Origin of the sequence: Phenylobacterium sp. (assembly GCF_046463815.1) — a bacterium.
Taxonomy (GTDB): Bacteria; Pseudomonadota; Alphaproteobacteria; order Caulobacterales; family Caulobacteraceae; genus Phenylobacterium.
In genome coordinates this window covers 1-48,428 of record NZ_JBKBRO010000028.1, presented here as the reverse complement: position 1 = coordinate 48,428, position 48,428 = coordinate 1, and the positions used below count along the sequence as shown (strand labels likewise).

The 48,428-nt window shown below is 70.0% G+C and carries 44 protein-coding genes, 1 tRNA gene and 1 pseudogene; 31 read left to right on the top strand and 15 right to left on the bottom strand.

Translation table 11 applies throughout. The features are described 5' to 3' along the window. A pseudogene (locus ACK4TT_RS16775) lies at nt 1-106 on the top strand (IS5/IS1182 family transposase); the annotation flags it as partial. 9 nt (nt 107-115) lie between these two features. Here the strand turns inward: ACK4TT_RS16775 and ACK4TT_RS16770 are convergent. Both ACK4TT_RS16770 and ACK4TT_RS16765 read right to left on the bottom strand, forming a co-directional pair. Further along, nucleotides 116-1,090 carry an NUDIX hydrolase gene (locus tag ACK4TT_RS16770; RefSeq protein ID WP_410213459.1) on the bottom strand — a complete coding sequence of 325 codons (975 nt, stop codon included), beginning with the start codon at nt 1,088-1,090 and terminating at the stop codon, nt 116-118. Further along, a complete protein-coding gene (locus ACK4TT_RS16765) occupies nt 1,087-1,731 on the bottom strand; it encodes a YfbR-like 5'-deoxynucleotidase (RefSeq protein WP_410213458.1) in 645 nt (214 codons plus the stop codon). The genes ACK4TT_RS16770 and ACK4TT_RS16765 overlap by 4 nt, the downstream gene beginning before the upstream one ends. Before the next feature lie 110 nt (nt 1,732-1,841). Between ACK4TT_RS16765 and ACK4TT_RS16760 the strand changes: the two genes are divergently transcribed. Both ACK4TT_RS16760 and ACK4TT_RS16755 read left to right on the top strand, forming a co-directional pair. Then, entirely contained in the window at nt 1,842-2,654 is an 813-nt protein-coding gene (locus ACK4TT_RS16760) for a universal stress protein (RefSeq protein ID WP_410213457.1), read from the top strand. A gap of 19 nt (nt 2,655-2,673) precedes the next feature. Beyond that, on the top strand, nt 2,674-3,048 hold the full coding sequence (locus ACK4TT_RS16755) for a hypothetical protein (protein WP_410213456.1): 375 nt from the start codon (nt 2,674-2,676) through the stop codon (nt 3,046-3,048). Nucleotides 3,049-3,073: 25 nt separating this feature from the next. On the opposite strand, the gene ACK4TT_RS16750 is transcribed toward ACK4TT_RS16755, so the two are convergent. From ACK4TT_RS16750 to ACK4TT_RS16735, 4 genes are all read right to left on the bottom strand, one after another. Further along, complete coding sequence (locus ACK4TT_RS16750; RefSeq protein WP_410213455.1) at nt 3,074-3,865, bottom strand: hypothetical protein; 792 nt, start codon at nt 3,863-3,865, stop codon at nt 3,074-3,076. A gap of 84 nt (nt 3,866-3,949) precedes the next feature. Then, the gene (locus ACK4TT_RS16745; protein ID WP_410213454.1) at nt 3,950-4,816 is read right to left on the bottom strand and encodes an AAA family ATPase; all 867 of its coding nucleotides are present in this window, start codon (nt 4,814-4,816) and stop codon (nt 3,950-3,952) included. Between the two features lie 120 nt (nt 4,817-4,936). Next, nucleotides 4,937-5,470, bottom strand: coding sequence for a hypothetical protein (locus tag ACK4TT_RS16740; RefSeq protein ID WP_410213453.1), 534 nt, complete (start codon nt 5,468-5,470; stop codon nt 4,937-4,939). A gap of 61 nt (nt 5,471-5,531) precedes the next feature. Next, nucleotides 5,532-7,265 (bottom strand): tetratricopeptide repeat protein, encoded by a 1,734-nt coding sequence (locus ACK4TT_RS16735; protein WP_410213452.1) that lies wholly within the window; start codon nt 7,263-7,265, stop codon nt 5,532-5,534. Nucleotides 7,266-7,462: 197 nt separating this feature from the next. On the opposite strand from ACK4TT_RS16735, the gene flbT reads away from it, so the two are divergent. The 12 genes from flbT (at nt 7,463) to ACK4TT_RS16675 (ending at nt 19,175) form a co-directional block, all read left to right on the top strand. Then, nucleotides 7,463-7,888 (top strand): flagellar biosynthesis repressor FlbT, encoded by a 426-nt coding sequence (gene flbT, locus ACK4TT_RS16730; protein WP_410213451.1) that lies wholly within the window; start codon nt 7,463-7,465, stop codon nt 7,886-7,888. Further along, nucleotides 7,848-8,216: a flagellar biosynthesis regulator FlaF gene (gene flaF / locus ACK4TT_RS16725; protein ID WP_410213450.1), complete on the top strand. Its 369-nt coding sequence runs from the start codon at nt 7,848-7,850 to the stop codon at nt 8,214-8,216. Before flbT ends, flaF begins: the two co-directional genes overlap by 41 nt. 278 nt (nt 8,217-8,494) lie before the next feature. Beyond that, nucleotides 8,495-9,325, top strand: coding sequence for a flagellin (locus ACK4TT_RS16720; RefSeq protein ID WP_410213449.1), 831 nt, complete (start codon nt 8,495-8,497; stop codon nt 9,323-9,325). 284 nt (nt 9,326-9,609) lie between these two features. After that, the gene (locus tag ACK4TT_RS16715) at nt 9,610-10,437 is read left to right on the top strand and encodes a flagellin (protein ID WP_410213448.1); all 828 of its coding nucleotides are present in this window, start codon (nt 9,610-9,612) and stop codon (nt 10,435-10,437) included. A gap of 118 nt (nt 10,438-10,555) precedes the next feature. Further along, nucleotides 10,556-10,846, top strand: a complete 291-nt coding sequence (locus tag ACK4TT_RS16710; RefSeq protein ID WP_410213447.1) for a hypothetical protein — start codon at nt 10,556-10,558, stop codon at nt 10,844-10,846. 167 nt (nt 10,847-11,013) lie between these two features. Next, on the top strand, nt 11,014-11,850 hold the full coding sequence (locus tag ACK4TT_RS16705; RefSeq protein ID WP_409640591.1) for a flagellin: 837 nt from the start codon (nt 11,014-11,016) through the stop codon (nt 11,848-11,850). A 131-nt stretch (nt 11,851-11,981) separates the two neighbouring features. Then, nucleotides 11,982-14,792 (top strand): hypothetical protein, encoded by a 2,811-nt coding sequence (locus ACK4TT_RS16700; protein ID WP_410213446.1) that lies wholly within the window; start codon nt 11,982-11,984, stop codon nt 14,790-14,792. 41 nt (nt 14,793-14,833) lie between these two features. Next, nucleotides 14,834-15,511 (top strand): hypothetical protein, encoded by a 678-nt coding sequence (locus ACK4TT_RS16695; protein ID WP_409640597.1) that lies wholly within the window; start codon nt 14,834-14,836, stop codon nt 15,509-15,511. Between the two features lie 32 nt (nt 15,512-15,543). Continuing rightward, nucleotides 15,544-15,933 (top strand): hypothetical protein, encoded by a 390-nt coding sequence (locus tag ACK4TT_RS16690; RefSeq protein ID WP_409640600.1) that lies wholly within the window; start codon nt 15,544-15,546, stop codon nt 15,931-15,933. A 136-nt stretch (nt 15,934-16,069) separates the two neighbouring features. After that, the gene (ssb, locus tag ACK4TT_RS16685; protein ID WP_409640603.1) at nt 16,070-16,546 is read left to right on the top strand and encodes a single-stranded DNA-binding protein; all 477 of its coding nucleotides are present in this window, start codon (nt 16,070-16,072) and stop codon (nt 16,544-16,546) included. Between the two features lie 692 nt (nt 16,547-17,238). After that, the gene (ltrA, locus tag ACK4TT_RS16680) at nt 17,239-18,477 is read left to right on the top strand and encodes a group II intron reverse transcriptase/maturase (RefSeq protein WP_410213445.1); all 1,239 of its coding nucleotides are present in this window, start codon (nt 17,239-17,241) and stop codon (nt 18,475-18,477) included. A 191-nt stretch (nt 18,478-18,668) separates the two neighbouring features. Continuing rightward, nucleotides 18,669-19,175, top strand: a complete 507-nt coding sequence (locus ACK4TT_RS16675; protein WP_409640606.1) for a DUF6790 family protein — start codon at nt 18,669-18,671, stop codon at nt 19,173-19,175. A gap of 2 nt (nt 19,176-19,177) precedes the next feature. Here ACK4TT_RS16675 and ACK4TT_RS16670 read toward each other — a convergent pair whose 3' ends face one another. Continuing rightward, nucleotides 19,178-19,633: a DUF3617 domain-containing protein gene (locus ACK4TT_RS16670; RefSeq protein ID WP_409640609.1), complete on the bottom strand. Its 456-nt coding sequence runs from the start codon at nt 19,631-19,633 to the stop codon at nt 19,178-19,180. 83 nt (nt 19,634-19,716) lie between these two features. Then, entirely contained in the window at nt 19,717-20,775 is a 1,059-nt protein-coding gene (locus tag ACK4TT_RS16665) for a 2OG-Fe(II) oxygenase (protein WP_409640611.1), read from the bottom strand. 163 nt (nt 20,776-20,938) lie between these two features. Between ACK4TT_RS16665 and gyrA the strand changes: the two genes are divergently transcribed. The 5 genes from gyrA (at nt 20,939) to ACK4TT_RS16640 (ending at nt 25,987) form a co-directional block, all read left to right on the top strand. Beyond that, nucleotides 20,939-23,716, top strand: a complete 2,778-nt coding sequence (gyrA, locus tag ACK4TT_RS16660; protein ID WP_409640614.1) for a DNA gyrase subunit A — start codon at nt 20,939-20,941, stop codon at nt 23,714-23,716. Nucleotides 23,717-23,801: 85 nt separating this feature from the next. Further along, nucleotides 23,802-24,296 carry a pantetheine-phosphate adenylyltransferase gene (gene coaD / locus ACK4TT_RS16655; protein ID WP_409640617.1) on the top strand — a complete coding sequence of 165 codons (495 nt, stop codon included), beginning with the start codon at nt 23,802-23,804 and terminating at the stop codon, nt 24,294-24,296. Continuing rightward, complete coding sequence (locus ACK4TT_RS16650; RefSeq protein WP_409640620.1) at nt 24,293-24,646, top strand: nuclear transport factor 2 family protein; 354 nt, start codon at nt 24,293-24,295, stop codon at nt 24,644-24,646. The genes coaD and ACK4TT_RS16650 overlap by 4 nt, the downstream gene beginning before the upstream one ends. Before the next feature lie 4 nt (nt 24,647-24,650). Beyond that, nucleotides 24,651-25,526: a peptidylprolyl isomerase gene (locus tag ACK4TT_RS16645; RefSeq protein ID WP_409640623.1), complete on the top strand. Its 876-nt coding sequence runs from the start codon at nt 24,651-24,653 to the stop codon at nt 25,524-25,526. Then, the gene (locus ACK4TT_RS16640) at nt 25,526-25,987 is read left to right on the top strand and encodes a peptidylprolyl isomerase (RefSeq protein ID WP_410213444.1); all 462 of its coding nucleotides are present in this window, start codon (nt 25,526-25,528) and stop codon (nt 25,985-25,987) included. Before ACK4TT_RS16645 ends, ACK4TT_RS16640 begins: the two co-directional genes overlap by 1 nt. Before the next feature lie 246 nt (nt 25,988-26,233). Here ACK4TT_RS16640 and ACK4TT_RS16635 read toward each other — a convergent pair whose 3' ends face one another. Next, nucleotides 26,234-27,208, bottom strand: a complete 975-nt coding sequence (locus ACK4TT_RS16635) for an endonuclease/exonuclease/phosphatase family protein (protein ID WP_409640629.1) — start codon at nt 27,206-27,208, stop codon at nt 26,234-26,236. A 65-nt stretch (nt 27,209-27,273) separates the two neighbouring features. On the opposite strand from ACK4TT_RS16635, the gene queA reads away from it, so the two are divergent. Then, nucleotides 27,274-28,347, top strand: a complete 1,074-nt coding sequence (queA, locus tag ACK4TT_RS16630) for a tRNA preQ1(34) S-adenosylmethionine ribosyltransferase-isomerase QueA (protein WP_409640632.1) — start codon at nt 27,274-27,276, stop codon at nt 28,345-28,347. Beyond that, entirely contained in the window at nt 28,347-29,477 is a 1,131-nt protein-coding gene (tgt, locus tag ACK4TT_RS16625) for a tRNA guanosine(34) transglycosylase Tgt (RefSeq protein WP_410213443.1), read from the top strand. The genes queA and tgt overlap by 1 nt, the downstream gene beginning before the upstream one ends. Here the strand turns inward: tgt and ACK4TT_RS16620 are convergent. Both ACK4TT_RS16620 and ACK4TT_RS16615 read right to left on the bottom strand, forming a co-directional pair. Next, nucleotides 29,398-30,072, bottom strand: coding sequence for a hypothetical protein (locus ACK4TT_RS16620; protein WP_409640638.1), 675 nt, complete (start codon nt 30,070-30,072; stop codon nt 29,398-29,400). The two genes, tgt and ACK4TT_RS16620, sit on opposite strands and share 80 nt — an antisense overlap. A 57-nt stretch (nt 30,073-30,129) precedes the next feature. Then, nucleotides 30,130-30,204 (bottom strand) — tRNA-Lys (locus ACK4TT_RS16615). Between the two features lie 128 nt (nt 30,205-30,332). On the opposite strand from ACK4TT_RS16615, the gene ACK4TT_RS16610 reads away from it, so the two are divergent. From ACK4TT_RS16610 to ACK4TT_RS16600, 3 genes are all read left to right on the top strand, one after another. After that, entirely contained in the window at nt 30,333-31,517 is a 1,185-nt protein-coding gene (locus ACK4TT_RS16610) for an FAD-dependent oxidoreductase (RefSeq protein WP_410213442.1), read from the top strand. Between the two features lie 193 nt (nt 31,518-31,710). After that, complete coding sequence (locus tag ACK4TT_RS16605) at nt 31,711-33,498, top strand: autotransporter assembly complex protein TamA (protein ID WP_410213441.1); 1,788 nt, start codon at nt 31,711-31,713, stop codon at nt 33,496-33,498. After that, entirely contained in the window at nt 33,495-37,661 is a 4,167-nt protein-coding gene (locus ACK4TT_RS16600; protein WP_410213440.1) for a translocation/assembly module TamB domain-containing protein, read from the top strand. Before ACK4TT_RS16605 ends, ACK4TT_RS16600 begins: the two co-directional genes overlap by 4 nt. Here the strand turns inward: ACK4TT_RS16600 and phhA are convergent. Together phhA and hspQ are read right to left on the bottom strand one after the other, a co-directional pair. After that, nucleotides 37,655-38,539 (bottom strand): phenylalanine 4-monooxygenase, encoded by an 885-nt coding sequence (phhA, locus tag ACK4TT_RS16595; protein WP_409640649.1) that lies wholly within the window; start codon nt 38,537-38,539, stop codon nt 37,655-37,657. The genes ACK4TT_RS16600 and phhA overlap by 7 nt on opposite strands. 118 nt (nt 38,540-38,657) lie before the next feature. Then, complete coding sequence (hspQ, locus tag ACK4TT_RS16590; RefSeq protein WP_409640652.1) at nt 38,658-38,987, bottom strand: heat shock protein HspQ; 330 nt, start codon at nt 38,985-38,987, stop codon at nt 38,658-38,660. Nucleotides 38,988-39,146: 159 nt separating this feature from the next. Between hspQ and ACK4TT_RS16585 the strand changes: the two genes are divergently transcribed. Together ACK4TT_RS16585 and ACK4TT_RS16580 are read left to right on the top strand one after the other, a co-directional pair. Next, nucleotides 39,147-40,226 carry a Ppx/GppA phosphatase family protein gene (locus ACK4TT_RS16585; RefSeq protein WP_410213439.1) on the top strand — a complete coding sequence of 360 codons (1,080 nt, stop codon included), beginning with the start codon at nt 39,147-39,149 and terminating at the stop codon, nt 40,224-40,226. Next, entirely contained in the window at nt 40,223-40,927 is a 705-nt protein-coding gene (locus tag ACK4TT_RS16580) for an RlmE family RNA methyltransferase (protein ID WP_409640654.1), read from the top strand. The genes ACK4TT_RS16585 and ACK4TT_RS16580 overlap by 4 nt, the downstream gene beginning before the upstream one ends. On the opposite strand, the gene ACK4TT_RS16575 is transcribed toward ACK4TT_RS16580, so the two are convergent. Together ACK4TT_RS16575 and ACK4TT_RS16570 are read right to left on the bottom strand one after the other, a co-directional pair. Further along, nucleotides 40,876-41,694 carry a DUF2189 domain-containing protein gene (locus ACK4TT_RS16575; RefSeq protein WP_410213438.1) on the bottom strand — a complete coding sequence of 273 codons (819 nt, stop codon included), beginning with the start codon at nt 41,692-41,694 and terminating at the stop codon, nt 40,876-40,878. The genes ACK4TT_RS16580 and ACK4TT_RS16575 overlap by 52 nt on opposite strands. Nucleotides 41,695-41,786: 92 nt before the next feature. After that, entirely contained in the window at nt 41,787-42,683 is an 897-nt protein-coding gene (locus tag ACK4TT_RS16570) for a LysR family transcriptional regulator (RefSeq protein WP_409640660.1), read from the bottom strand. 35 nt (nt 42,684-42,718) lie between these two features. On the opposite strand from ACK4TT_RS16570, the gene ACK4TT_RS16565 reads away from it, so the two are divergent. The 4 genes from ACK4TT_RS16565 (at nt 42,719) to guaA (ending at nt 48,322) form a co-directional block, all read left to right on the top strand. Beyond that, nucleotides 42,719-43,924: an MFS transporter gene (locus tag ACK4TT_RS16565; protein ID WP_409640663.1), complete on the top strand. Its 1,206-nt coding sequence runs from the start codon at nt 42,719-42,721 to the stop codon at nt 43,922-43,924. A 71-nt stretch (nt 43,925-43,995) separates the two neighbouring features. Further along, the gene (gene guaB, locus ACK4TT_RS16560; RefSeq protein WP_409640666.1) at nt 43,996-45,456 is read left to right on the top strand and encodes an IMP dehydrogenase; all 1,461 of its coding nucleotides are present in this window, start codon (nt 43,996-43,998) and stop codon (nt 45,454-45,456) included. Nucleotides 45,457-45,466: 10 nt separating this feature from the next. Then, complete coding sequence (locus tag ACK4TT_RS16555) at nt 45,467-46,744, top strand: RsmB/NOP family class I SAM-dependent RNA methyltransferase (RefSeq protein WP_410213437.1); 1,278 nt, start codon at nt 45,467-45,469, stop codon at nt 46,742-46,744. A 9-nt stretch (nt 46,745-46,753) separates the two neighbouring features. After that, nucleotides 46,754-48,322, top strand: coding sequence for a glutamine-hydrolyzing GMP synthase (gene guaA, locus ACK4TT_RS16550; protein WP_409640672.1), 1,569 nt, complete (start codon nt 46,754-46,756; stop codon nt 48,320-48,322). Nucleotides 48,323-48,428 lie beyond the last annotated feature (106 nt).

Sequence of the window (48,428 nt, the reverse complement as noted above, 5' to 3'; positions counted from 1 at the left end):
CTGCCGCCTCAAGGACTTCCGACGCATCGCCACCCGCTACGACAAGCTCGCCTGCACCTACGCCGCAGCCGTCTGCCTCGCCGCCATCGTCATCTGGTGGTTATGAGTCTGGACCCTAGTCGCGCAGCAGCGGCAGGCTGAGACCCGAGACGGGGCGGGCGTCCAACACCTCGCGGCGGAAGCGGAACAGCTCCGCGGGCCGGCCGCCCGTTTCGGCGTCCAGGCGTCCCAGGCCCTCCACCAGCTCGGCGCGTTCGAGGGCGCGGCGGAAGTTCTGCTTGTGCAGCGGCACGCCCGCGAGGGCTTCCACCGTCCGCTGGAGCGCCGAGAGCGTGAAGGCCTCGGGCATCAGCTCGAAGACGACGGGGCGGTACTTGAGCTTGCCGCGCAGGCGGCCGAGCGCGGTGGCGAGGATGCGCCGGTGGTCCGAGATCATGGGCTCGCCCAGGGCGGCCTTCAGGACGTCGGGCTGCTCGGCCGGCGGCTCGTCCCGGTCGCGGGCGGCCTCGTGGACCAGGCCGGCCTCGTAGAGCAGCTCGTAGCGTTCGAGCACCCGTTCCTCGTTCCACGGGGCCTGGTCCAGGGCGAACAGCAGGCGGGCGCGGGCGAGCCGCGCGGGCTGGCCGTCGGCCCAGGCGCGCAGGGCCGTCTCGATGGGGGCGAGCGCGGGCGGGCGCCCGGCGCGCCAGTCCTCCCAGGGGAAGAAGCGGGCCCAGGGGCGCCAGGCGCTGCCGGGGAAGTGCGTGTCGACGGCCGCCGGGGCGAGCGCCAGATAGCCCACCGAGATCACCCGCGCCCCGCCGACTCTCGGCCTTTCACCCGTCAGGCCCACGTCGGCCAGGGGGGCGTCGCGGCCCTTGTCGCCGAAGGTGTAGAGCTGCTCGACATAGCCCAGGTTGAACCGCGTCTGCTCGGTCACGAAGGCCCGGAGCGCCAGCTCGAAGGTGCGGTGGCCGTCCGGGTCGAAGGGGCCGAAGGGCAGGCCCGCGAAGTCCGCCCCGCCGGTCTTGTGGCGCACGGTCAGCACCACGGCCTCGCCGTCCCGGATCGCCACCACCACTGCCGAGAGGCCGATGACGAGCATGGTCATTCCGTCGAGAAGGCCTGGGCCGTCGGCCGGTAGCCGGCGGCCTCGGACAGCACCTCGAAGCGGTGCAGGTAGCGCGCCTGGGCCTCGGACGGGGCCTGGGGCTCGATCTTCAGGCTGTAGCCGGCGGGCGGGGCGCCGAAGAAGTCAAGGGCCTCGGCGTGGTTGAAGCCGGCGAGCTGAGTCGCCTCGAAGAAGGCGCACGCGCGATCAGCCTGCTTGATCAGCTTCTTGATGAGGGCCGGCGTCTTGGCCGGGAGGCCGAAGCGGACGTGGATGGCCGTCTCCAGCCGCTCCTCGAAGAGCTTGTAGTCCACGCCCAGCGCCGCCTTGAACGGGCTGATCATGTCGCCGATCACGTACTCGGAGGCGTCGTGCAGCAGGGCGGCCAGGCGCCAGCGCGGCTCGATGTCGGGTCGGATGTGGGCGACGATCTCCTCGACCACGACCGAGTGCTGGGCCACGGAGAAGGCGTGCTCGCCGACCGTCTGGCCGTTCCACCGGGCCACGCGGGCGAGGCCGTGGGCGATGTCCTCGATCTCGATGTCGAGCGGGGAGGGATCGAGCAGGTCGAGGCGGCGGCCCGACAGCATCCGCTGCCACGCCCTCGGCGTCTCCCTGGCGCGACGCAGCCCTTTCCTCACCGGCGCATTCCCTCCACAGTCACAGGCGTGAACTGGCCCAGGACCTGCGAAAGATCAATGCAGGCGCAGGCTCCCAGGGTCCAGACGCAAGGGTGGATGAGGAACGAAGAATGAGCTGGGCCAGGATCATGGCGCCTCTGTCGGGCGGTCCGGGCGATCGCGCGGCCGTGGCGGCGGCCGTGATGCTCGCCGAACCCTTCGGGGCCGAGGTGGCGGGCGTCTACACGCCGGCCGACGTGGCCGACGTCATGCCGTGGATGGGCGAGGGGTTCCTGGGCGGCGTCCAGACGACCGCTCTCGAGTCGCTCAAGGAGGCCGCCGCCGCCGGCGAGAAGAGCGCCCGGGCGGCGCTGGAGGCCTCGCCCTACGGCAAGAAGCAGTTCATCGCGCTCCAGACGCCGGTCTGGGCCGGGCTTTCGGCCGAGAGCCGCCTGTCCGACGTGGTGGTGTTCGGCAACGACCCGGCACGCGGCCGCGGCCCCCTGGCCGAGGCGTTCCAGCAGATGGTCGCCGACGAGCAGCGGCCGGTCCTGGTGGCTCGGGAAGGCCTCAAGGTCGGCGGCGTGGCGGCCGTGGCCTGGGACGGCGGCAAGGAGGCCTCGCGCGCCGCGCGCCTGGCCCTGCCGCTGCTGGAGAAGGCCTCGCGCGTCGTCATCTTGGCCGCGCCGAAGGCCAGTTCTCGCACCTTCGATCCCGCCCGGCTCCAGGCCTACTACGCCGCCCGCGGGGTCAAGGCCGAACTCAACGTGCTGGCGGACAGCGGCGACGCCGCGCCCGCCCTGCTGCACGCCGTCAGCGCCGCCGGCGCCGACATCCTGGTGGCCGGCGCGTTCGGCCATCCCCGGCTTCAGGAATTCATCTTCGGAGGGACCACCCGGACCCTCTTGAATTCCGACCAGCCATCGCTGTTTCTGTCTCACTGATACTTCTGGAGGTGACCCTATGTCCCTGTCGCGCATCGTCATGCGGCTTGCCCGCAACCCAGGCACGGAATTCGCCGGGGGCGACGACCATCGCGGCTATGCCCTGACGGCCCCGCTCACGCCGGACGGGCTGCTGGACGAGGCCGCCTATTCGAAGAGCCGGGACGCCTGCACCGTGCGGCGGTTCTCGCCCGACGAGGACCCCGTGGACGGCCGCCTCGCGCGCAAGGGCCAGCGCTGGTTCTTCGACTACGACGAGGGCGACGCCGCCGACGACGAGCCGGTCTACCGCCTGGGCGAGCACCGCTTCACGGTCGGCGAGTACGTCACCGTGACGGACGAGGACGGCCGCCCGCTGACCTACAAGGTCGTGGAGGTCCAGCCCGCGGGCTGAGCGTCCTGGCGGGCCTGCGGGGTCGTCAGACCCCGCCGTTCAGCCGCACCAGCCGCTTCACGTCGCCATAGACGCCGTCGCCGTCCTCGATGTGCTCCTTGGAGCGGATGACGGCCACGGTCAGCGGCCCCGTCTTGGGGCCGGCGGCCTCGTAGCCCACGAAGCGGTCGCCTTCCGAGTGGCTGAGATAGGTCGCCCGGATCCCGCGCTTCTCGGTCGACAGGGCCTCGCCCTTCAGGCGCACCGACCGGCGGATCCGGATCTCGGCCTCTTCGCCGTTGGCGTCGATGTGCAGCGGGCCGATCTGCACTCGCGCGGAGTCGTTGGCGTCGTCCGCTTCGATGTGGATGCCGGGCAGGTTGACCCGTGTGGCGCCCTTGTCGTCGACGATCACGCCCCGCGACCCATCGACGCCGACGTCGCTTTCCGACTCGGCGTCCCCGACATCCCCCTGGACGGCGTCCTTGGCGGCCTGATCGGCGGCCCTGGCGGCGTCGGAGGCGGCCTGGGGCGAGGGCTTGGTGTCGATCTTGGGCGCATTGGCCGCGGCGGCCTCCGCCTCGGCCGAAAGCCGGCTCTCGAGCTCGTCGAGGGTGGCGTAGGCGCTGCCGCGCACGGGCAGCAGCTGAAGGGTGACCTCGGCGCCCTCGGCGGTCGAATAGACGCAGCTCCGGCCGTCCGCGGCCGCGGATACACGGGTCAGGTCACCTTGCTTCGCAGGGCAGTCCAGGGACGCACGGGGCGGCGGCGCGCGACCGCAGGCGGCGAGGCTGAACGCGATGCCGGAGGCGGCGACGAGGAGAAGCGTTGGCTTCATGGCGGAAAGGGCTCCAGTCGTTCGCGTCGGAAACTGGCCGGAGCCCTTTCAAAAGGCGAGTGAATTCGCCGTAACCGCTCGGGCCTATTGACCGGGCCGGGCCGCCCCTTCCCGGCGCGCCAGGAAGGCCAGGCGCTCGAAGAGGTGGACGTCCTGCTCGTTCTTGAGCAGGGCGCCGTGCAGGGGCGGGATCAGCTTGGTCGGGTCCTTTTCCGCCAGGGCCGCCGCGTCGATGTCCTCGACCATGAGCAGCTTGAGCCAGTCGAGCAGTTCGGACGTCGAGGGCTTCTTCTTCAGCCCCGGGACCTTGCGCATGTCATAGAAGATGCGCAGCGCCTCGCCGACCAGCTTCTGCTTGATGCCCGGATAGTGGACCTCGACGATCTCCTGCATCGTCTCGGCGTCGGGAAAGCGGATGTAGTGGAAGAAGCAGCGGCGCAGGAAGGCGTCGGGCAGCTCCTTCTCGTTGTTGGAGGTGATGATGACGATCGGCCGGACCGCCGCCTTCACCGTCTCATTGGTCTCGTAGACGTAGAACTCCATCCGATCGAGCTCCTGCAGGAGGTCGTTCGGGAACTCGATGTCGGCCTTGTCGATCTCGTCGATCAGCAGCACGGGGCGCTGGGGGCTCTCGAACGCCTCCCAGAGCTTGCCCTTCTTGATGTAGTTCCTGACGTCCTTGACCCGCTCGTCGCCGAGCTGGCTGTCGCGCAGGCGGCTGACGGCGTCGTACTCGTAGAGGCCCTGGATGGCCTTGGTGGTCGACTTGATGTGCCAGGTGATCAGCGGCGCGCCCAGCGCCTCGGCGATCTCGTAGGCCAGGACCGTCTTGCCGGTGCCGGGCTCGCCCTTGATGAGGAGCGGGCGCTCCAGGGCGATGGCGGCGTTGACCGCGACCTTCAGGTCGTCGGTGGCGACGTAGTTCTCGGTCCCTTCGAAACGCTGGCTCATTCGGCTCCCCGGGCGGGCAGGACCCGCATTCGAACAGTTGTTTGTCTGAGGCAACCTATAGGGCGCGGCGCGACATTCAAGCGGGTTCCATCGTCGCGGACGTAAGGGAACCCGGTCGGATCAGTCGTCGGGCTTGGCGCGGGTCTGGCCGTCGCGGTCTTCCGCGTAGCCCATGTTCTTCAGGTCGTCGTCCGACAGGTCGCGGGACTGGAAGTCGGTGAAGTCGTCCTCGCCGCCCTCGGCCTCGTCCGCGTCGCGCACCTCGTCGAGCCCTTCGATCTCGCTGCGCAGGATGCGATGGTCGTCGAACCCGTCATCGGCCCCCAGGCCGTCGAGGTCGTCCTCGCGCTCCTCGGTGGCGGCGCGGTAGTCGCGCTCGTCGTCCTCCTCGAAGTCGCCGTCGCCCACGGCGTCGGGATCGAATTCGTCGGCGTCGAGGGCCAGGGCCTCGTCGTCGTCGCGGTCGCCGACGCGCTGGGTGAGGTCCTCGACGTCGGGCAGTTCCTCGGGCGTGCGCATGTCCTCGCCGACGTCCAGCGGGGAGTCCCCGCCCAGCGGCGAGTCGCCTTCGCCGCCCGCCGTCATGCTCTCGTCGAAGGCTTCGGCCTGATCCTGGGGATCGAAGTCGGCGTCGGAATCGAACCGGCCGGACATGACGGAATCTCCTCGCATCGGAGGCGGCTATCGCCCCCTGGAGGGAAACCCCTGGAGCCCCCTAGCGTTCCGCCAGCGCCTCGGCGACCTCGGCCATGACGCCGCTCCAGTCGCCGTATGCGCGGGGTGCGAAGACGCGCGCCTGGGGATACCAGGGATACCGGTCCACCTCGCCCAGGCGCGGCCAGGCGCCCGGCGTGGTGATCAGCCAGGCGGGCGCGCCGCAGGCCCCGGCCAGGTTGAAGGTCGCGTTGGAGAAGCCCAGCACCAGGTCCATGGCGCAGCAGAGCGCGGCCACGTCGTCCAGGTCCTGTTTCAGGTCGATGCCCGGCGGCGACCAGATCTCCACGCCGAGCTCGCGCTTCACATAGGCGAGTTCCTCGGCGCAATCGCCGTACTGGAGGTTGACGAAGGTGACGCCCGGCGTGGCCAGCACCGGCGACCATCGGTCGAAGGGAGAGAAGTGCCGGTGGCGGGCGTTCTGGGTCGATCCGCTCTTCCACAGGAGACCCACCTTGCGGCCGGCGGGCGCCTCCTTCAGCACTTCGCGCCAATGGGCGACCCGCGCCGGATCGGCGGTCAGGAAGCCCGCTCGGGCGGGGAACGCGTCAATGCTGCGCCGGAACTCCCGGCAGAGGGAGGCGAGGGGAGTCCAGAGGTCAACCGGCGGCTCTCCTGCCATGAACGGCGCGCCGCGGATGCTGCGGCCGTGCGTCTGGCCGGTGGCATGGGCGCCGACCTTCGCCCGAGGGAAGCTGCGCTGGAACAGCGGGACGAGCCGGGGCTCGACCGCGATCGCCAGGCGCCCGTCGGGTCCGAGCGCGTCCAGCACGTCCGGGAGCATGTTGGCGAAGAGCACTTCATCGCCCAGACCCTGCTCGCCGAAGACCAGCAGCGACTTGCCCGCGAGCGAGACGCCGGGCGCCCAACGGGGCGCGTCGATCAGGAACTGCAGAGTATCGGCGAACTGCGGATGCAGGCGCGCCTCGTAGGCCTCCCAGCCGTCGGCCAGCCGCCCCATGCCGATCAGGGTGGTGGCGCGCGCAAGCTGCATCATCACGCGCTCGTCTTCGGCGTCGACACCCTTCAGCGCCGCCTCGCAGCAGGCGAGCGCGCCGTCGAGGTCGCCCAGGACCGCCTTCATGTTGCCGAGGTTGTAGCGGGCCTTGTGGAAGCTGGGATCGAGGCGCAGCGCCTCGGTGAAGAAGATCTCGGCGTTGACGGCGTCGCCCTGTTCCGCGACGGCGGCGGCCAGGGAGTTCCAGTAGGCCGCCACGCCGGGCGCCTTCTGGATCGCCTGGCGCATCAGTTCGATCGTCTCGGCGCACCGACCCTGCGCGCGCAGCGCCGCGCCCAGGTTGTTGACGCCATCCACGTGATCCGGCCGGGCTTCGAGGAAGCGGTGGAAGAACTTTTCGGCGATCTCCGGCATCCCCATGCGCATGGCGAGTCGACCGATGTCGTGAGCGATGTCGACATTGTCGGGCATCAGCGCGAGCGCGGCCTCATAGGCCTTGAGCGACGAGACGAAGTCGCCGGCGCGCTCCCGGGCGATCGCGAGCAGGCACCAGCCGTAGCCGTTGCGCTCGTCCTGCTCGAGCGCCTTGATGGCCCAATCCGCGCCGCCCTGGGCGTCGTTGGCCTGCAGCGCGTCCACGGCCTTGCGGATGAACGGCTGGGCGGCGGTCGCCTTCAATTGAGGGACGGCGGCCATGAGGCGCGCGAGCGCGTCTGCCTGCGCGGCGCGCGGCGGCGCGGCCGCCGAGGAGCGATGGGACCTGGCCTTTGCCGACATGGAGGACTCCCGAGAAGACCCCTACGTCGCCGCATCATGCTTAACCGCGGTTTAAGCGGCCAGGCGGGTGCAACTTCGGCAAGAGCCCGTTAACGGCTGCGCCTTAAGCCTTGAGGTGCGCTGGGCCCTGCGGAAGGCGACAATGGGTCAATCGAATCGCAACGGCGGTTCATGGGCGTCGAGATCGGGGGGCGGATTTGCCGCTTAAGCTGTCGCTAAGGCCAGGGGAGAAGTTCGTCCTCAACGGCGCGGTCGTCCAGAACGGCGACCGGCGGGCCGTCCTGATCCTGCAGAACAAGGCCTCGGTCCTTCGCGAGAAGGACATCATGCAGTCCGAGGACGTGAACACGCCGGCGCGGCGGATCTACTTCCCCGTGATGATGATGTACCTCGATGAGGCCGGCGCCGACCGCTACTACGACGAGTTCGTGCGGCGTATGGGCGAGTTCATGGGGGTGATCGTCAATCCCGAGGTGCTCGCCGAATGTGTGAACATCTCCCGGCTCTGCATGACGCGCGAGTACTACAAGGCGCTGATGCTCTGCCGGAAGCTCATCGAGTACGAAGACGAGAGGTTGGGCAATGTCCCTTCAGGCCTATCAGCAGGCGGCGACGCGGGCTGAGAGCCCGCGCGAGATGGAATACCGTCTGTTCGCGCAGGTCACGCGCGCGCTGATGGAGGCGGCCGCGTGCCCGCCCGACGACCTGCGGGGCCGGATCGACGCGCTCGACTGGAACCGCCGGATGTGGGCGGTCTTCGGGTCCGAGTGCCAGAATCCCGCCAACCAGCTACCGGTCCAACTGCGGGCCTCGATCATCTCGCTCAGCATCTGGGTCTCCAAGCACACCAGCCTGGTGATCCGGAAGCAGGAGGAGATCGAGCCGCTGATCGAAGTGAACCGCATGATCATGCAGGGGCTGGCCGGCAACGGGCAGGCCGCCGCCGCCTGACGCGCGGCATACAAGGCGCTCTACAACGGCCGCGGGGTTCCGCGGCTATTTTTTTCTGCCCACTCGACTGGCCGGGCAGGTTCTGCCGAGCGGCAGGTTTGGCTAATGGTCCGGCGGCCCAGGGGCGAGCGGGCGGTCAAATAGTTCAACGAAAACAGAATTCAGGTCGCGCTTGTCTTGGTTAAGCGTTGGCCCGCTGCTTGCGTGGACCCTGACGAGCGAAAAATCGCTCGCCGGCAAAAGCCGGACGCATACCTCCAGAATGGAAGGGTCTCACGATGCCGATGAACTCGGTCAACACCAACACGGGCGCGATGATCGCGCTCCAGAACCTCAACTCGACCAACGCGGAGCTCTCCACAACCCAGACCAGGATCAACACGGGCAAGCGGATCGCTTCGGCGAAGGACAACGGCTCGATCTGGGCTATCGCCCAGAACCAACGGGCCAACTCCCAATCGCTGAACTCGGTCAAGGAGTCGCTGCAACGTTCGCAGTCGACCGTGGACGTGGCCATCTCGGCCGGCGAGACCGTCTCGGACCTGCTCCTTCAGATGAAGGAAAAGGCCCTGGCGGCTTCGGACACCTCGCTCGACGCCAACAGCCGGACCGCCCTGCGCGATGACTTCACCGCGCTGCGCGACCAGCTGACGAAGGCCGTGAACAATGCCGAATTCAACGGCATCAACATGGTCAAGAGCGGCGGCACGACCATCGCAGCCTTGGCGAACGCCAACGGCGACCAGAAGATCACCGTCGCGGCTCAGGACCTGTCCCTGGGCGGTGGCAAGGTGCTCCTCACGGCCGCTGCGACGTTCTCCACGGCCACGCAGGCGGCGAACCTGATCACCACGATCAACAACTCGATCGCCAACGTCTCCAGCGCTCTGTCGAGCCTGGGCACCGGTTCGAAGTCGCTCGGGTCGCACCTGGACTTCGTCTCGAAGCTTCAGGATTCGATCGACGCCGGTGTCGGCAACCTGGTGGACGCCGACCTCGCGAAGGAAAGCGCCAAGCTCCAGTCGCTGCAGACCAAGCAGCAACTGGGCGTCCAGGCGCTCTCGATCGCGAACCAGTCGTCGTCGATCCTGCTGGGCCTGTTCCGCTAAGTCGTTATCCCCGGGCGGGCCTCGGTCCGCCCGGGTGACCTTTCGGGGCGCTCGGCGAGATTTGCCGACCCGCGCCCGGCAAATGTTGCCCAGCGCCGCCCTGGATCGGCAAGAATTGCTGAGCGCGAGCATGCCTAACGCACATATAATGCATATTTTTCAATAGCTTGTCGATGGATTCGGCGTCAGACTGCTTTGGCCCCTCACTTGCTGCCTAGGCCTTTGGGCAAAACGCCTGCGGCTGCCAGAACGGCGGTCGGTTCCTTGAGAAGAAGGACCTAGTGATGCCGAATAGCGTCAATACCAATGTCGGCGCGATGATCGCGCTGCAGAACCTCAATCAGACCAACAACGAGCTGATGACCACGCAGGCCCGCATCAACACGGGCAAGCGGATCGCTTCGGCGAAGGACAACGGCGCCATCTGGGCCATCGCCCAGAACCAACGGGCCAACTCCCAATCGCTGAACTCGGTCAAGGAGTCGCTGCAACGTTCGCAGTCGACCGTGGACGTGGCCATCTCGGCCGGCGAGACCGTCTCTGACCTGCTCCTTCAGATGAAGGAAAAGGCCCTGGCGGCTTCGGACACCTCGCTCGACTCCAACAGCCGTACAGCCCTGAAGGATGACTTCGAGGCCCTGCGCAACCAGCTGACCAAGGCCGTGAACAATGCCGAATTCAACGGCATCAACATGGTCAAGAGCGGCGGCACGACCATCGCGGCCCTGGCGAACGCCAACGGCGACCAGAAGATCACCGTCGCGGCTCAGGATCTGTCGCTGGGCGGCGCGGCGGTCAGCTTGACCGCGGGGGCGACGTTCTCCACGGCCACGCAGGCGGCGAACCTGATCACCACGATCAACAACTCTATCGCCGGCGTGTCGAGCGCCCTGTCGAGCCTGGGTACGGGTTCGAAGTCGCTCGCGTCGCACCTGGACTTCGTCTCGAAGCTCCAGGACTCGATCGACGCCGGTGTCGGCAACCTGGTGGACGCCGACCTCGCCAAGGAAAGCGCCAGGCTCCAGTCGCTGCAGACCAAGCAGCAGCTGGGCGTCCAGGCGCTCTCGATCGCGAACCAATCCTCGTCGATCCTGCTGGGCCTGTTCCGTTAAGGCCCGTGAAGCCGCGGGGCTCTAGCGCCTCGCGGCCAGTACGCGGCGGCGGGCAGGGCGACCTGCCCGCCGTACGCGCCAAGACCGGAGCGCTGCTCGCCAGACAGCGACAGGAGACATGCAAAGCAAGGTTGCGGCGTTCGCAGCCACGCCGGATTCGACGTTCGGACAGCCCCCCCAGTCCTCGAGCTCGCCCGCGGGCGCAGCCGCCAAGGGGGCGCCGGTCACCCCGGAGCCGGTCGATCTGCGACTGATCATCGAAGAGGATCAAGCCAGCGGAAGCTACGTCTACAAGACCGTCAATCGCCGGACGGGAGAGGTCGTCCTCCAGCTGCCCAGGGCCGAGGTCCTGCGGATGAGGGAAGAGGCCGACTACGAGGCCGGCTCGGTGATCCGCACCAAGGCCTGATCCCAAGCGCTCGCCTCGCGAGCCGGAAACCTGATGACCGCCCCGGGACCGCCGGCGGCGGCGCTCGGCGTTTGCGCCGTTAACCCTCTGCTCACCACGTTTTCCCTAGCCTGGACGCACGGGCAGGTCGCGAGTCGCGACGGCCCGCCCCGAGGTGGAGAGGCGTCATGGCGATCAGCGTGCATACGAACAAGTCGGCCCTGGTGGCGCTGCAGAACCTCAACAAGACGAACGACGAGCTCGGCCAAGTCCAGAACCGGATCAATACCGGCCTGCGCATTTCCAACGCCAAGGACAACGCGGCGATCTGGGCCATCGCCCAGGGCCAGCGGGCCGACATCGGGGCGCTGGGCGCCGTCCGCATGAGCCTGGAACGGGCGCACTCGATCGCCGAGGTCTCGATGACGGCCGGCGAATCGGTCTCGGATCTGCTGGTGCAGTTGAAGGAGAAGGTCGTCGCGGCGATGGACACCTCGCTCGACGCGACATCCCGCACGGCCCTCGACTCGGACTTCAAGTCGATCCTGCGCCAGATCTCGCAGGTGGTGGACAACGCTGAGTTCGACGGCGCCAACCTGCTGGACGGCTCGCTGGGGGCCAACATCCAGTTCCTGGCCAACGCCGACGCCAACGCCAAGATCACGCTGTCGAGCCAGAACCTGAGTCTGGGCGGGGCGATCATCACGATCACGGCCAACGCGGCGATCACCACGGTGACGCTGGCCTCCAACATCCTGACCCAGCTCAACACCGCGATCTCGAGCGTCAACCAGGCGCTCGGCGACCTGGGCTCGCAGAGCAAGCAGATCGACGCCCACCTGGACTTCGTCTCCAAGCTCACCGACGTGCTGGAAGGCGGCGTCGGCAACCTGGTGGACGCCGACCTGGCCAAGGAGAGCGCGCGCCTGCAGGCGCTGCAGGTGCAGCAGCAGTTGGGCACCCAGGCGCTTTCGATCGCCAATGCGGCGCCGCAGGTGATCCTGCAGCTCTTCCGCGGCGGCTAAGACTTTCCGTTGGGGCGTAGGGGAGGGCCTGGCGGCGGCGTCGACCAGGCCTTTCTTTTCGGGTCTTAACGCCCTGGCGACCTTGATCGTCTAAGCGACAGGGGCGGATATCGCTCCGCGGGCAAGGGCCGATGGTCACGTCGATCAACACGAACCTGCTGTTGAGCCTCTACCAGTCCCAACTGGGGAGCACGGGTTTGACGGCGGCCGCGGGGACGTCCACGGCGTCGACCAAGTACGCGCCGACGGCGCCCTGGAGCTCGGGCGGCCAGGCGCCCGACGCCTCGGAAGCCATCAAGTCGGCCCTGCTCGGACGCAAGTTCATCGACGAGAACGCGGCCAAGCTCGACCTGCAGGGCGCCAGCGCCGACTACAAGAAGCTCTTCGCGCTCTACCAGGGCCTCTCGACGCTGTCGGGCCTCGCCGAGCGCATGCAGAAGAAGGGCGTCACCAGCGTCGAGAAGGCCCAGATCGAACGGGCCTTCGCCCGCGGCATGCAGGAGGTCGAAACCTATGTCGGCAAGGCGGCCTTCGAAGGGCTGCGGCTGACCCAGGGACAGGCGGTGGAACGGACGAAATCGACCGCGCCGATTCCGCGGCCCAAGACCGAGTACGTCACCCAGCCGATCTTCACGGGCACGAGCGCGGAGGCGGTCCCGGCCTTCCAGGGCGACGTCAAATTCAACATAAAGATCAAGCGCGCCGGCGTGAATCATGACGTGGCGATCGACCTCGCGGGCATGGGGTCGCAGACGCGTTCGATGGCCAACGTCGTCACCTACATCAACGACCAGCTCGCCGCGGCCGGCGTGGACACCCGCCTGGCCACACAGCGGATTCCGGGCAAGCCGAAGACGATCGAGTCCGGCGGCAAGACGATCACCTTGTCGAACACGCCGGGGCCGGACCAGTGGGCCCTGAAGGTCAAGACCTCGGTGGGCGAGACCGTGACCTTCGACGCGCCCAGCACGGCCGGCGCGGTCTATGTGGTGCAGACGGCCGGCGATCCCGATCCCGACGGTAAGGCCTCGACCAAGGACGGCGTGCTGCAGCAGCAGCTCATGAAGTTCCAGACCGACACGACCAGCGTGGACTCGCCCCCCCAGCCCGACGGCGAGACGTACTGGGTGGACGGCCGGGCGTTCTCCCGGACCATGGGCCCCGAAGTGAAGGCGGTCCGGGCGAGCCAGGTGGGACCGGACGGCTCGGTCTACATGCTGGCCGACATCACCAGCAAGACGGCGGGGCAGGAGATTCGGGGAGACCAGGACGTCGCGCTGCTGAAGTACGACGCGGCCGGCAACCTCGTCTATTCCCGCACCCTGGGCGCGGCGAACGAGGCGAGCGGACTGGCGCTGGCCGTGTCCGCCGACGGGAAGGTCGCCATCGCGGGCGCGGTGAAGGGCGTGCTGAACGGCGTCACCGATGGGCCGACGAACTCGGGGGCGACCGGAACCTACGCCGGCCAGTCCGACAGCTTCGTGACCCTGTTCAACGCCGACGGCGAGGAGCTGTGGACGGCGCGCCGGGGCGCGCGACAGGATGATGAGGCGACCCAGGTCTCCTTCGCGGCCGACGGCACGGTCCTCGTGGCCGGCCGTGCGAGGTCGACCATGCCGGGGACCAGCGCCATCGGCGACTGGGACAGCTACCTGGAGGGCTTCAAGCCCGACCTCGAGAAGACCGCCCAGGACCCCGCGGGCAAGGTGAAGACCCTTTTCACCCAGAGCTTCGGCACCACCGGTTCGGACCAGCCGGTCGGCATGGTGGTGGACGGGAACTCCGTCGTCACCGCCACCATCGAGGAGGGCCGGGCGGTGCTTCGCCGCTTCGACATTTCCGGGGGGACCCCGGTGCTTACGGCCACCCGCGACCTTGGCGACCTGCAAGGGGGCGGCATCGCGGGCCTCGCCCTCGACGGCGGCCAGATCGTCATCGCGGGGTACACCACCAACGCATCCCTGTCGGCGGGCGCGGTGAGCCGGGCGCATGCGGGGGGGACCGACGCCTTCGCCGCGCGTCTGTCCGCCGACCTGACCCCCGCGGCGGGGGACCGCATCGCCTATTACGGCGGCGCGGGGGACGACAAGGCCACCTCGCTGGCCGTGTCGGGCGGCCAGGTCTGGATCGCCGGGGCCGCCGGGACGGACCTGCCGGGCCACCCCGACGCGGTGGGCAAGAAGGACGGCTTCCTCGCCCGGCTGGACGTGGACGCCGGCGCCGTCGACTGGTCGCGGCGCTTCACCGGCAAGGACGGGCAGGCCGCGCCGACCTCGATCGCCATCGACCCGAATGGCGCCAGCGTGCTGGACCGCCTGGGGCTTCCCAAGGGAACCCTCGCGGCCAAGGATTCTCCCCTGATCACCGCGCAGACGAGCCTGCGCGCCGGCGACCAGTTCCAGGTCCGGGCCGGTACGGGCCGCTGGCAGACCGTCACCATCGATGCGAACGAGACCATCGACACGCTCGCCCAGAAGATCCGCCGGGCGGCGGGCTTCCAGGCCAACGTCAAGGTTTCGTCCAGCGGCAATTCGCGGGTGCTCACCATCACGCCGCAGACGGATCGCGCCGTCATCGAGTTCAGCGCCGGCAAGGCCGACAAGGACGCCCTGGAGTTCCTGGGCATCCCGGCGGGCGTCGTGCGGGCGACGGACTCGAAGGGCGGCAAGACCGTATCCGGGGACGGCAAGCCGACGTTCTACGGCCTGGGCCTGGAGAGCGGGCTGAGCCTGAAGAACGAGACCGAGATCTCCCACGCCCTGGCCAACCTGGCCAAGGCGCAAGGGGTGATCCGCAGCGCCTATCGCGCGCTGGTGGACGCCGCGACGCCCGACGATCCCCTGGCCAACGCCCAGATCACCGGGGGCAAGGCGCCGGCGTACCTGCAGAACCAGATCGCCAACTACCAGGCCGCCCTGGCGCGTCTCGGGGGCGGAAGCTAGCCGCGCTTGAAAGGCGCTGCGCCGCAGTCTAGCGAGGCGCCATGGACCAGCCGACGCACGACCAACCGCCGAGGGATCGCCGGACGCTGCTGTTGATCGGCGGCGCCGCCGTGGCCTTGCTGGCGGGTGTGACCATCGCCTGGCTGCTGCTCGCGGGCGGGCGCCGCGAGCGGTCCGCGCCGCCGCCGGCTTCCCAGGCGGGGCTCATCATCGAAAGCGGCCCGGCGGACGGCAAGATCGATCCGGCCAAGCCCCTGCGCTGCTTCGTGGCCGGCCAGTTCGTGGGCGAGCTTACCCTGACCGAATGCGCCCGGCGCAACGGCGTGGCCACGGATTCGCTGGACGTGGGCCTGGACGAGACGGGCGCGCTCGCCGCCTCGCAGCAGGCCGGCATGATGCTCACGCCGCTGCCGCCGGAGGAGGCCGCCGCGCCCGCCGTGACCGAGCCCGCGCCCGAGCCGCCTGCGGCGGCGACGGGGACCTGCTGGCGGCACGCCGGCGGCCAATGGCGCCGGCTGGCGGACGACACCGGCCTGGACGCCTGCGTGCAGAGCCTGTTCGCGGGCCGCTGCGAGCGGCCGGGCCAGGCCTCGTACGGCCGCTGGGGACAGCAGACGCTGCGGCTGGTCACCGGCCGTGTCGAGATCTCGTCGGACAACCAGGTCTTCCGCACCCTGGCCGCCCAGGGCCCCAACTGCAGCCTGCCGACGGCCGGGTGACGGCGGGCTCCCCCGCTGATAGGGTCTTACGCATGTACGCCAAGCCGATCCTCCTGGCCGCCGTCGCCGTCCTGGCGCTCACCGCCTGCGCCAAACGGACCAAGCCCCCGGGTGACGCCGGGGTCTGCTACCACGTCGTCCCGCAGAAGGACGGCACGCTGAAGTACAACAAGCTCGTGAACACGCCGAACCTGGAGACCTGCGCCGCCAATCTCGAGGCGATGCGGATCAAGTTCCTCCGGCTGGGCGGCACGCAGAGCGAGATCTACGGCGCCTACCAGTCCAACTTCCTGTTCCTGGTGAAGGAGGGGGTGATGACCTCCACCTCGCTGGAAGGACCCCGCTACGTGGCCTTGGTCCGCACCGGCGATGGCCGGCTGGCGATCCCGGGGGCCATGCCGCAAGAGGCTCCTCAGCGATAGCTGTGGACGGTGCGGAACATAACTGGAACATCTGCTTGCTGAGTTGCTAACGCCGCGCTAGCGTGCGCGCGCCGGCGTGGCCCGGCGGGACGATTGGGCCGCAGGCCCGCAACCACGGAAAGCTCAGGACATCGACATGGCGGGCAGCGTCAACAAGGTCATTCTGGTGGGGAATCTCGGGGCCGATCCCGAAATCCGCAGCCTCAATTCGGGCGACCGCGTCGCCAACCTCCGCATCGCGACGTCCGAGACCTGGCGCGACCGCTCGACGGGCGAGCGCAAGGAAAAGACCGAGTGGCACCGGGTGGTGATCTTCAACGAGAACCTCGTGAAGGTGGCGGAGAACTATCTGCGCAAGGGCTCCACGGTCTACATCGAGGGCTCGCTGCAGACGCGCAAGTGGACCGACCAGTCGGGCCAGGAGAAGTATTCCACCGAGATCGTGCTGCAGAAGTTCCGTGGTGAGCTCACCATGCTGGGCGGCCGTGGCGGCGACGCCGAGCAGGGCGAGGGCGGCGGCTACGGCGGCGGCTTCTCCTCGGGCCCGCGCGCCCAGAGCTCGGGCCCCCGCGAGGACTTCTCGGCCGACCTGGACGACGAGATCCCGTTCTGAGTGGTTCGATTTTCGGCGGTCTCCCTTCGGGGAGGCCGCCGGAAGCTGCTCAGATCCTAGCAGGTGAGAGTCCTGCCACAGTAGGAGGTTAGTTGACTGTGTAGCTATGGCGTACGCGTCGAGGGTGACCGGAACGCGGGAACAACGCCGGACAAAGGTGGCCCCCGACCCAGACCGTGGGCGCCCGCAAACATGCAGCCCGTAACGCAAGTGAACGTCCGTAAGCCTCGTAAATTTCAGCCGTGCGGCCATGCTGGGAGAGCACGGTGTAGGGTGGTTCCGTCGAGCCTTTAGAACGGGGGCGAAGACCAGTGAGCGCCGGTGGATGAACTAACCACGTGAAGCCAGCGCTGGAACTCGGGGTATAGGCGATGGGATGCATGGATAGGACTGAGCGGAACGAACGAGACCTTACTCCATCGCGGTCTAACCCGCCGCGTAACTGACGGTATAAGGCAACCACCGAAATCCGGAGGGACGTGGGGCTAAGGAGTCGGAGGAGGCCATAGTACTGCTGATGGTCAGGACAACATAACCTGGCCGGAGGGAAGGGCCTCTGCTTCTGCCACGAGTACCGACGTAAGAGGCACTGTGTGATTGCGAAAGCTCAAAACACACCAATAGAAAAGGTGCGAGTACTACAGCGGACTCTATACCGAGCAGCCAAGGCGAATCCGACGCGCAAGTTCGGAGTGCTTTATGACAAGGTCTGCCAGGAAGATGTCCTCTGGCTCGCCTACAGGCAGGTCAAGGCCAATGGCGGCGCTTCTGGCGTCGACCACCAAACCTTCGAGCATATCGAAGGGAAGATCGGGCTCGACCGATTCCTGAGCGAGCTGCAGGGCAGGCTTCGCGCGAAGCGCTATCGACCCCAACCGGTCCGACGGGTCTACATCCCGAAGGCCGACGGATCGAAGCGCCCGCTCGGCATTCCGGTCATCGAAGATCGTGTGGTGCAGGCGGCAGTGAAGATCGTCATCGAACCTCTGTTCGAGGCCGACTTCAAAGATTTCTCCTATGGGTTCCGGCCTCGCAAGAGCGCCCATCACGCCCTGCGGGAAATCTACAAGTGGATCAACTTCGGTTGCGTCCACGTCGTCGATGCGGACCTCAAGTCGTACTTCGACACGATTCCGCACGACAAACTGCTGCTGTCCGTGCGGTCGCGGGTCATCGACCGGTCGGTTGTAAAGCTGATCGGCCTGTGGCTCACGGCCGGGGTCATGGAGGACATGCAGGTCCGGAAGGAAACGACCGGAACGCCGCAGGGCGGGGTGATCTCGCCCCTGCTGGCGAACCTCTACCTCCACTGGCTGGACCGCCACTGGGAGAGGAAGGCGCTCGGCAAGCGTCCTCACGATGCTCACATCGTGAGATATGCCGACGACTTCGTCATCCTGTGCAGCCGAGCGCCCGAGCGCTATCTGGACGAGGCCCGTAAGGTCCTCGACCGGCTGGGGCTCACGCTCAACGCCCAGAAGACCCGGATCGTGGACGTCCGGCGCGAGCCGTTCGACTTCCTCGGCCACCGCTTTGCGGTGCAGCCGTCGAAGCGCACCGGCGAGTTGAAGACGTACTACTACCCGGCTCCCAAGGCGATGGCGTCGGTCAAAAAGAAGATCCGCGAAGTTGTCCGTGTCGGCCAGCATCGCGATCTCCCCGTCCTGATCAAGGAGCAGGTCAATCCTATCCTGCGAGGCTGGGGAAACTACTTCAAGACCGGCAACTCTCGAATGCACTTCAAGAGCATCGCCAACTACACGACCTACACGCTCTGCATCATGCTGCGGAAGAAGCACAAGAAGCGGACTAAGGGGTGGAGGGACCACCCGCCGTCCTGGTTCTACGACTTCCACGGGCTCTTCAGGCTCAACAGCCTGGTGGTCACGGGGGAGGACACCAGTCGGTACGCCCGCCTTGTCGCGCCGTAACGCTGCCGGACGAAGGCAGTCGGAAAGCCGTGTGCGGGAAAACCGCATGCACGGTTTGACGAGAGGTCACTGTGGAGATGACTTCAAATCAGGGACCTACTCTACAGCCCGCGCGTTCCAGAGCTTGGCTACGGTCCGCGGCGCAGGTTAACCCTGGCGGCGTCACAGACGCTGAGCCGGGGGGCGCGCCGATGGAAGACCTGATCCGTTTCGTTCTGTCCAACTTCACCCTCAGCCTGTTCGTGCTGGGGCTGGCCGCTTCGGGCCTCGCCCTAGCGGCGGGACCCAGGCCGCTGACGCGGGCGAGGACGGTCGAGGCGCTGTTCGCCTGGTTCCTGCTCTTCTCGGTCGGGATCAGCTTCCTCTACAACTTCGTCATGCACGTCTTCTTCAGCGAGATGGCGGCGGCGTTCATCGGCTGGACGACGAGCCCGTTCCAGAAGGAGGTCGGGTTCGCGAGCCTGGGGTTCTCGATGCTGGGCTTCCTGGCGTTCCGGGGCGGGTTCCAGATGCGGCTGGCGGCCATCGTCGGGATCGCCTGCTTCCTCTGGGGCGCGGCGGCCGGGCACGTGGTCCAGATGGTCGAGGCCCACAACTTCGCGCCGGGCAACGCGGGCGCGATCTTCTACACCGACATCCTGCTGCCGCTGCTGGGCTTCGCGTTCCTGGCGATGCAGCGCAAGTTCGGGCGGGCCTGAAGCTAGTTCCCGTCCGACGCGCTGGCGTCTTCGGGGGCCGGGCAGACGTCGCCAATGCGCCGGGCCTCGGTGGAGGCGCGACCGGAGATGTCGAGGCCGAGGAACTCGGTGGCGATGTCGGCGGTCAGGGTGAAGCTGGTCGGCGTATAGGCGCCCGAGCCCTGGACGGCGACCTTGCGGCCCTTCTTGCTGACGCAGGTTCCCTTCAGGCTGATCCGGCCGTTCTCGATGATCTTGTGGGGATAGGTGCAGGCGTAGTGGCGGTTCGAGGGACCGGCCATGAACTTGTCCACGTCGGCCGGCGTGATGCAGCGCCGCTCGGTCTTGGTCTGCCTGATCGGCGACAGCAGCTTGTTGGTGGATTCCCAGTAGCCCGGCTGGATCGGCGGGGCGGCGGCCAGCGCCGCGGCGGGCGCGGCGGCGGCGAGGATCACGAGGGCGGCGGTGAGGCGTTTCATGCGGCTGCGTGGCTTGGGGACGGGATTCGGCGGCAAGATGGCGGGCGGCGGATGAACCGCGCCTTACCGGAGCCCGCCGCCTCTCATATAGGAACGCCGCCGGGGGCGGGCGATGCGTCGCCTTGCCCCGTCCGCGTCCGGTAGGCGTCAAGGACCGCCGCGCCGGCCTCGTCGTAGAGGAACGGCAGGAAGGCGTAGCGCCGCCCCGACGTCACTCGGGTCGCCTCGTGCATCATGCCGCAGGCAAAGACCACGGCCCCGCCGACGGGCGCGCGGTAGGTCGCCAGGCCGAACTCCGGAAAGCGCAGGTCGCCCCCCTCGAAGGCGTCGTTCAGGTTGATCGAACAGGCGAACTTGCGGTGCGCGGTGCCGAAGGTCGTGTTGTCCCGGTGCGGGTGGAACACACCCCCGTCGTCGACGTCGTAGCAGCTCACCAGGAACCGCTCGATACGGGTGACCGCCGAGCCCAGCGCGCGCTCGATCATGGGGAACAGGCGCCGCTCCAGGCGATCTCGCAGGGTCGCCAGAAGTTCTGGGTCGCGGACAAGGACATCCCGCCGCTTCTTGAGTTCGTCCATGACGTAGACCGTGCGGTCGCCGGAATCCCGCATCACGCCTGTGAAATGACCGCCGGCTCCCTCGTGGAGATCGATCAGGGCGCGGCAGAGTTCGGGCTCGAAGACGCGCGGCACGAGGAGGGCGGGGGCGTTCTGGGGCGCCCCGGCATGCTGGGCGGGCGGGCCCAGTCGCGCCACGCGGTCGAGCATGGCTTCCGCCGGCTCCAGGGGAGTCCAACCCAGGGAGCGCAGGGTAGGGTCCAAGAGCAGCCAGTGGGGCTGGTCGGCCTCGAAGCGAGCCGCCACCGCCCCCTCCGGATCGAGCAGCCAGCGGATGCCTCTGAGGTCGCGGAGGCCGGCTGGGGCGTGGGCGCTGCGGAAGACCACCAGGGCCGCCACATGGGCCTCGTCGAACAGGGCCTGGCGCGCCGCCAGCGCCTTGAGCGCCCGGCCCACGGCGTCGGGGTCCTCCGGCAGGAAGGCCATCAGGACGTAGCGGCCGGCGGCGGTGTCGAAGAGGAATTCCGGGCTCGAGGCGGTGGGGGCCTTGAACCAGGGCGCGGGATCGCCCGTGGCGAGGGGCATGACGGCTCCTTTCCCGGGCAGTCCTAGAGCGGGCCGGGCCGGCAGTCACCTGCCGGCTTGCGTCGCATGCGCACGCGCGCGCGAGGAAGTGGCGTCCGGGGCTTCAGAATGCTAACAAACGTCCCTACCTAACCCGTCCGATTCTCACGGCTAAATCCCTCCTTTGACCGACCAGACCCAAAGCCCTCCGGACGACCGCCGCGGGGGCGTCGCCCCTATCGCGATCGAAGACGAGCTGAAGCGCTCCTACCTCGATTACGCCATGAGCGTGATCGTCAGCCGGGCGCTGCCGGACGTCCGCGACGGCCTGAAGCCTGTGCACCGCCGCATCCTGTTCTCGATGAACGAGCAGGGGCACACGCCGGACCGGGGCTATGTGAAGTCCGCCCGCGTGGTCGGCGACGTGATGGGTAAGTACCATCCGCACGGCGACGTCGCGATCTACGACACCCTGGTGCGCCTGGCGCAGCCGTTCTCGATGGGCCTGCTGCTGATCGACGGCCAGGGCAACTTCGGCTCGGTGGACAACGATCCGCCGGCGGCCATGCGCTACACCGAGTGCCGCCTGACCCGGGCCTCGATGTCGATCCTGGCGGACCTCGACAAGGACACGGTCGACTTCAAGGACAACTACGACGGCTCCGAGCAGGAGCCGGTGGTCCTGCCGTCGCGCATCCCCAACCTGCTGGTCAACGGCGCGGGCGGCATCGCCGTCGGCATGGCCACCAACATTCCGCCGCACAACCTGGGCGAGGTGGTGGACGCCTGCCTGGCCTATATCGACAACCCCGAGATCGGCCTGGACGAGCTGCTGGACATCGTGCCCGGCCCGGACTTCCCGACGGGCGGCGAGATCATCGGCCGCACGGGCGCGCGCCAGGCGCTGATGACCGGCCGTGGTTCGGTCGTCGTGCGCGGCAAGGCCAGCATCGAGGAGATCCGCAAGGACCGCGAGGCGATCGTCATCACGGCGATCCCCTACCAGGTGAACAAGGCCGCCCTGGTCGAGCGCATCGCCGAGCTGGTCCGCGAGAAGCGCATCGAAGGCGTGGGCGACCTGCGCGACGAATCCGACCGCGACGGCATGCGCGTGGTGGTGGAGCTGAAGCGCGACGCCTCGGCCGAGGTGCTGCTGAACCAGCTCTATCGCTACACGCCGCTTCAGAGCTCGTTCGGCGTCAACATGCTGGCGCTCAACCGCGGCAGGCCCGAGCAGATGGGCCTTCGGGAGATGATCGCCGCCTTCGTGGACTTCCGCGAGGAGGTCGTCGTCCGGCGGACGAAGTTCGAGCTCGGCAAGGCCCGCGACCGCGGCCACGTCCTGGTCGGGCTGGCCATCGCCGTGGCCAACATCGACGAGTTCATCCACATCATCCGCTCCTCGAAGGACCCGACCGAGGCCCGCGAGCGCCTGGTGGCCCGCGACTGGCCGGCCGGCGACATGCTGCCGCTGGTCGAGCTGATCGCCGATCCGCGCACCATGGTCGTCGAGGGCTCGAAGATCCGGCTGAGCGACGAGCAGGCCCGGGCCATCCTGGCGCTGACCCTGTCGCGCCTGACCGGCCTCGGCCGCGACGAGATCTTCGGCGAGGCCCGTGCGCTGGCGGACGTGATCCGCGGCCATCTCGAGATCCTGGCCTCGCGCGAGCGGGTCATGGCCATCGTCCGCGAGGAGCTGACCGAGGTCCGCGCCGCCTACGCCGTGCCGCGCCGCACCGAGATCGTCGAGGGCGACGCCGACGTCGAGGACGAGGACCTCATCGCCCGCGAGGACATGGTCATCACCGTGACCCACGGCGGCTATGTGAAGCGCACACCGCTCAGCATCTACCGGACCCAGCACCGGGGCGGGAAAGGCCGTTCGGGCATGGCCACCAAGGAAGAGGACGCCGTCACCCGGGTCTTCTCGGCCAACACCCACACGCCAATGCTGTTCTTCTCGTCGGGCGGCAAGGCCTACCAGCTCAAGGTGTGGCGCCTGCCGGTGGGCACGCCCACCTCGCGCGGCAAGGCGTTCGTGAACCTGCTGCCCATCGAGCCCGGCGAGAGCATCACCTCCATCTTGCCGCTGCCCGAGGACGAGGCGACCTGGGACCAGTACGACGTGATGTTCGCCACCCGCTCGGGCAACGTCCGGCGGAACAAGCTCAGCGACTTCATCGGCATCAAGCGCAACGGCAAGATCGCCATGAAGCTGGACGAGGGCGACTCCATCGTCGGCGTGGGCGTCTGCAACGCCGAGCAGAACGACATCCTGCTGACCACGGCGCTGGGCCGCTGCATCCGCTTCGCCACCGAGGAGGTGCGGGTGTTCGCCGGCCGGGATTCCACCGGCGTGCGTGGCATCCGCCTGGCCGAGGGCGATAGCGTGATCTCCATGGCCATCCTGCGCTCGGTCGCGGCCACGGCCGAGGAGCGCGCGGCCTATGTGAAGCAGTCCAACGCCAACCGGCGGGCTGCGACCGGCGAGGGCGAGGACGTCGAGGACGTGGGCGCGCCCGACGACGAGGACGAAGTCGCGGGCGAGGCGGCGCTGTCGCTCGAGCGCTTCGCCGAGCTGGGCGCGGCCGAGGAGGTCATCCTCACGGTCTCGACGGAGGGCTACGGCAAGCGGACCTCGGCCTACGAGTTCCGCCGCACTGGCCGCGGCGGCCAGGGTCTGCTGGCCCAGGACCTCACCAAGCGCGGCGGCCGGCTCGCCGCCTCGTTCCCGGTGGAAGAGGGCGACGAGATTCTGCTCGTCACCGACCAGGGCCAGCTCATCCGCACCCCGGTCAGCCAGATCCGCATGGTCGGCCGCAACACCTCGGGCGTGATCATCTTCCGCAAGGGCGCGGACGAGCACGTGGTTTCTGTGGAGCGCCTGGCCGAGCCCGCCGGGAACGACGGCGAGGGCGACGCGGCGGACCAGGGCGCTGACACCGGTCCCGGCGAGGACTGACCCGACGGAAGGCGAAGATTAGGCTTGCCAGATCGCCCCGCCACGGCGAAAGGCGAAATCCGGTGAGTTGGGGGACCTTCAGCCTATGACCCGCGTCGGCCTCTATCCGGGCACCTTCGATCCGATCACCAACGGCCATACCGACATCATCGGCCGGGCGGTGAAGCTGGTGGACCGGCTGGTCGTCGGTGTGGCGATCAACACCGGCAAGGGGCCGATGTTCACCCTCGACGAGCGGGTGGCCATCGTCGAGGAGGCGGTCGAACCGCTCCGCAACCGGGCCGAGATTGTGGTCGAGCCCTTCGAGGGCCTCCTGATGCACTTCGCCCGCCACGTGGGCGCCTCGGTGATCGTGCGGGGCCTTAGGGCCGTCGCCGACTTCGAGTATGAGTTCCAGATGACCGCCATGAACCAGCAGCTCGACCGCGAGATCGAAACGGTGTTCCTGATGGCCGACCCGCGCCACCAGGCCATCGCTTCGCGCCTCGTGAAGGAGATCGCCATCCTGGGCGGCGAGATCGGCAAGTTCGTGAGCCCCGCCGTGGAGGCGCGCCTGCTGGAGAAGGTTGGTCGCGCGTGACGGTCGATCCGCAGGCCTTCGCCGAGGCCTGGGTCGCGGCATGGAACAGCCGCGACCTGACGCAGATTCTGTCGCACTACGCCGACGATGTCGTCTTCACGAGCCCGTATTCGTCCCGGTACACCGGCGATCCCTCAGGCCGTGTGATCGGCAAGGCGGCGCTGGCCGACTACTGGGGCCGGGCCCTGCCCGCGTTGCCGGACCTGCGCTTCACGCTACGCGCCGTGCTGAAGGGGGTCGACGGCCTGGCGATCCGCTACCACAGCTCGGCGGCCGGCGGCGAAGTGGTCGAGATCGTCCGGTTCGGTCCCGACGGGCTGGTCCGCGAGAGCGCCGCCTATTACGAGTGACCCAATGAACCGCAAGACCGCCCTGATCGCCGCTGCTCTCGCGGCGTGCGCCGCCACCGCCGTGGCCCAGACGAAGCCCGCTCCCGCGCCGGCCCCGGCCCAGGTTGCGCCGAAGCCGCCCGCCGCCTCGGACTGGCGGACGCCCAACCCCGACGACGTCCTGGTGATCGACACCAACAAGGGCCGGATCATCGTCGAGATGATCCCCGAGGTCGCCCCGGCCCACGCCGAGCGGCTCCGGACCCTGACCCGCCAGAAGCTCTACGACGGCCTGACGTTCTTCCGGGTCATCGAGGGCTTCATGGCCCAGACCGGAGACCCGCAGAACAACGGGACCGGCGCCTCGGAGCTGCCGGACATGAAGGCCGAGTTCTTCTTCCGCCGCGGCCCGGAGGCGCCCGTGGTCCTGGCCCAGGACCAGCAGGTGGCCGAGGTGGGCTTCATCCGTTCGCTGCCGGTCATGAGCCAGAGCATGATGCTGGCCCCGCTCACCGCCGACGGGAAGGTGCAGGCCTGGGGCCTCTACTGCCCGGGCGTCCTGGGCATGGCCCGCGGCGAGGCGCCGGACTCGGCCAACAGCCAGTTCTTCCTGATGCGCGACCGCTATCCCAAGCTGGAGAAGCGCTACACCGCCTTTGGCCGCGTGATCGCGGGCCAGGACGTGGTGAAGGCCATCAAGGTGGGCGAGCCGGTGGCCGATCCGCAGGACCGCATGGAGCGCGTGCGCGTTCTGTCCGACATCCCGGAGGCCGAGCGGCCGAAGGTCCGCGTGATCGATCCCGCTTCCCCCTGGTTCAAGGCCGAGATCGAGCGGGCCCGCGCGGCCGGCGGCCCGACCTTCTCGGCCTGTGACGTGAACATTCCTGTCGAGGTGAAATGATGGACGCCGAAAACACCCTGATCATGACGCTGGAGGGCGGTCCGGTGACCATCAAGCTCCGGCCCGACCTGGCGCCCAAGCACGTGGAGCGCATCAAGGAGTTGGCGCGCGAAGGCTTCTACGACGGCGTGGTCTTCCACCGCGTGATCCCTGGCTTCATGGCCCAGGGCGGCGACCCCACCGGCACCGGCACGGGCGGCTCGAAGAAGCCGAACCTGCCGGCCGAGTTCAGCCGCGAGCCGCACGTGCGCGGCGTCTGCTCCATGGCCCGCACGCCGAATCCGAACTCGGCCAACAGCCAGTTCTTCATCTGCTTCGACGACGCGACGTTCCTGGACGGCCAGTACACGGTCTGGGGCGAGGTCGTCGAAGGCATGGAGCACATCGACGCCCTGCCCAAGGGCGAGCCGCCGCGCGAGCCCGGCAAGATCGTCTCGATGAAGGTGGCCGCGGACGCCTGATCCTGGGCAAACCGCAACGCTGCCCCCTTTGGCCTCGGTTATCCGACCGGAGCCAGGGGGAGGACTGCGCATGGCGCCCCGGCTCAAGGTCTTTGTCACCTCGGAAGGCTTGACGGACCATGTCGTCGCGACCACGGCGAAGGCGCTGGCCGCCTGGGGCAGCCGCCAGGACCTTTTCAAGAGCGGCGTGGCCCACCGGCCCGTCGAGGGCGGCGCTCAAGAAGGTCGCGGACCTGCGCGAGCGCCTCAGCGCGGCGCGGCGGGCGCTAGAACCATGACCACCGGATAGTGGTCTGAGCCGAGCCTTGGGCCGCGCTCGACCTTCACCGTCGCCCAGGCCGGTCCGGCGTAGACGTGGTCGATGGGCAGGAAGGGGAAGAGGCCCAGCCAGCGCATGCGCTTGTACGGGCGGGCGGGCCAGGAGAAGAGCGCGCGGTCGCGGCGGATCAGGCCGAACTGGGCGTCCCAGCGTCGCCGGGAGAAGCTCCAGGGCGCGGAGTTGAAGTCGCCCGCGACGATGGTCCGCTCGCGGGGGCCCGTGGCGATGGTGCGGGCGAGACCGGCTTCCTGCGCCTGCTGGTCGTCGGCGTCCGTGGGCCAGGCATAGTGGACGCCGATCACCGCATATTCGCCCCGCGCGTCCCGGAACACGGCGCGGACGAGGGGGCCAGGGCGGGGCCCGCGCAGCCGGACGGTCTTGGCCCGGACCGGCGGCCGGCGGCTGAAGATCGAGACGTCGCAGCGGGCGCAGGAGACGTGCCAGTCCGTGTGCGCCTCGACGGCCCGGCGGATCTCCGGGGACGTCTCCTGCATCACCACGATGTCCGGCTTCTGGGCGACGAGCCAGTCGAGGGTCTGTTCGAAATTTTCGTTTCTGACCCAGGCGTTTATCTGGATGACCTTGAGCTGTTCTGGAGCCTCGGCGGGCGCCTTGGGGCCGGTGTCGCGGACGTATTCCGGAACCATGAGCGCACCGGCCGCCAACACCGCGACGGCGCCCGTCCCGGCCACCAGGGCCCGGGCGTAGCCGCGGAAGGCGAAGGCGCTCACGAGCGCGACGAGGCCGCCCGCCAGCCACAGAGGCGCGAAGTGGGCCAGGATGTCCCAGCGCAGGCTGATCCGGCCGAAATGCGCCGCCACGGCCGCGCCGGCGCACAGGGCCGCGCCCAGGAACAGCGGCGGGGCCAGGAGCATGGTCAGGGCGACTCGCAGGGCGCGCATCCCCTCGTGGCTAGCACAGCGCAATGCTTGACGCGCCCGCGCCCGCGTGGCCTTGAGCCGCCTCCATGCGTGTCGCCGACTTCGATTTCGACCTGCCCGAGGAGGCCATCGCGCTCCGGCCCGCGAGCCCCAGGGATTCCGCGCGCCTGCTGCTGGTCCGGCCGGGCGAAGCGTTCCAGGACCTGCATGTCCGCGACCTGCCGGGGCTGCTCAGGGCCGGCGACGTGCTGGTGCTGAACGACACGCGCGTGATCCCGGCCCGGCTGAAGGGCGTGCGCACCCGGGGCGACAGCCGCGTGGCGGTCGAGGCCACCCTGCACCAGCGCAAGTCCGGTCACGTCTGGACCGCCTTCATGAGGCCCGGCAAGCGCCTGCAACCTGGCGATCGGGTGAGCTTCGGCGAAACCGGCGGCCGGGCCTGCCTGCTCGGCAGCCTGGACGCCACGGTGAAGGACAAGGGCGAGGGCGGTGAGGTCACCCTGGCCTTCGACCTGTCGGGCCCCGACCTGGATGCCGCCATCGCCGAGCGGGGCGCCATGCCGCTGCCGCCCTACATCGCCGCCAAGCGGGCCGAGGACGAGCAGGACCGCGCGGACTACCAGACCGTCTATGCGCGGGAGGACGGCTCGGTGGCCGCGCCCACGGCCGGACTTCACTTCACCCCGGACCTGCTGGAGAGGCTGGCTCAGGCCGGGATCGCGACCGAGCGGGTCACTCTTCACGTGGGCGCGGGCACCTTCCTGCCGGTGAAGACCGAAGAGGTCGCCGAGCATCGGATGCACGCCGAGTGGGGCGAGGTGGACGAAGCCACGGCCGCGCGGCTGAACGCCGTGCGCGCGGCCGGCGGGCGGATTGTCTGCGTCGGCACCACCTCGCTGCGCCTGCTGGAGAGCGCCACGGGCGAGGACGGAGTCGTCCGCCCATTCCGGGACGAGACGGCCATCTTCATCACGCCGGGCTACCGGTTCCGGGCCGCCGACGGGCTGATGACCAACTTCCACCTGCCGAGGTCGACGCTCTTCATGCTGGTCTGCGCCTTCGCCGGGAACGAAACCATGCGCGCGGCCTACAGCCATGCGATCGAGAGCGGCTACCGCTTCTATTCCTACGGCGACTCCTCGCTGCTCTGGAGGGCCTGATGGCGGCGTTCCCGTTCACGATCTCGGCGACCGACGGAAAGGCGCGCGCCGGCGTGCTCGCCACGCCGAGGGGCGACATCCGCACGCCCGCCTTCATGCCGGTGGGCACCGCGGGCACGGTCAAGGCGCTGACGGTGGAGCAGGTGGCGGCCACGGGGACCGACATCCTCCTGGGCAACACCTACCACCTGATGCTGCGGCCGACGGCCGAGCGGGTGCGGCGTCTAGGGGGACTGCACCGGTTCATGCGCTGGGAGAAGCCGATCCTGACGGACTCGGGCGGCTTCCAGGTGATGTCGCTGTCGAAGATCGCCAAGGTCACCGAGGACAGCGTCACCTTCCAGAGCCACCTGGACGGCAGCCGCCATGTGCTGACCCCGGAGCGGTCCATCGAGATCCAGGCCGACCTCCTGGGCTCGGACATCGTCATGCAGCTCGACGAGCTGGTGGCCCTGCCGGCCGAACGCGAGCGCGCCGCCGAGGCCATGCGCCGCTCCGCCCGCTGGGGCCAACGGTCGAAGGACGCCTTCGGGGACCGCGAGACGCAGGCGCTGTTCGGCATCCAGCAGGGCGGGACAGACGAGGCGCTCCGCGCCGAGTCCGCCGAACGCCTGCGCGAGATCGGCTTCGACGGCTACGCCATCGGCGGGCTGGCGGTGGGCGAGGGGCACCAGGCCATGTGCGAGGTGCTGGACTACGCCCCAGGCATGCTGCCCGTGGACCGGCCCCGCTACCTGATGGGCGTCGGCAAGCCCATCGACATCGTCGAGGCCGTGGCGCGCGGGGTGGACATGTTCGACTGCGTCCTGCCCACCCGCTCGGGCCGGCACGGCCAGGCCTGGACCTGGGACGGGCCGATCAACCTGAAGAACGCCCGCTTCGCCGAGGACGAGAGTCCGCTGGACCCGGCCAGTTCGGTATCGGCGAGCCGGGACTACACCAGGGCCTACCTGCACCACCTGGTGAAGGCGGGCGAGATCCTGGGCCAGGTGCTGCTCTCCTGGCACAACGTGGCCTTCTTCCAGGCCCTGATGGCCGAGATGCGGACGGCTATCGGCGAGGGGCGGATGGAGTCGTTCCGGCGGGCGTTTGCGGCGCGTCAGGCAGGCGCGTCGGGTACTTCGGATTGAAGCGCCGGTCCGGATCGGGCGGCGGCGTGCCAGCCTTCTCGTGGCTGGGGGTGGCGGGCGGATTGCAGCCCCTGGCCTCGCCCAGGCCCTTCAGGTAGGCCCGGCGGACGCCGCCGGCGAAGATGGCGTCGCGCACCAGCCGGTCATGCCGCTCGGCCCCGGTCAGCTTGCGCACCCAGCCCCGGAAGGGGATGACGTCCGAGGCGAGGTCCGCGGCGGCGCCGAGCGCGGTCTCGCGGCTGCGTTCCATCATGTCCTGGTCCTGGACGCGCACGAGATCGAGGTCGGGACCCAACGCGTCGTCCAGCGGCCGCACCAGTTCGATGAGCTGTGGGCAGCGGTAGCCGCGGGGCGGCCGCTCGTAGGGGTCGGCCATGGCCTCCAGCAGCACGCGGGGGATCTTGGTGCGCAGGACGTTGAGGTCGCGCAGGGGGGCGGTGGCCGCGCCCTCCAGGCTCTCGCGCTTCACCTCGTCGGAGGTCTTCACCGGCTCGGACGCGGGCGGCGGCGGTGGAGACGGAGGCGCATTCTGGGCGTGGGCGGCGGGGCCCACGAGGGCCAAGCCGGCGGCGAGGAGGAGGGCGTGTGCGCGCATGGGCGTCAGCATAGCCCAGCTTGCGACGCAAATAAGACGGGGGGAGGGCTTCGCGGGTGGTAGGCCGGCTGGGACTCGAACCCAGGACCATTCGATTAAAAGTCGAATGCTCTACCACTGAGCTACCGGCCCGCACGCGGGGCCGCGAAGCGGCGCGGACCATAGGCGCCGCACCCTGCCTGCGCAAGCGCCCGCGATTTGGAATTGCCTTCCCGCCCGAGCGAGGCAGTCTCGACGCGTCCAGACGGGGGAGCGCGGCCATGCAGACGATGATCGGGGGGAATCGGCGGGCGTTCCTGATGGGCGCGGGCGGGCTGGGGCTCGCGGCTCTGGGTGGTTGCGCCACGACGGGAGCCGCGCCGCTTGCGGCGACGGTCGCCAAGCCGCGCTTCCGGTCCGCGCCGCCGCTGGCGGCGGTGGACGCCGATCCTCGGCGGATCATGAACATCACCGTGTGCCTGCGGCCCTTCCGGGCGGCGGGCCCCAGGCTGGACGCCGAGACGGTGGGCGACAAGCTGGTGGTTCACAACTACGGCCACGGTGGATCGGGCTGGTCGCTGTCGTGGGGTTCGGCGCGCGAGGTCGTGCCGAAGGCGCTGTCCACCGGTGAGCGCGACATCGCCGTGATCGGCTGCGGGGCGCTCGGGCTGGCCGCGGCCATCACCGCCCAGCGCATGGGCGCGAACGTCACCATCTACGCCAAGGAGTGGATGCCCGAGGTCCGCTCGTCGCGGGCGACGGGCATCTGGTCGCCGGATTCGCGGATCGCCCAGGAAGGCGCCGTGTCGGCCGATTTCCCGGCGCTGTGGGAGCGCATGACCCGCACCTCGTTCCGCATGTACCAGAGCTATCTGGGCCTGCCGGGAAACCCGGTGGAATGGGTCGACCGCTATCTCCTCTACGACGCCCCGCCGCCGCCGCGGGCGGACCCCGTGGGCTTCGCCCACTACGGCGCCCGCGTCCGGGACCTGACGCCCCCGTCCGAGAGCCTGCCGTCCGAGAGCCACCCCTTCGCGGCGCCGATCGTGCGCCGCCTTTCGCTGCCGATGTTCAACATAGCCGAATACGGCCGGGTGCTGATGGCCGAGTTCCGGATGGCCGGCGGCCGCATCGAGACCACGGAGTTCCACACCCCGGCCGATCTCGGCCGCCTGAAGCAGAAGGCGGTTATCGATTGCACGGGCTATGGGGCCCGCGCGCTCTGGAAGGACGAGAGCGTCGTGCCGGTGCGCGGCCAGATCGCCTGGCTGATCCCCCAGCCCGAGGTGAACTACGGCGTCGTCTACGACAACGTGACCATGCTGGCCCGCCGCGACGGCATCGTCATCCAGCAGACGGGGGCGGACGAGGGCTGGGGCTTCAACGACGCCAACGAAGCGCCCGACCGTGCCGAGGCGGAGACGGCGCTGGCGGCCATCGCCCGGGCCTACCGAACCTCGGCCTGAGCCCCTAGATTTCCAGACGCTGCGGCGGGCTACGACGGCCCACCGGCGCGCCGATGTCCGGCCCCGTCAAGGACGGTGGGTCAAAGCCTCCCGCAAGGGCGCTTTCCCGCCGCAGCACCCTCCGGGCCGCCCATCGACAGGCGCCGAGCGCGCCGCTACAGGATGAACGGGGGCGCACCGTGAGGATTCGGGCTTGGATCGACTGCTCCACGCCGCCGCCGCCGTTTCGGCGGCCTTGTGCGTTCAAGGCGTTGGAGCCGCAGCCCTCGCCGCCGAGCCGCGCGCCCGCGTCGAGGGCGAGATGGACGAGGGCCTGCGCCAGGCGATCCAGCGCGTCATCGGCGACACCGACGACAGGATAGAGACCCGCTTCGAGGCCCGCCGGCGCGCCCGGGCGGCGGCCGAGGACGCCATCGCAGTCCTGCGGTCGGAGGGCTACTACGCCTATGTGGTCGAGCCGGACGTCAGCGAGGCCGATCCGCCCACGCCCCTCGTCAGGATCACGCCGGGGCCGCGCTTCGCCCTCGCGGCGCCCGCCATACAATGGACCGGCGCATCGCCCGAGGCGGCGGTCGAGGCGGCCGCGCGGGACGCGCTGGCGCTGAAGCCCGGCGAGCCCGGCCGCGCGGCCGAGGTGGTGGCGGCCGAGGGGCGGATCATCGCCGCCATCCAGGACCTCGGCTATGCGGACGCGGCGGCGGAGCCCCGGGAGGTGATCGTCGACCACGCCGACGCCAGCGTCCGGCCCACCTATCGCATCGCCGCCGGACCGCTGGTGAAGCTGGATGGCGTCGAGGTGAGCACCGACGGACGCACGCGCCCGGAATGGGTGCGACGGCTCGCGCCGTGGACGCCCGGCGAACCCTACAAGCCCGGCGAGGTCGCCGAACTCGAGCGACGCCTGCTGGACACCGGGGTCTATGACTCCGTCACGGTGGCGCTGGCCCGCGCCGACCGCACGACGCCGGAGGGACTGCGCCCGGTGCTGGTCAGCCTGGCCGAACGGAAGCGGCGGACCATCGAGGCCAGCGCCAGCTACTCCACCGACGAAGGCGCGGGCGTGGAAGGCCGCTGGACCCGCTACGGCTTCTTCCGGCGGGCGGACACCTTGTCGGTGCTGGGCCGGTTGTCGGACCTGGACAGCCGCGCCCAGGTGCAGGTCGCGCTTCCGCACTGGCGGCGTCCTCAGCAGACGCTGGAGACGGCGGCGGCCGCCTACGACATCACCACCGACGCCTATGACGAGACGGGCGTGGGCCTGCGGGCCGACGTGACCCGCCGGTTCGGCAAGACCTCGTACCTGACCCTGGGGGGGACGGTCGACGGCAGCCGGACGACCGAACGGGAGACGGAGACCCTTTCGAAGCTGGGCCGGGACATTGTCACCGTCGCGGCGCTCGGCGACGTGCTGCTGGACCGCTCGGACGATCCGTTGGATCCGAGGCGCGGCTGGCGGCTGAGCGCCCGGGCCGAGCCCACCATGCTGCTGGGCGAGGAAAACCTGCCGTACCTGCGCCTGCAGGTGCAGGGAACGGGCTACCTGCCGATCGGGAAGCAGGCGCGGACCGTCCTGGCGGGCCGGGTGCGTCTGGGACGGATCGTCAACGGCACGATCCCGGAGGTGCCGGCCTCGCGGCGGTTCTACGCCGGAGGCGGCGGCTCGGTGCGCGGATTTCCCTACCAGGCGGTGGGGCCGCGGCTTGAGGACAATACGCCCAAGGGCGGGCTCTCGCTGTTCGAAGCCTCGACCGAGGTGCGTCACGACCTGACGCAGCGTTGGGGCCTGGCCCTCTTCGTCGACGCCGGCTCGGTGGGCTCGAGCGGCGCCATCGACTTCGGCGACCTGGCGCTGGGGGCGGGGGTCGGGGTCCGCTACAACCTGGGCTTCGCGCCGATCCGCGTGGACGTGGCCGCGCCGGTCAGCAAGCGCCGCGACGAACCGGCGTTCCAGATCTACGTCAGCATCGGGCAGAGCTTTTGAGCACGGGCGGCGACATTCCCGCCGTCCCGGCGGTGCTGAAGCGATCGGTGATCCCGAAGTCGATCGTCGCGGTCAGCCTGGTCGCTCTGCTGATCCTCGCCGGCCTCTTCGCCACGACCCGCTATGGCGTGCTCACGCCGCAGGCCCGCCTGCTGATCGAGGCCAGGACCGACGGCCTGAAGATCGGTCGCCTGGGCCGTCTGAAGATCGAGGGCCTCTCGGGCGACATCTGGCGTGACTTCCGCGTCCGTAGGCTGACGATCCGCGACGAGAGGGGTGTCTGGTTCGAGGCTAGAAACGTCCATCTGACATGGCGTTACCTTGAACTCCTGAGGCGGAGGTTCGACGCCGACCTGATCGAAGCCGAGCGTCTGACGCTGATCCGGCGGCCCACGCTCGGCCCCAAGGGCAAGGACCGGGGCCTGCCGGTGTCATTCCACATCGATCGGCTGGCGACGCGCGTCGAGATGCAGCCGGGGTTCAGCTATCGGCGCGGCGTCTATGATCTGCAGGCGCGCCTCGACATCGAGCGGGCCGGCGGGCGCAGCGGCAGGATCGCGGCGAAGAGCCTGCTGCACCCCGGGGATCACCTCGACGTGGACTTCGCCTTCGGTCCGAAGGCGCCGCTGCGCCTCGTCGCCGACGCCGAGGAGGCCAAGGGCGGCGCCCTGGCTGGCGCGCTGGGTCTCTCGCCCGACCGGCCGTTCGACCTGAAGCTTCAGGCCGAGGGCAAGACCTCGACGGGCCGCTTCACGGCCGTGGCGCGGTCGGGCGCGGACACGCCGCTGGACGCGCGCGGCGCCTGGAGCCCGGAGGGCGGAGAGGCCGGCGGCCGCATCCGGCTGGACGTCTCGTCGCTGACCCGGCCGTACATGGACCGCTTCGGCCGCGAAGTGCGGTTTGGGCTGGCCGGCCGCAAGGCCGAGCCCGGCCTGCATGCGCTGGAAGGGCGGCTCTACGCCGACAACCTCACGCTCAAGCTCTCGGGGCGCGGGAACGTGGGCGAGCGGCGGCTCGGGCCCAAGGGTCTCTCGATCGACGCGGCGACGCCGGACCTCTCCCGGGCTGCCGGCGGCCCCGACACCGGGGCGGCGCGCGTCGTCGGCGTGCTGACCGGCACCGCCTCCGAATTCGCCTTCACGGGAAGCGGCGCCGTCTCGGACCTGAAGCTGGGGAGCTATGGGCTGGCGCGGGTGTCGGGGCCGCTGGAGGCGGCGCGGCGCAAGGGCGACCTGACCGTGAAGGCCCGGCTGACCGGCGCGGGCGGCGCGGGGCGGGGTTTCGCCGCGGCCCTGCTGGGGGGCGCGCCGGTGGCGAGCGTCGACGCCGCACGGCTGTCGGACGGGCGGCTGATGCTGCGCGACCTGGAATTGACGGCGCGCGGTCTCAAGGTTTCGGCCAGCGGCGGCCGGAGTCTGCTGGGCGGGCTGAACTTCAAGGGCCGGGCGGACGTCTCCAACCTCGCGGCGGCGCGGGCGGGCGCCTCGGGCGGGGCCAGCCTGACCTGGTCGGCCGGACAGGCGCGGGCGGGACGGCCCTGGACCTTCACCCTGGACGCGCGCGGCCAGCGGTTCGCCCTGGGCCTGGCCGAACTCGACCGCCTGCTGGGCGCGAGCCCTCGGGTGCAGGTCCAGGCGAACTGGGACGCGGGCCAGCTCTCCGTGGCGCGCGCCAGTCTGGACGGGGCGGCGCTGGACGCCTCGGGGGCCGGGGCGATGAAGCGCGACGGCGTGCTGGTCTTCAAGGCGGACTGGAACGCCAGCGGGCCTTTCCGGGCCGGACCGGTGGAGATCACTGGCAAGGCCAAGGGGACGGGCGCGGTTACCGGCACGGTCGGCGAGCCCCGGCTCGACCTGCTGGCCGACGTGGACGCCGTCGACCTGCCGCGCCTGCCGCTGAAGGACGCCAAGGTGACACTGAGCTTCCTGCGGCGGACGGACGGCTCCAACGGCGTGATCGCGGTCACCGCCGACAGCACCTACGGTCCGGCGCGGGGCCGTTCGGCCTTCCGCTTCCCGCGCGGCGGCGTGGACCTGACCGAGCTGTCGGTCGATGCGGGCGGGGTCAAGGCGCAGGGGGCGCTCTCGCTGCGCCGGAGCAGCCCCTCGGCGGCCGACCTGACCCTGGACGTGACGCGCGGCGCCTTCCTCGATGCGGGCCGGGTGGCGGGCGGCGTGCGGATCGTGGACGGCTCGGGGGGCGCGCGGGCGACTCTGGCGCTCAACGCCGAGAACGCGCGGCCTTCGGGCAGCGCTCTGACGGTGCGCTCGGCGCGGATCGCCGCCGACGGTCCGCTGGCCCGGCTGCCCTACGCGGTGGAGGCCGAAGGCGCTTCGAAGCGCGGCGGCTGGCGGATCGACGGGAACGGCGTGCTCGCCGATCTGCGCCCCGGCTACTCGCTCACCCTCGCGGGGACCGGGCGGTTGGGCAAACGCGACATCCATACGGTGGAGCCGGCGGTCTTCCGCTTCGGCGGCGGCGAGCAGGGCGCGCGGCTGCGGCTGGCGGCGTCCGACGGCGGACGCATCGACCTCGATGGGACGCTGCGGGGCGAGGCCGCGGACGTGCAGGCGCGGGTGACCGGGCTCACCCTGACCCTGCTCGATCCCGACCTGGCCGGCCGGATCGACGGGACGATCGCCTTGCGAGGCCAGGGCGCGCGGCTCGACGGCGGCTTCGAGGCCCGGCTGGCCGACGCCCGGGGACGCGGCGCGCCCGCCGAGCGCGGCGTGGACGCGCTTGTGCGCGGGCGGCTCGCAGACACCACGCTCAGCCTCGAGACCCAGGCGAGCAACGAACAGGGCCTGCGCGCCACCGGCGACCTCATGTTGCCCGTCGAGGCCTCGGCCGCGCCGTTCCGGATCGCGATCGCGCGCCAGCAGCCGATGCGTGGCCGCTTCTTCGCGGAAGGGGAGGTCCAGCCCCTGTGGGACGTGCTGTTCGGCGGCGAGCGGGCCCTGGCGGGCTTCGTCCGCACCCAGGGGACGCTGGGGGGCACGCTGGCCGATCCGAACGCCGTGGGCCAGATCAGTGTCGAGCGGGGCCGCTTCGACGACGGCGCCACGGGGCTCTCGCTGCGCGACGTGACCCTGGCGGCGGACTTCACCCGCAACGCGGTGGACGTGACCCAGGCGAGCGGAGTCGACGGCCACGGCGGCAAGGTCAGCGGGCAGGGCCGTATCAGCCTGCTGCGGGAGGGGCAGTCCAGCTTCCGGCTGGACCTGCAGGGCTTCCGGCTGATCGACAACGAGATGGCCACGGCGTCCGCGACCGGGCAGGCGACCATCGCGCGCGCGGCGGACGGAAAGGTGCGGCTCTCGGGCGCGCTGACGATCGACCAGGCGGAGGTGGCCGCCGAGCCCCCGACGCCCTCCGGCGTGGTGGCCATGGAGGTGAAGGAAGTGAACCGGCCGCCCGAGCTGGCGGCCTCGGTCGGGCCGCCCTCGACGCGCGGCAGCGGCTGGCTGCTGGATGTGGACCTGAAGGCGGACCGCCGGGTGTTCCTGCGCGGCCGGGGGCTGGACGTGGAGCTGTCGCTGGACGCCCACGTGGGCGGCACCACCACACGCCCGGACCTGTCGGGCGTGGCCCGGGTCGTGCGCGGTGACTACGACTTCGCTGGCAAGCGCTTCGAGTTCGACACGGCGAGTGTCGTCTATCTCTCGACCCGCCCGCAGAACATCCGGCTGCAACTGGACGCCGTGCGGGACGATCCCACGTTGACCGTGACCGTGCGCATCCGGGGCACCGCGGCCCGGCCCGAGGTCACGCTGGCGTCCTCGCCCAGCCTGCCGAACGACGAGGTGCTGTCGCAGGTCCTGTTCGGGCGCACGGCGTCGCAGCTTTCGCCGGTCGAAGCCGCCCAGCTGGCCTCTGCGCTCTCGTCCCTGGCCGGCGGCGGCGGCCTCGACGTCGTCGGCAACCTGCGGGCCTTCGCCGGCCTCGACCGGCTGGCGTTCGGCGGCGGGAACGACGAGGCGGGGGTCACGGTCTCGGGCGGCAAGTACCTGACCGACGACGTGTATCTCGAGCTGACCGGCGGCGGCCGCGAAGGCGGCTCGGCCCAGGTCGAATGGCGGGTCGGCCGCAAGCTGTCGATCGTCTCGCGTGTCACCGGCCAGGGCGAGAGCCGCCTCGCGGTCCGCTGGCGGCGGGACTACTGAGGTCGAACGGTCGCGCTACGACCGCCGTTGCGGGCGTAGGTCTGGGCGCCGCGGGTGAAGACGCGGTCCGTGGGCAGGACGGCGTCGATGGCCACGTCCGGGGCCGTCTCGACCGCCGTGTAGATCGGCGCGAAGTCCTGCAGGGTGGCGTCCAGCAGGGACTGTAACGACGGGACGACGAAATAGACCTGCTGGAAATCGTCGATCCGGTAGGGCGTGCGCATCACCCGCACGAGGTCGAAGCCCAGCCGGTTGGGGGAGGGGTCGTCCAGGGCGAAGATCGATTCCGCGTGGCTGGAGACGATGCCGGCCCCATAGATCCTGAGGCCCTGGGGCGTCTCCAGCAGGCCGAACTCCACCGTGTACCAGTAGAGCCGGGCCAGGTTGTGCAGGCGCCCCAGGCCCAGGGCGCGCCGGCCGCCTTCGCCATAGGCCTGCATGTAGTCGGCGAAGGTGGGGTCGGTGAGCATCGGCACGTGGCCGAAGACATCGTGGAAGATGTCCGGCTCCTGGAGGTAGTCGAGCTCCTCCGGCTTGCGGATGAACTGGCCGGCCGGGAAGCGTCGGTTGGCCAGATGGTCGAAGAACACGTCGTCCGGCACGAGGCCGGGCACGGCCACCACGCTCCAGCCGGTGAGCCGCGTCAGCTCCTCGTTGATGCGGCCGAAGTCGGGAATGCCGGCCCGGTGCAGGTCCAGCGCCTCCAGCCCCTTGAGGAACGGGTCGGCGGCCCGGCCGGGCAGCAGCTTCGCCTGGCGCTCGTAGAGGGTGATCCAGACGTCATGCTCGGCCTGGGAATAGCCCTCCCAGTCCTGGTCAATGGTCCAGTCGGCCCGCGCGCCCGGCGGCGGGCCGTTCGAGAAGCCGTCCGCGCTCATGCGAGGGAGAATGGACCCGCGTTCGCGGAAGTTCCGTTCGGAATGGGCCCGGATTCGGGTCGTTTCAGGTGAAACGTTCCACCGGTCAGTGGTCGCGCGGAACGCTTCTGCTCCCGCTTCAGTGGCTGATGCGGGGGCGCAGCCGGTACTGACCCTCGTCGAAGGAATCGAAGATCAGCGACGCCTGGGGATGGCCCACGGGCTCGCCCGTCTCGTCGGGCACGAGGTTCTGTTCGGAGACGTAGGCGACGTAGGCGCTGTCGTCGTTCTCGGCGAGCAGGTGGTAGAAGGGCTGATCCTTGTGGGGCCGGATGTGCTCCGGAATGGACAGCCAGTATTCCTCGGTGTTGCTGAACGTCGGGTCGACGTCGAAGATCACGCCGCGGAAGGGATAGACGCGGTGGCGGACGACCTGACCGATCGCAAATTTGGCGAGTCGCGAAGCCATAACGCCCCTGTTTATCACTGCTCTCCTGACTGGAAAGTGAACGTAACGTCCGGGAGCCGACGTTCAAGGCTGCGCTTCCGGCCTCGCGCCGGCCTTGCTAAAGTCGCGTCGAAATGAGGCGGCCCGCCGCGGGCCGGCCTGCGAAGGACGGACATGTCCATGGGTGAGGCGCCGCGCGCGCCCGGCGCCGAACGGCGCGATCGGGTGAGGTCTGCCAGCGAGCCGCCATGTTACGCGGCGCTGGACCTCGGAACCAACAACTGCCGGCTTCTGATCGCGACGCCCGCCCAGTCGGGGTTCCGGGTGGTCGAAGCCTACTCCCGCATCGTGCGGCTGGGCGAGGGCCTGACCCAGAGCGGCCGGCTCTCGGAAGCCGCCATGGACCGCGCGCTGGGGGCGCTCAAGGTCAGCGCCGAGAAGGTGCGCCGCCGCCAGGTCCTGCGGTTCCGGGCCATCGCCACCCAGGCCTGCCGGATCGCCGAGAACGGCCCCGCCTTCGTCGCGCGCGTCGCCGAGGAGACCGGCGTGCGGTTGCAGATCATCCCGCCCCAGGAGGAGGCGCGCCTGTCGGTGACGGGCTGCCTCAACCTGCTGGACCGCCGGATGGACGCGGCCTTGGTCGTCGACGTGGGCGGCGGTTCGACCGAACTTTCCTGGGTCGACCTCAAGGATGCCCCGTCCAGCGGCATGCCGCCGATCCGTGCGTGGCTGTCGGTGCCGATCGGGGTGGTGACGCTGGCCGAGCGCTTCCCGGAAGGGGAGGCCGCCACCGAGGGGTGGTTCCGGAGCATGGTCGAGACGGTGAAGGCCGAGATCGCCGCCTTCCGCCGGGCCGATCCGATGAAGCCGGTGTTCGAGGCCGACCGGGCGCACCTCGTGGGAACCTCGGGCGCGATCACCAGCCTGGCCGGCATGCACCTCGACCTGCCGCGCTACGACCGAAACCGGGTGGACGGCATCTGGATGAGCCGGGACGAATGCGACGCCGCGGCGAGCCGCCTGCTGCGTCTGAACGCCCGGGAGCGGGCCAACCAGCCGTGCATCGGCCCCGACCGCGCCGACCTGGTGCTGGCCGGCGCCGCCATCCTCCAGGCCGTGCAGGAGCTCTGGCCGTGCAGCCGTGTGCGCGTGGCCGACCGCGGCCTGCGCGAGGGCATCCTGCTGTCGCTGATGGCCGATCGCGGGGCGCGTCGCCGGCGCAGGCGCCGCCGCGGCCGCAAGCCCGGGATCACGCAATGACCGAGCCGCCCCGCAAGCGCATGGTGAAGCCGCCGTCCGGCGGCCTCGAAGGCGGCCGCGCCAAGCCGGCGCGCCTGAAGACCGCCAAGCAGCGCACGCCCTCGCAGCAGGCCTGGCTGGAGCGCCAGGTGAACGACCCCTTCGCCGCCAAGGCGCGGGCCATGGGCTACCGCAGCCGCGCCGCGTTCAAGTTGACCGAGATCGACGACCGGTTCCGGTTCCTGAAGCCCGGCGCCCGGGTCATCGACCTGGGCCTGGCTCCCGGCGGGTGGACGCAGGTGGCGATCGAGCGCGGCGTGACGAACATCGCCGGCGTCGACCTGCTGCCGGTCGAGCCGCTGCCGCCCGCCCACATCCTGCAGATGGACTTCACCGATCCCGAGTGCGGGCCGAGGCTGAAGGAGCTTCTGGGCGGCGCGGCCGACGTGGTGATGTCGGACATGGCTCCCAACACCGTGGGCCACAAGCAGACCGACCACCTGCGGATCATGGGTCTGATCGAGGCCGCCGCCGACTTCGCCCGCGAGGTGCTGAAGCCGGGCGGCGTGTTCGTGACCAAGGCCTTCCAGGGCGGCGGCACGACCGAGCTGATCGGCGACCTCAAGCGCCACTTCGCCGAGGTCCGGAACGTGAAGCCGAAGGCCAGCCGTCAGGACAGCTCGGAGGTCTTCATCGTGGCGACGGGCTTCAAGGGCCGCTGAGCCGTCTCCTCGGCGACCAGCGCCCGGTAGGCCCGCCAGCTCGCCAGGCCCAGCCACGGGAAGATCACCACCATCGCCGCGAATCCGCTGACCGCGCAGGCCGCCACCAGGATGGCGATAATGACGGCCCACAGCAGCAGCGGCCCCGGGTGGCGCGAGACCGCCCGGAAGCTGGTGGCCACGGCGGCGAAGACGTTGTTCCTCGGGTCGAGCAGCATGGGCGCCGAGACGACCACTAGCGTGAAGGTCAGGAAGGCGATGGCGCCGCCGACGATCGAGCCGGCGATCAGCATGTTATGGCCCTCCTGCGTGCTCGCCGCGAAGCGCAGGAAGTCGGGGATGGTCTCGTAGAGCTGGTAGGTCGAGAGGCCGTAGACCAGTTGCGCCATGCGTCCCCAGAAGAAGTAGATCAGCAGCAGCGCCAGGCCCAGGTAGGCCACGTCCTGGCGCATGGCCGTGCGCACGAAGAGGATCTGGCCGAGCTTAGGTTTTTCGCCGGTTTCAAGCCGACGGCCGGCCTCGTAGGGGCCCATGGCCAGCATGGGAGCCACGAAGACGAAGCCGAAGGTGAGCGCCAGCGCCCAGAACGCGGCGTTGGTCTCGTAGATGCCCCAGGTGAGGGCCAGGCTCGCCATCGAGATCAGGAACCCGTAGGCGAAGAGCGGGACCGGCGCCTTCCAGAGATCGCCCCACGCGCCGGCCAGCCAGCGGAAGGGGGCGGTGGCGTCGATGTCGTTGATGGCCGGCAGACCAGTGCGGCTTTCCATGTCTTCCTCCCTGGGACGGGCCGCGTCTGCGCGCGGCGCTCGTGGAACCCAGGTGAAGCTTATTCCCGCAGAACACCGTGCGGCAATGTGATCTAGGAGGCGGTCGGCGGCTCGGGCGTGGCGGCGCCTTCTGCCACCAGCCAGTCGCGGAAGCGGTCGAGGGCCCGACTCCTCGCGCCCGGCGCGGCCAGGATGGCGAAGGCGCTGCCCGATCGATGGAAGCCCAGCGGCGCCAGCAGACGGCCGGACGCCACCTCGTCCACGCACAGCGGCCAGGACAGCACCGCCGCGCCCAGGCCGGCCAGGGCCGCGTCCATGGCGAAGTGGACGTGGGCGAAGGGTCGCTCGTGGGCTGGCGGCAACTCCAGGCCCGCCAGCTCGGCGAACACCGGCCAGGCCTCGGGGTGGGTGACGGCCGCCAGGCGCGGCGCGCGCAGCAGGTCGCCGCCGCAGCGCTCCGCCAGTCCGGGCGACATGACCGCGCCCAGGGCGTTGCGGATGAAGGGCGTGCAGTTGGGATCAGAAAGCCGGCTCGTCGGCACGATGCGCACCACGGCCTGGGCGCCCCGGTGCGCGGTGGCGTGGGCGGCCAGTTCCGACAGGTTCAGCCGGATATCCGGGTGGGCCGCCTGGAAACCGGCGAGCCTGGGGATCAGCCACTTCACCGAGATCGAGGCGTTGACCGCCACGTGCAGGTCCTCGCCGCCCCGACGGGTCCCGCGTACGGCGGCCGCGATGCGGTCGAACGCTTCGGTGAGGGCGGGCGCGAGGTCGCGGCCGGCCTCGGTCAGTTCGAGGCGGTGCTTGGGCCCGGTCAGCAGACGCACGCCCAGGCTCTGCTCCAGGGCCTTCACCTGCCGACTGACGGCCGAGGGCGTCACGTGGAGTTCCTCGGCGGCCAGCGTCACCTTGCCCGTCCGCGCCACGGCCTCGAAGGCGCGCAGGGCGTTCAGCGACGGCGCTGGACCGCTTTGAAGATTTTGGAACATTGATGACCAAATAAGTCGATTTCAGAACAACGGCAATGCTGGCATCAGGGGGCATGGAGACGCCCTCCCGTCCTCAGAGCCTGATCGTCGCGGGTTTCGGCCTGGGCCAGATCGCGGCCTTCGCCTCCAGCTTCTACCTCATGGGCGTGCTGGGCGACGGGATCGGAAGGGACCTTGGCCTGTCGACCGCCTTCGTCTTCGGGACCGTCTCGCTCTCGCTGCTCGTGCCGGCCTTCGTCGCGCCCGCCATCGCCCGCCGGATCGACGCCCGGGGCGGCAAGCCCGTGCTGCTGGCTTCGCACGTGGTCCTGGCCGGGGCGCTGGCGCTGCTGGCGACGGCGCCGAACGGCGCGGCCTTGGCCCTGGCGATGCTGGCGCTGGGCTTGGGCATGGCGCTTGGCCTTTCGCCCACGCCGTTCGCCATCCTGGTGTCATTCTACGGCGAGGCGGCGCGCCAACCGATCACCGGCGTGGCGCTGATCAGCGGCCTGGGCTCGGTGGTGGGCTGGCCGTTGACCGCCTGGCTGGCGGGCGAGCTCGGCTGGCGGGACGCCTGCTGGACCTGGGCGGGCGTCCAACTCCTCATCTGCCTGCCGCTTACGGCGTGGACTTGCCCGAAGACCCACGGCCACGCGCACCGGCCGCAGCCGGAGACCCCGCCGCGGCGGGTGCGTTGGGATCGGCCGATGGTGCAGCTCGCCGTGCTGTTCGCCTGCGCCTGGTTCATCTCGACCTGCATGAGCGCGCACCTGCCCAGGCTGTTGGCGGCTTTCGGCCTGCCGCCGGCCAGGGCCACGGCGGTGGCCGGCCTCATGGGCGTGGCGGCAGTGACCGTGCGGGCTCTCGAATACACGGTGCTGCGGCGCCTGCCGCCGCTCGCGACGACGCGGGTGGCGACGCTGATGCATCCGGCGGGGGCGGCGGGGCTGCTGAGCCTGGGTGGCGAGGGCGCGGCGGCGCTGGCCGTAGGGCAGGGGGCCGGCAACGGCATGCTGACCGTGGCCAAGGGCGTCCTGCCGCTCAGCCTCTGGGGGGCCTCGAACTACGCCTACCGCTCGGCGCTGCTGGGGCGGCCGGCGATCTTCGCACAGGCGGCGGGCCCCACGCTCTACGCCCTGGCCCTCGAGCGGTCTCCGACCCTGGCGGTCCTCGCCTCGTCGGCGCTCTGTCTCCTCATGTTCGCCATGACCTTCGGCCTTTCCTCCCACAGCCGAGCGGCGCGGGAGGCCGCAATCGCATGAACGACCTGTCCAACCCCCTTGCCCCGGCGGCGCCCTTACCCCTATACCCGCGCCGCAAAACGGAGAGTCTCATGGAGATTCGCGAAGGGCTCACCTTCGACGATGTTTTGCTCGAACCCGGCGCATCCGATGTGATGCCCACACAGGTGGATGTCTCCACCCGGTTCACGCGAGAGATCAAGCTGAACATACCGCTCGTGTCCGCCGCCATGGACACGGTCACCGAAAGCCGTCTGGCCATCGCCATGGCCCAGGCCGGCGGGATCGGAGTGCTGCACCGAAACCTCACCGTCGAGGAGCAGGCCGACCAGGTTCGCGAGGTGAAGCGCTACGAAAGCGGCATGGTCATCAATCCGGTGACCATCGGTCCGGAGACGACGCTGGGCGAGATCCGCCAGATCAAGGCGCGCCGCAAGATCAGCGGTTTCCCGGTGGTCGACGCCAAGGGCAAGCTCTGCGGCATCCTGACCAACCGCGACATGCGCTTCGAGAGCCGCGACGACATCCCGGCCAAGGCGCTGATGACCAGGGAGAACCTGGTCACGGTGAAGGAGGGCGTCGGCCAGGCCGAGGCCCGTGAGCTGCTGCGCCGGCACAAGATCGAGCGCCTGATCGTGGTGGACGACGAGGACCACGCCGTGGGCCTCATCACCGTCAAGGATATGGAGAAGTCGCAGGCCCACCCGTTCGCCGCCAAGGACGCCCAGGGCCGCCTGCTGGTGGCCGCCGCCTCCACGGTGGGCGATACAGGCTACGAGCGCTCGATGGCCCTGGTGGACGCCGGCGTGGACGTGGTGGTGATCGACACCGCCCACGGCCACAACGTCTCGGTGGCCGAGGCCGTGCAGCGGGTGAAGCGCGAGAGCAACCGGGTCCAGGTCGTGGCCGGCAACGTGGCCACCTACGACGGCGCGCGGGCCCTGATCGACGCGGGCGCGGACGCGGTGAAGGTCGGCATCGGCCCCGGCTCCATCTGCACCACGCGGATCGTGGCCGGCGTGGGCGTGCCCCAGTTGACCGCCATCGCCGACGCCGTGCGCGCGGCGGCCGGGACGGACGTGCCGATCGTCGCCGACGGTGGCATCAAGTACTCGGGCGACCTCGCCAAGGCGCTCGCCATGGGCGCCTCGGTGGCCATGATGGGCTCGGTGTTCGCCGGCGTCGACGAGGCGCCGGGCGAGGTGTTCCTGTACCAGGGCCGCTCCTACAAGGCCTACCGGGGCATGGGCTCGCTGGGCGCCATGGGGCAAGGCTCGGCCGACCGCTACTTCCAGAAGGATGTGAAGGACGCGCTCAAGCTGGTGCCCGAGGGCATCGAGGGCCAGGTCCCCTACAAGGGGCCGATATCCCCGATCCTGCACCAGATGATCGGCGGCCTCCGAGCGGCCATGGGCTATGTCGGCGCGGGCGACCTGGAGGCCTTCCGCACCCGGGCCCGGTTCATCCGGATCACCAACGCCGGCCTGCGCGAAAGCCACGTCCACGACGTGATGATCACGCGGGAAGCGCCCAATTACCCGAGCGCCGTCTAGGCCGACGGAGATGCGAGACGGCGGACGCCTGGCGGCGGCCATTGAAGTCCTGACGGAGATCGAGGCGCGGCGCAGGCCCGTCCGGCTCGCGCTGAAGGCCTGGGGGGACGGCGCCCGCTACGCCGGGGCGAAGGATCGCGCCTTCGTCTCCGGCCTGGTGCTGGACGTGCTCCGGCGTCGGCGGTCGCTCGCCTGGCGCATGGGCGAGGACGGCCCCCGGGCCGCCGCGCTCGGCGCTCTCCGGTTCCTGTGGGCGTGGCCTTTGGAGCGCGTCGCCGAGGCGGCGGGCGAGGAGCCGCACGGCCCGGGCCCGCTGACCGACGCCGAACGCGCGGCCTTGGAGCGGCCCCGCGACCTCGCCGAGGCGCCGGACGCCGTGCGCGGCGACTATCCCGACTGGCTGGACGAGGCCTTCGCCCGCGCGTTCGGGGATGACCGGGCGGCCGAGGGCGAGGCCCTGGCCGAGCGGGCCCCGGTGGACCTGCGGGTCAACACGCTGAAGACCGATCCCGAGCGGGCGCTGAAGGCCCTGGCCTCGATCGACGCCCATCCGACCGGAGTGCTGCCGACGGCCCTGCGCATCGCCGCGCCCGACCCGACCGCGCGCGGCGGGGCCGTGGAGGCCATTCCGCAGTTCTCCAAGGGCTGGTTCGAGGTGCAGGACCTGGGCTCGCAGATCGCCGCGGCGGCGGCCGGGGACGTGAAGGGCGCCCAGGTGCTGGACCTCTGCGCCGGCGGCGGCGGCAAGACCCTGGCGCTCGCGGCGGCCATGGGCAACACCGGCCAGATCTACGCCTACGACTCCGACCCCCGGCGTCTGACCGACACCGTACGGCGCGGCGACCGGGCCGGGGCCCGCAACCTGCAGGTCCGCTCGCCGGTGAACCCCGAGCCGCTGAAGGGGCTGGAAGGCCGGATGGACGTGGTGTTCATCGATGCGCCCTGCACCGGCACGGGCTCCTGGCGGCGCCATCCCGACACCAAGTGGCGGCTCACGCCCGAGGCCCTGGAGCGCCGGATCGCCGACCAGGACCAGGTGCTGGAAGACGGCGCCCGCTTCGTGAGGCCGGGCGGGCGGATGGTCTATGTCACCTGCTCGGTGCTGCCGCAGGAGGACGAGGACCGCGTTGCGGCCTTCCTCACGCGCCATGCGGACTTCGCCGTGAAGGCCGCCACCGACGACCCGAAACTGGCCGGACGCCTCACCGCTGACGGCTTCCTGCGCCTCACGCCCCGCACGTCCGGCACCGACGGCTTTTTCGTCGCCGTGCTGGAGAAGACCCGCTAACGGAGCCCCATGACCGAGACCCACGCACCCGAGCACGAGCGCGTCCTGATCGTCGACTTCGGCAGTCAGGTGACCCAGCTGATCGCCCGGCGCCTGCGCGAGAGCGGCGTCTATTGCGAGATCCACCCCTACGACAAGGTCGAGGGGATGCTGGACGACTTCGCACCCAAGGCGGTGATCCTGTCGGGCGGACCGGCCAGCGCCCACGAGGCCGAGAGCCCTTCCGCGCCGCAGCGGATCTTCGAGCTGGGCGTGCCGGTCCTGGGCATCTGCTACGGCGAGATGACCATGTGCGCCCAGCTGGGCGGGGCGGTTGAGAGCGGCCACGAGCGCGAGTTCGGCCGCGCCGAGATCCTCAAGGAGCGGGAATCGCCGCTGCTGGAGGGCCTGGGCGAGGTGGGCGACCGCGAGACCGTGTGGATGAGCCACGGCGACAAGATCACCGCCATCCCCCTGGGCTTCGAGGTGGTGGCGGCGTCCGAGGGCAGCCCCTACGCGGTGATCGCCGACGAGGGGCGGCGGTTCTACGGCATCCAGTTCCATCCCGAGGTGGCGCATACGCCGCGCGGGGCGCTGATCCTGCGCAACTTCACCCACCGCATCGCCGGCCTGAAGGGCGACTGGACGATGAAGGCCTTCCGCGAGGAGGCCGTGGCCCGCATCCGCGAGCAGGTGGGCGAGGGCAGGGTGATCTGCGGCCTGTCGGGCGGGGTGGACTCCTCGGTGGCCGCCGTCCTGATCCACGAGGCCATCGGCGACCAGCTCACCTGCGTCTTCGTGGACCACGGCCTGCTGCGCCTGAACGAGGCCGAACAGGTCGTGACCATGTTCCGGGATCACTACAATATCCCGCTGGTTCACGTTGATGCGGCTAAGGAATTCCTGGGCGAGCTGGCCGGCGTCACCGACCCGGAGGCCAAGCGCAAGACCATCGGGCGGCTGTTCGTCGAGGTGTTCGACCGCGAGGCGGCCAAGATCGAGGGCGCGGCGTTCCTGGCCCAGGGCACCCTCTATCCGGACGTGATCGAGAGCGTCTCGGCCCGCGGCGGCCCCTCGGCGGTGATCAAGAGCCACCACAACGTGGGCGGCCTGCCGGACTACATGAAGCTCAAGCTGGTCGAGCCGCTGCGCGAGCTGTTCAAGGACGAGGTTCGGGCCCTGGGCGTCGAGTTGGGCCTGCCGCCGCAGTTCGTGGGCCGCCACCCGTTCCCGGGCCCCGGCCTGGCCATCCGCATCCCTGGCGAGGTGACGCCCGAGCGGGTCGCCATCCTGCAGAAGGCCGACGCCATCTACCTGGATGAGATCCGCAAGGCGGGTCTCTACGACTCGATCTGGCAGGCCTTCGCCGTCCTGCTGCCGGTGCGCACCGTGGGCGTGATGGGCGACGCCCGCACCTACGACGAGGTCTGTGCGCTCCGCGCCGTGACCTCGACCGACGGCATGACGGCCGACTTCTTCGAATTCCCCTGGGAGGTCCTGGGCCGCGCGGCGACGAGGATCATCAACGAGGTGCGGGGCATCAACCGCGTCGTCTACGACGTGACCTCCAAGCCGCCCGGCACCATCGAGTGGGAATGAACGGCGGCTAGGATGCCTGTCCTCGGCGGCGACGCCCGGCCAGGGGCGCCGCCACGACGAAGCCCACGATGGCGGCGACGCCGGACCCGAAGACCATCAGGATCCT

Bases quoted from the DNA above. Each gene is read 5' to 3' on its own strand.
- ACK4TT_RS16580 (WP_409640654.1), top strand. From the start codon at position 40,223: ATGACCGAGCCGCCCCGCAAGCGCATGGTGAAGCCGCCGTCCGGCGGC.
- ACK4TT_RS16770 (WP_410213459.1), bottom strand. From the start codon at position 1,090: ATGACCATGCTCGTCATCGGCCTCTCGGCAGTGGTGGTGGCGATCCGG.
- ACK4TT_RS16710 (WP_410213447.1), top strand. From the start codon at position 10,556: ATGCAAAGCAAGGTTGCGGCGTTCGCAGCCACGCCGGATTCGACGTTC.
- ACK4TT_RS16750 (WP_410213455.1), bottom strand. From the start codon at position 3,865: ATGAAGCCAACGCTTCTCCTCGTCGCCGCCTCCGGCATCGCGTTCAGC.
- ACK4TT_RS16635 (WP_409640629.1), bottom strand. From the start codon at position 27,208: ATGCGCGCCCTGCGAGTCGCCCTGACCATGCTCCTGGCCCCGCCGCTG.
- ACK4TT_RS16755 (WP_410213456.1), top strand. From the start codon at position 2,674: ATGTCCCTGTCGCGCATCGTCATGCGGCTTGCCCGCAACCCAGGCACG.
- ACK4TT_RS16620 (WP_409640638.1), bottom strand. From the start codon at position 30,072: ATGCGCGCACACGCCCTCCTCCTCGCCGCCGGCTTGGCCCTCGTGGGC.
- ACK4TT_RS16735 (WP_410213452.1), bottom strand. From the start codon at position 7,265: ATGTCGGCAAAGGCCAGGTCCCATCGCTCCTCGGCGGCCGCGCCGCCG.
- ACK4TT_RS16640 (WP_410213444.1), top strand. From the start codon at position 25,526: ATGGACGCCGAAAACACCCTGATCATGACGCTGGAGGGCGGTCCGGTG.
- flaF (WP_410213450.1), top strand. From the start codon at position 7,848: ATGTCCCTTCAGGCCTATCAGCAGGCGGCGACGCGGGCTGAGAGCCCG.
- ACK4TT_RS16760 (WP_410213457.1), top strand. From the start codon at position 1,842: ATGAGCTGGGCCAGGATCATGGCGCCTCTGTCGGGCGGTCCGGGCGAT.
- tgt (WP_410213443.1), top strand. From the start codon at position 28,347: ATGGCGGCGTTCCCGTTCACGATCTCGGCGACCGACGGAAAGGCGCGC.
- ACK4TT_RS16695 (WP_409640597.1), top strand. From the start codon at position 14,834: ATGGACCAGCCGACGCACGACCAACCGCCGAGGGATCGCCGGACGCTG.
- ACK4TT_RS16565 (WP_409640663.1), top strand. From the start codon at position 42,719: ATGCTGGCATCAGGGGGCATGGAGACGCCCTCCCGTCCTCAGAGCCTG.
- queA (WP_409640632.1), top strand. From the start codon at position 27,274: ATGCGTGTCGCCGACTTCGATTTCGACCTGCCCGAGGAGGCCATCGCG.
- ACK4TT_RS16665 (WP_409640611.1), bottom strand. From the start codon at position 20,775: ATGCCCCTCGCCACGGGCGATCCCGCGCCCTGGTTCAAGGCCCCCACC.
- ACK4TT_RS16720 (WP_410213449.1), top strand. From the start codon at position 8,495: ATGCCGATGAACTCGGTCAACACCAACACGGGCGCGATGATCGCGCTC.
- ACK4TT_RS16575 (WP_410213438.1), bottom strand. From the start codon at position 41,694: ATGGAAAGCCGCACTGGTCTGCCGGCCATCAACGACATCGACGCCACC.
- ACK4TT_RS16555 (WP_410213437.1), top strand. From the start codon at position 45,467: ATGCGAGACGGCGGACGCCTGGCGGCGGCCATTGAAGTCCTGACGGAG.
- ACK4TT_RS16610 (WP_410213442.1), top strand. From the start codon at position 30,333: ATGCAGACGATGATCGGGGGGAATCGGCGGGCGTTCCTGATGGGCGCG.
- phhA (WP_409640649.1), bottom strand. From the start codon at position 38,539: ATGAGCGCGGACGGCTTCTCGAACGGCCCGCCGCCGGGCGCGCGGGCC.
- ACK4TT_RS16670 (WP_409640609.1), bottom strand. From the start codon at position 19,633: ATGAAACGCCTCACCGCCGCCCTCGTGATCCTCGCCGCCGCCGCGCCC.
- ACK4TT_RS16645 (WP_409640623.1), top strand. From the start codon at position 24,651: ATGAACCGCAAGACCGCCCTGATCGCCGCTGCTCTCGCGGCGTGCGCC.
- ACK4TT_RS16745 (WP_410213454.1), bottom strand. From the start codon at position 4,816: ATGAGCCAGCGTTTCGAAGGGACCGAGAACTACGTCGCCACCGACGAC.
- coaD (WP_409640617.1), top strand. From the start codon at position 23,802: ATGACCCGCGTCGGCCTCTATCCGGGCACCTTCGATCCGATCACCAAC.
- ACK4TT_RS16740 (WP_410213453.1), bottom strand. From the start codon at position 5,470: ATGTCCGGCCGGTTCGATTCCGACGCCGACTTCGATCCCCAGGATCAG.
- ACK4TT_RS16705 (WP_409640591.1), top strand. From the start codon at position 11,014: ATGGCGATCAGCGTGCATACGAACAAGTCGGCCCTGGTGGCGCTGCAG.
- ssb (WP_409640603.1), top strand. From the start codon at position 16,070: ATGGCGGGCAGCGTCAACAAGGTCATTCTGGTGGGGAATCTCGGGGCC.
- ACK4TT_RS16715 (WP_410213448.1), top strand. From the start codon at position 9,610: ATGCCGAATAGCGTCAATACCAATGTCGGCGCGATGATCGCGCTGCAG.
- ACK4TT_RS16570 (WP_409640660.1), bottom strand. From the start codon at position 42,683: ATGTTCCAAAATCTTCAAAGCGGTCCAGCGCCGTCGCTGAACGCCCTG.
- ACK4TT_RS16675 (WP_409640606.1), top strand. From the start codon at position 18,669: ATGGAAGACCTGATCCGTTTCGTTCTGTCCAACTTCACCCTCAGCCTG.
- ACK4TT_RS16700 (WP_410213446.1), top strand. From the start codon at position 11,982: ATGGTCACGTCGATCAACACGAACCTGCTGTTGAGCCTCTACCAGTCC.
- guaA (WP_409640672.1), top strand. From the start codon at position 46,754: ATGACCGAGACCCACGCACCCGAGCACGAGCGCGTCCTGATCGTCGAC.
- guaB (WP_409640666.1), top strand. From the start codon at position 43,996: ATGGAGATTCGCGAAGGGCTCACCTTCGACGATGTTTTGCTCGAACCC.
- hspQ (WP_409640652.1), bottom strand. From the start codon at position 38,987: ATGGCTTCGCGACTCGCCAAATTTGCGATCGGTCAGGTCGTCCGCCAC.
- ACK4TT_RS16585 (WP_410213439.1), top strand. From the start codon at position 39,147: ATGGGTGAGGCGCCGCGCGCGCCCGGCGCCGAACGGCGCGATCGGGTG.
- ACK4TT_RS16690 (WP_409640600.1), top strand. From the start codon at position 15,544: ATGTACGCCAAGCCGATCCTCCTGGCCGCCGTCGCCGTCCTGGCGCTC.